This is a genomic window from Capilliphycus salinus ALCB114379 (genome assembly GCF_047276495.1).
Classification (GTDB): domain Bacteria; phylum Cyanobacteriota; class Cyanobacteriia; order Cyanobacteriales; family Microcoleaceae; genus Capilliphycus; species Capilliphycus salinus.
The window spans coordinates 1,310,515-1,368,185 of the sequence record NZ_CP178543.1; the positions used below are offsets into that span (position 1 = coordinate 1,310,515).

44 protein-coding genes and 1 tRNA gene are annotated in these 57,671 nt (G+C 44.2%); 11 read left to right on the forward strand and 34 right to left on the reverse strand.

Translation table 11 applies throughout. From position 1 onward, the window contains the following. Positions 1-164: 164 nt before the first annotated feature. Complete coding sequence (gene ctpA, locus ACL6C3_RS05455; protein ID WP_413166017.1) at positions 165-1,403, forward strand: carboxyl-terminal processing protease CtpA; 1,239 nt, start codon at positions 165-167, stop codon at positions 1,401-1,403. A gap of 170 nt (positions 1,404-1,573) precedes the next feature. Here the strand turns inward: ctpA and ACL6C3_RS05460 are convergent, their stop codons facing one another. Both ACL6C3_RS05460 and psaM read right to left on the reverse strand, forming a co-directional pair. After that, positions 1,574-2,014: a hypothetical protein gene (locus ACL6C3_RS05460; protein ID WP_413166019.1), complete on the reverse strand. Its 441-nt coding sequence runs from the start codon at positions 2,012-2,014 to the stop codon at positions 1,574-1,576. A gap of 312 nt (positions 2,015-2,326) precedes the next feature. Further along, a complete protein-coding gene (gene psaM / locus ACL6C3_RS05465) occupies positions 2,327-2,422 on the reverse strand; it encodes a photosystem I reaction center subunit XII (protein ID WP_413166020.1) in 96 nt (31 codons plus the stop codon). 315 nt (positions 2,423-2,737) lie between these two features. Between psaM and ACL6C3_RS05470 the strand changes: the two genes are divergently transcribed. Continuing rightward, positions 2,738-3,430 (forward strand): TerC family protein, encoded by a 693-nt coding sequence (locus tag ACL6C3_RS05470; protein ID WP_413166022.1) that lies wholly within the window; start codon positions 2,738-2,740, stop codon positions 3,428-3,430. Between the two features lie 144 nt (positions 3,431-3,574). On the opposite strand, the gene ndk is transcribed toward ACL6C3_RS05470, so the two are convergent. After that, on the reverse strand, positions 3,575-4,024 hold the full coding sequence (ndk, locus tag ACL6C3_RS05475) for a nucleoside-diphosphate kinase (protein ID WP_413166023.1): 450 nt from the start codon (positions 4,022-4,024) through the stop codon (positions 3,575-3,577). A gap of 175 nt (positions 4,025-4,199) precedes the next feature. Between ndk and speA the strand changes: the two genes are divergently transcribed. After that, positions 4,200-6,224, forward strand: coding sequence for a biosynthetic arginine decarboxylase (gene speA, locus ACL6C3_RS05480; protein WP_413166025.1), 2,025 nt, complete (start codon positions 4,200-4,202; stop codon positions 6,222-6,224). A 395-nt stretch (positions 6,225-6,619) separates the two neighbouring features. On the opposite strand, the gene ACL6C3_RS05485 is transcribed toward speA, so the two are convergent. After that, positions 6,620-8,212, reverse strand: coding sequence for a bifunctional metallophosphatase/5'-nucleotidase (locus ACL6C3_RS05485; protein WP_413166026.1), 1,593 nt, complete (start codon positions 8,210-8,212; stop codon positions 6,620-6,622). Between the two features lie 144 nt (positions 8,213-8,356). After that, on the reverse strand, positions 8,357-8,716 hold the full coding sequence (locus ACL6C3_RS05490) for a DUF4926 domain-containing protein (protein ID WP_413166028.1): 360 nt from the start codon (positions 8,714-8,716) through the stop codon (positions 8,357-8,359). Between the two features lie 378 nt (positions 8,717-9,094). Between ACL6C3_RS05490 and ACL6C3_RS05495 the strand changes: the two genes are divergently transcribed. Beyond that, on the forward strand, positions 9,095-9,934 hold the full coding sequence (locus ACL6C3_RS05495) for a cyclase family protein (protein WP_413166030.1): 840 nt from the start codon (positions 9,095-9,097) through the stop codon (positions 9,932-9,934). 328 nt (positions 9,935-10,262) lie between these two features. Here ACL6C3_RS05495 and ACL6C3_RS05500 read toward each other — a convergent pair whose 3' ends face one another. Further along, positions 10,263-11,093: a hypothetical protein gene (locus tag ACL6C3_RS05500; RefSeq protein WP_413166032.1), complete on the reverse strand. Its 831-nt coding sequence runs from the start codon at positions 11,091-11,093 to the stop codon at positions 10,263-10,265. A gap of 355 nt (positions 11,094-11,448) precedes the next feature. After that, positions 11,449-12,489 carry a pyruvate dehydrogenase (acetyl-transferring) E1 component subunit alpha gene (pdhA, locus tag ACL6C3_RS05505; RefSeq protein WP_413166034.1) on the reverse strand — a complete coding sequence of 347 codons (1,041 nt, stop codon included), beginning with the start codon at positions 12,487-12,489 and terminating at the stop codon, positions 11,449-11,451. 466 nt (positions 12,490-12,955) lie between these two features. Between pdhA and ACL6C3_RS05510 the strand changes: the two genes are divergently transcribed. Both ACL6C3_RS05510 and ACL6C3_RS05515 read left to right on the forward strand, forming a co-directional pair. Then, positions 12,956-15,277 carry an IMS domain-containing protein gene (locus ACL6C3_RS05510; protein ID WP_413166035.1) on the forward strand — a complete coding sequence of 774 codons (2,322 nt, stop codon included), beginning with the start codon at positions 12,956-12,958 and terminating at the stop codon, positions 15,275-15,277. 477 nt (positions 15,278-15,754) lie between these two features. Next, complete coding sequence (locus ACL6C3_RS05515; RefSeq protein WP_413166036.1) at positions 15,755-19,459, forward strand: DUF4912 domain-containing protein; 3,705 nt, start codon at positions 15,755-15,757, stop codon at positions 19,457-19,459. Positions 19,460-19,665: 206 nt separating this feature from the next. Here the strand turns inward: ACL6C3_RS05515 and ACL6C3_RS05520 are convergent, their stop codons facing one another. From ACL6C3_RS05520 to ACL6C3_RS05535, 4 genes are all read right to left on the reverse strand, one after another. After that, a complete protein-coding gene (locus ACL6C3_RS05520) occupies positions 19,666-21,078 on the reverse strand; it encodes a diguanylate cyclase domain-containing protein (RefSeq protein WP_413166037.1) in 1,413 nt (470 codons plus the stop codon). A 23-nt stretch (positions 21,079-21,101) separates the two neighbouring features. Beyond that, positions 21,102-24,422 (reverse strand): PAS domain S-box protein, encoded by a 3,321-nt coding sequence (locus tag ACL6C3_RS05525; RefSeq protein ID WP_413166038.1) that lies wholly within the window; start codon positions 24,420-24,422, stop codon positions 21,102-21,104. A 304-nt stretch (positions 24,423-24,726) separates the two neighbouring features. Further along, on the reverse strand, positions 24,727-26,448 hold the full coding sequence (locus ACL6C3_RS05530) for an ATP-binding protein (protein WP_413166040.1): 1,722 nt from the start codon (positions 26,446-26,448) through the stop codon (positions 24,727-24,729). Positions 26,449-26,539: 91 nt separating this feature from the next. After that, positions 26,540-26,734 carry a hypothetical protein gene (locus ACL6C3_RS05535; RefSeq protein WP_413166042.1) on the reverse strand — a complete coding sequence of 65 codons (195 nt, stop codon included), beginning with the start codon at positions 26,732-26,734 and terminating at the stop codon, positions 26,540-26,542. A 189-nt stretch (positions 26,735-26,923) separates the two neighbouring features. On the opposite strand from ACL6C3_RS05535, the gene ACL6C3_RS05540 reads away from it, so the two are divergent. After that, positions 26,924-27,802: a S1C family serine protease gene (locus tag ACL6C3_RS05540; protein ID WP_413166043.1), complete on the forward strand. Its 879-nt coding sequence runs from the start codon at positions 26,924-26,926 to the stop codon at positions 27,800-27,802. A gap of 152 nt (positions 27,803-27,954) precedes the next feature. Here ACL6C3_RS05540 and ACL6C3_RS05545 read toward each other — a convergent pair whose 3' ends face one another. From ACL6C3_RS05545 to sat, 11 genes are all read right to left on the reverse strand, one after another. Then, positions 27,955-28,215, reverse strand: a complete 261-nt coding sequence (locus ACL6C3_RS05545) for a hypothetical protein (RefSeq protein ID WP_413166045.1) — start codon at positions 28,213-28,215, stop codon at positions 27,955-27,957. Between the two features lie 85 nt (positions 28,216-28,300). Next, positions 28,301-28,525 carry a hypothetical protein gene (locus tag ACL6C3_RS05550; RefSeq protein WP_413166047.1) on the reverse strand — a complete coding sequence of 75 codons (225 nt, stop codon included), beginning with the start codon at positions 28,523-28,525 and terminating at the stop codon, positions 28,301-28,303. Positions 28,526-28,538: 13 nt separating this feature from the next. After that, a complete protein-coding gene (locus ACL6C3_RS05555) occupies positions 28,539-28,874 on the reverse strand; it encodes a hypothetical protein (protein WP_413166049.1) in 336 nt (111 codons plus the stop codon). 159 nt (positions 28,875-29,033) lie between these two features. Further along, the gene (locus ACL6C3_RS05560) at positions 29,034-29,612 is read right to left on the reverse strand and encodes a COP23 domain-containing protein (RefSeq protein WP_413166050.1); all 579 of its coding nucleotides are present in this window, start codon (positions 29,610-29,612) and stop codon (positions 29,034-29,036) included. Between the two features lie 1,132 nt (positions 29,613-30,744). Continuing rightward, positions 30,745-30,817, reverse strand: a tRNA-Ala gene (locus ACL6C3_RS05565). 128 nt (positions 30,818-30,945) lie between these two features. Beyond that, entirely contained in the window at positions 30,946-31,164 is a 219-nt protein-coding gene (locus ACL6C3_RS05570; RefSeq protein WP_413166052.1) for a hypothetical protein, read from the reverse strand. 165 nt (positions 31,165-31,329) lie between these two features. Continuing rightward, positions 31,330-32,100 (reverse strand): imidazole glycerol phosphate synthase subunit HisF, encoded by a 771-nt coding sequence (gene hisF, locus ACL6C3_RS05575; RefSeq protein WP_413166053.1) that lies wholly within the window; start codon positions 32,098-32,100, stop codon positions 31,330-31,332. A gap of 89 nt (positions 32,101-32,189) precedes the next feature. Beyond that, a complete protein-coding gene (locus ACL6C3_RS05580; RefSeq protein WP_413166055.1) occupies positions 32,190-33,095 on the reverse strand; it encodes a sugar phosphate nucleotidyltransferase in 906 nt (301 codons plus the stop codon). Between the two features lie 10 nt (positions 33,096-33,105). Further along, positions 33,106-35,466, reverse strand: a complete 2,361-nt coding sequence (locus tag ACL6C3_RS05585; protein ID WP_413166057.1) for a caspase family protein — start codon at positions 35,464-35,466, stop codon at positions 33,106-33,108. 159 nt (positions 35,467-35,625) lie between these two features. Next, positions 35,626-35,787 carry a hypothetical protein gene (locus ACL6C3_RS05590; protein WP_413166058.1) on the reverse strand — a complete coding sequence of 54 codons (162 nt, stop codon included), beginning with the start codon at positions 35,785-35,787 and terminating at the stop codon, positions 35,626-35,628. Positions 35,788-36,092: 305 nt separating this feature from the next. Beyond that, positions 36,093-37,259, reverse strand: coding sequence for a sulfate adenylyltransferase (sat, locus tag ACL6C3_RS05595; RefSeq protein WP_413166059.1), 1,167 nt, complete (start codon positions 37,257-37,259; stop codon positions 36,093-36,095). A 316-nt stretch (positions 37,260-37,575) separates the two neighbouring features. Here sat and ACL6C3_RS05600 point away from each other — a divergent pair, with 316 nt between their 5' ends. Continuing rightward, on the forward strand, positions 37,576-38,013 hold the full coding sequence (locus tag ACL6C3_RS05600; protein WP_413166061.1) for a hypothetical protein: 438 nt from the start codon (positions 37,576-37,578) through the stop codon (positions 38,011-38,013). 491 nt (positions 38,014-38,504) lie between these two features. Then, complete coding sequence (locus ACL6C3_RS05605; RefSeq protein WP_413166062.1) at positions 38,505-39,035, forward strand: hypothetical protein; 531 nt, start codon at positions 38,505-38,507, stop codon at positions 39,033-39,035. A gap of 62 nt (positions 39,036-39,097) precedes the next feature. On the opposite strand, the gene codA is transcribed toward ACL6C3_RS05605, so the two are convergent. From codA to ACL6C3_RS05625, 4 genes are all read right to left on the reverse strand, one after another. Then, complete coding sequence (gene codA / locus ACL6C3_RS05610) at positions 39,098-40,366, reverse strand: cytosine deaminase (RefSeq protein WP_413166063.1); 1,269 nt, start codon at positions 40,364-40,366, stop codon at positions 39,098-39,100. Positions 40,367-40,394: 28 nt separating this feature from the next. Continuing rightward, entirely contained in the window at positions 40,395-42,032 is a 1,638-nt protein-coding gene (locus ACL6C3_RS05615; RefSeq protein WP_413166065.1) for an alpha/beta hydrolase, read from the reverse strand. A gap of 524 nt (positions 42,033-42,556) precedes the next feature. Beyond that, entirely contained in the window at positions 42,557-45,970 is a 3,414-nt protein-coding gene (locus ACL6C3_RS05620; protein ID WP_413166067.1) for an ATP-binding protein, read from the reverse strand. Positions 45,971-46,725: 755 nt separating this feature from the next. Further along, complete coding sequence (locus ACL6C3_RS05625) at positions 46,726-48,552, reverse strand: vWA domain-containing protein (protein ID WP_413166069.1); 1,827 nt, start codon at positions 48,550-48,552, stop codon at positions 46,726-46,728. A gap of 81 nt (positions 48,553-48,633) precedes the next feature. Between ACL6C3_RS05625 and ACL6C3_RS05630 the strand changes: the two genes are divergently transcribed. Further along, positions 48,634-50,175 (forward strand): calcium-binding protein, encoded by a 1,542-nt coding sequence (locus ACL6C3_RS05630; protein ID WP_413166070.1) that lies wholly within the window; start codon positions 48,634-48,636, stop codon positions 50,173-50,175. 407 nt (positions 50,176-50,582) lie between these two features. Here ACL6C3_RS05630 and vapC read toward each other — a convergent pair whose 3' ends face one another. From vapC to ACL6C3_RS05670, 8 genes are all read right to left on the reverse strand, one after another. After that, on the reverse strand, positions 50,583-50,981 hold the full coding sequence (gene vapC, locus ACL6C3_RS05635) for a type II toxin-antitoxin system tRNA(fMet)-specific endonuclease VapC (protein WP_413166072.1): 399 nt from the start codon (positions 50,979-50,981) through the stop codon (positions 50,583-50,585). Then, positions 50,978-51,211 (reverse strand): antitoxin, encoded by a 234-nt coding sequence (locus tag ACL6C3_RS05640; protein WP_413166073.1) that lies wholly within the window; start codon positions 51,209-51,211, stop codon positions 50,978-50,980. The genes vapC and ACL6C3_RS05640 overlap by 4 nt, the downstream gene beginning before the upstream one ends. A gap of 76 nt (positions 51,212-51,287) precedes the next feature. Continuing rightward, positions 51,288-52,010, reverse strand: a complete 723-nt coding sequence (locus tag ACL6C3_RS05645; protein WP_413166075.1) for a Uma2 family endonuclease — start codon at positions 52,008-52,010, stop codon at positions 51,288-51,290. Between the two features lie 17 nt (positions 52,011-52,027). Further along, positions 52,028-52,216 (reverse strand): hypothetical protein, encoded by a 189-nt coding sequence (locus tag ACL6C3_RS05650; RefSeq protein WP_413166077.1) that lies wholly within the window; start codon positions 52,214-52,216, stop codon positions 52,028-52,030. Then, positions 52,209-52,784 carry a zeta toxin family protein gene (locus ACL6C3_RS05655; protein WP_413166078.1) on the reverse strand — a complete coding sequence of 192 codons (576 nt, stop codon included), beginning with the start codon at positions 52,782-52,784 and terminating at the stop codon, positions 52,209-52,211. Before ACL6C3_RS05655 ends, ACL6C3_RS05650 begins: the two co-directional genes overlap by 8 nt. A gap of 65 nt (positions 52,785-52,849) precedes the next feature. Further along, on the reverse strand, positions 52,850-53,341 hold the full coding sequence (locus ACL6C3_RS05660) for a DUF2726 domain-containing protein (RefSeq protein WP_413166080.1): 492 nt from the start codon (positions 53,339-53,341) through the stop codon (positions 52,850-52,852). Positions 53,342-54,006: 665 nt separating this feature from the next. Next, positions 54,007-55,098, reverse strand: a complete 1,092-nt coding sequence (locus ACL6C3_RS05665; RefSeq protein ID WP_413160293.1) for an ISAs1 family transposase — start codon at positions 55,096-55,098, stop codon at positions 54,007-54,009. Between the two features lie 333 nt (positions 55,099-55,431). Further along, positions 55,432-56,724, reverse strand: a complete 1,293-nt coding sequence (locus ACL6C3_RS05670) for a glutamate-5-semialdehyde dehydrogenase (protein WP_413166081.1) — start codon at positions 56,722-56,724, stop codon at positions 55,432-55,434. A gap of 196 nt (positions 56,725-56,920) precedes the next feature. Here ACL6C3_RS05670 and ACL6C3_RS05675 point away from each other — a divergent pair, with 196 nt between their 5' ends. Further along, entirely contained in the window at positions 56,921-57,610 is a 690-nt protein-coding gene (locus ACL6C3_RS05675) for an SDR family NAD(P)-dependent oxidoreductase (protein WP_413166082.1), read from the forward strand. Positions 57,611-57,671: the final 61 nt, after the last annotated feature.

The following is a 57,671-nucleotide window of genomic DNA, read 5'->3' on the forward strand; positions in this document are numbered from 1 at the left end:
ACAAAACCTGGGGGAATCAAGTGGACTTCATCGGGGGGTGATTTACCATATAGACTCAGCCTGTAACGTCTGTGCATCATTGACGGTGAGGCGATAGAGCCACTTGCCCCCGTCGGCGACAGCAGGTTGCTGACAAAGTTAGGAAAACCTTAAAATTAGGCGATATGCACAAAAGAGTTTTTCAGATTGTACTGGTTATCGTTCTGCAACTGACCTTGATGATCGCGGGACCGACCGCCCCGGCTTCGGCCTTTACAGAGGAACAAAAGCTCGTCAGCGAAACCTGGCGGATTGTCAACCGAGCTTATTTGGATGAAACCTTTAACCATCAAAACTGGTGGTTTATCCGCGAAAAAGCCATCCGCCAACCCTTAAAAGATCGAGAAGAAGCTTACGAGGCGATCGAGAAAATGCTGGCCAGCTTGGACGATCCTTTTACTCGGTTGCTCAAACCCAATCAGTACCGCAGCTTACAGGTGAGTACCTCTGGAGAACTTACGGGTGTAGGATTGCAAATTGCCCTCGATGCCCAAACCGGACAGCTAACGGTTGTCGCCCCCATAGATGGGTCTCCGGCGGCCGAAGCGGGGATTCAACCTCGCGATCGCATTCTGAAAATCGATCGCTTTTCGACGGCAGATTTGACCCTCGATGAAGCCGCCACCCAGATGCGGGGGCCAATGGGTTCGACGGTAACGTTAACGGTTCAACGCTTTGACAGCAAAGCCATCGAGGAGATTGAACTGGTCCGCGCGCGCATTGCTTTAAATCCGGTCTTTGCTGAACTGCGATCGCAGCCGTCTGTAGCTCCCATTGGTTATATTCGCCTCAGTCAGTTTAGCGCCAACGCAACCGAAGAAGTCACCCATGCCATTGAAACTCTCGAAAGCCAGGGGGCGAAAGCTTATATTCTCGATCTGCGAAACAATCCCGGCGGACTCTTGCAAGCGGGGGTGGAAATTGCCCGACTGTGGCTTGATGAGGGAACGATTGTCTACACTGTTAACCGTCAAGGTGTTTTGGGAAGTTTTGATGCTGCCGATTCGGCTTTAACCCGAGCGCCTTTGGTGGTTTTAGTTAACCAGGGAACCGCCAGCGCCAGTGAAATTCTCGCCGGTGCCTTGCAGGATAACCTTCGCGCCCAACTGGTGGGTGAAAAAACCTTTGGTAAAGGGCTAATTCAGTCGTTATTTGATTTGTCGGATGGTTCGGGACTGGCGGTGACGGTTGCCAAGTACGAAACCCCAAATCATCACGATATCAATAAACTCGGGATTAAACCGGATCTGATCGTTCCCACCAAAACTTTAACTCGAAGCCAAATTGCCACCGAAGCCGATCCTCAGTATCAAGCGGCGGTGCAATTGCTGGTTTCTCAGTTTGCCCTGGCAGATGCCGCATAAGGCGATCTTAAGAACGGCTCGGGACTGTTTGATTCTCGCTCAAAAATTGTCCCGGCTGACGGGGTAAAGGGCTGTGCGTGGTGATGGGAGTCGTAGGGTTTTGATGAAAAATAGTTTTTTATTGATCAATACAAATTCTCGCCTATTCCCGCACTTCCCCACCTTTGTGTCTAGTTCCAGCCGACATATTCTTGAGAATCAGACGACTCCGCATCGTCGGTGCTGGCATAGTCTTCGAGCCAAATCACTTGTCGCTGTCCGGGTGCGATTCGATTGCTGTATTCTTGCATGATACTGGCTGTTTGTTGCGGATCGAAATGACGGTTGAAATCAGCCTGTTCAGATGCAACTCGCTCTCGGGTCAGGTTCACTTCCGATTGGATCTGACTCAGCTTTTCTTCGGTGGAACGATAGTGAGGCCAAATTTGGACTAACGCCGAAAGCACACAAGCCGACAGCAGGACGTTGGTTGCCAATTTGATACTCACTTCAAAAGCGATCGCCCCGTGACGCTGAGAGCGACGCTGTTGTACGGCTTGAGGATTGGGACGATGGCGGGGTTTGAGTTGAGGCTGATGAACTCGTCGAGTAACGGGCTGAATCGCTTGCATATTCTTTCTCTATAACAGTATAAATTTTTACAGGCTTCTCCAGGTCAATCTCTGGAAACTTTAATACCAGTTAAGCATACCAGTCTTTACAGTCACCAGTCACGACTGATAACTGCCTCTTGTCTTGCATAGAGAAACTGTCCCAACCGTTAAACCCGATGAGCTTGACCTGAAGCAACTGTTTATATAGTTTTTATACAGGTCTACTTGGGTTTAACAGCAAGAACAGCTTAATCTCTGTATTTTTCAAGGCTGAAGCTGGAAAGGAGTCCAGTTCCGGCCTTTCATCTCGGGGATATCAATTGACGAAACTTACTTATACAGTTCTGTTGCCAAGCGGAAAGCCATAATTCCCGGCAACAAAGCAACGACCAAAGCAACCAGCACTTGAGTATCTGATAAAGACATCGTTACAAAACTCCTTGATCTAATTGTCGATTGTTCACAAATTTCAGCCATCTTGAGCCTTTTGGGAAGAGTTTGTAACAAGTTTAAACAAATCACCCGATCAACCCAACCCACTCCCCCAAATTTTTAGGAATTTACGTTAAGATTATTGAAGCCTATTCTCATCTGTCTCGGGTAGATGGACAAGGTGCATCTTCGGCGAGTTCAAAATTTTTTCAGTCCCAACCTGGGAAAAAAGTGACAGCTTCTGAAGTGGTCTAAGTCTACCCCTGGTCAAAAAAAATACATAGTATCATAGAATTAATAACATCGTAAATGTGGGATCAAGTGTTAGAACTTTCTTCGCCTCAAGTGGGCTTTAACGTGTTGTTTTTGCTCGTCATTCTGGTTGCTCTTGAGGCTGTGCTATCGGCGGATAATGCCATTGCACTGGCTTCAATTGCGAAAAGCTTGGAAGACAAAAGACTACAACGCAAAGCCCTGAACATCGGTTTAATCTTGGCTTTTGGACTGCGAATAGCTCTGATCATTGCTGCCACTTGGGTAATCCAATTTTGGCAGTTTGAGCTAATTGGAGCCTTGTATTTGTTGTGGCTGGTGTTTCAATACTTTACCTCAAAAGAAGACGATGAGGACTCCGCAAGTGGCCAACGCTTCTCGTCACTGTGGCAAGTCATCCCCATGATCGCCATGACCGACTTAGCTTTTTCCCTCGATAGTGTGACCGCCGCGATCGCCGTTGCCGATGAAACCTGGTTAGTGATCGTTGGTGCAAGTTTGGGTATTATTGCGTTAAGATTTCTAGCCGGATTATTTATCCGCTGGTTACAAGAATACACCCATTTAGAAACCGCCGGTTATGTGACCGTTGGTTTAGTCGGAATGCGAATGTTATTGCGGGTGATTAACCCCGAATATATTCCCCCAGAATGGTTTCTGATCGTGATGACGGTGGGGTTATTTGTTTGGGGATTTTCCGAGCGCCGAGTCTCTCAAAAGTTTGACTAGGTTTCAAGTGTAGAGAGAACAGCGATTTTATTTAGGGGAAACAAGGAATTGAGAAAGCAACTCGTTGGGTACTAATAAGGTATAAAATTGTTAGTCTCAGAAAACACCCTTTTCAATTCCCCACTTCCCCTAATTATTTTTTGATTACTCAACCAGCCAAGACATAATACTCGGTTCCCAAGCGCTGAGTTCTTCTTCTTTGAACCACAGGCTGATCTCCCGTTGGGCTGTCTCGACGGCATCCGAACCATGAATCAGGTTGCGACCAATACTTACAGCAAAGTCACCCCGAATGGTACCGGGTTCTGCGGTTAGCGGGTTGGTAGCACCTATCATTTTACGAGCCGACGCGACTACACCATCACCTTCCCAAACCATCGCCACGAGAGGGCCAGAGGTGATAAACTTCACAAGACCGTCAAAAAAGGGCTTCCCTTTGTGAACGTCATAGTGGTTTTCGGCCAGTTCCCGACTAACACTCATCAGCTTCAAACCAACAAGGGTAAATCCTTTGTCTTCAAAGCGGCTAATCACTTCACCCACTAGGCGGCGTTGAACGCCATCGGGCTTGATTGCGATAAATGTGCGTTCCAAACCAGTCTCCTCAAATTTGCTTCTTACCTACATCATCCAGATTAACCCGATCGGGGTCGTTTGTTTGCAGTAGATTGGCGGGGGACGGTGGAAAGATCGCCTCTGTTTATCCCTCAACGTCCGCTCATCGCGCTAAACTGTTTAATCGAGGCTCACAGCAAGGATCGCAAATAACATGGAGTTGCAATCTGTTCACCCCGAAGTTCAATCGGAAAAATCATCTTCGTCTGGAAAATCTAATTCGACTTCTGCCGATACTAACCCGACTTTCCCTTCTACTGAAAAATCTTGGACGATAGAAGACAGTGAAAACTTGTATCGTATTCTCGGGTGGGGTGAGCCTTATTTTGCCATTAATTCCGCCGGTCATGTAACCGTTTCTCCCAAAGGCGATCGCGGCGGTTCTTTGGATTTATTTGAACTGGTAGAATCCCTCAAACGACGCAATTTAGGGCTACCTTTATTAATTCGTTTTCCCGATATTCTCGAAGACCGGATCGAACGTTTAAATGCTTGTTTTGCCAAAGCGATCGCCCGCTACAAATACCCTGGAAGTTATCGGGGCGTTTATCCGGTCAAATGCAACCAAGAACGACATTTAATAGAAGATTTAGTTCGCTTCGGTCAGCCGTTTAAATTGGGCTTGGAAGCGGGTTCTAAACCGGAATTATTGATTGCTTTAGCGATGTTGCAAACTCCCGGTTCTCTGCTGATTTGCAATGGCTACAAAGACCGGGAATATATCGAAACGGCAATGTTGGCGCAACGGTTGGGACATACGCCAATTATTGTTATGGAACAACTCGAAGAAGCGGAAATTGCCATTGAAGCCAGCCGTCGTTTAGGGATTCAACCGATTTTAGGAATTCGAGCCAAACTGAGTACAAAAGGCATGGGTCGTTGGTGTGGAACTACGGGCGATCGCGCTAAATTTGGCTTGACAATTCCCGAAATGATTCAAGTGGTTGATGCGTTAAAATCGGCGGGTTTATTAGACTGTTTGCAACTGCTGCATTTTCATATTGGTTCTCAAATTTCTTCGATTAGTGTGATTAAAGATGCCATTCGAGAAGCCAGTCAAATTTATGTTGAACTCTCCCAACTGGGAGCCAATATGAAATATCTGGATGTCGGTGGCGGTTTGGGAATTGATTATGATGGGTCTAAAACCAATTTTCACGCCTCTAAAAACTACAATATGCAAAACTATGCTAATGATATTGTAGCAGAAGTTAAAGAAGCTTGTGAAGAACGAAAAGTATCCGTTCCGACGTTAATTAGCGAAAGCGGACGGGCGCTTGCTTCTCATCAATCTGTTTTGGTTTTTGATGTTCTTGGGAGTAGCGAAGTTCCCCCAAATTCGCCGCCAACTATCACAAAAGATGATCATTTAATTTTAAGAAATTTGGCGGAAACCTATCAATCTATTAAGCCGGATAACTATCAAGAAGCTTATCACGATGCCATCCAGTTTAAAGAAGAAGCCATTAGCTTGTTTAACTTTGGATATCTTCGTTTAAGCGACCGCGCCAAAGTTGAACAACTTTTTTGGTGTTGTTGTCATAAAATACAGAGTATTGTCCGCGTTTCTGAATATGTTCCCGACGATTTGGAAGACCTAGAAAAAATGATGGCTTCCATTTACTACGTGAATTTATCGGTGTTTAAATCAGCACCCGATAGTTGGGCGATTGATCAATTATTTCCGATTATGCCTATTCATCGCTTGGATGAAGAACCCACTCAACGGGGAACTTTAGCCGATTTAACTTGTGATAGCGATGGTAAAATTCATCAGTTTATTGATTTGCGAGATGTTAAATCGGTTTTAGAGTTGCATCCTTTACGGGAAATGGAAGGAACATCTACCCTAAAAAAATCAATCGAACCCTATTATTTAGCCCTATTTTTGGGGGGTGCTTACCAAGAAATTATGGGCAATTTACACAATTTGTTTGGCGATCCTCATGTGATTCATATTAAACTCACTCCCCAAGGTTATCAAGTCGAACACGTTGTTAAAGGGGATACGATGACGGAAGTGTTGAGTTATGTTCAGTATGACGCGGAAGATTTAGTTGAAAATATTCGCCGTCAAGCTGAACTTGCGTTACAACAAAATCAAATAACTCTTGAAGAATCTCAACGGTTATTACAAAATTATGAGACGAGTTTGGGGCGATATACTTATTTGAGTTAATCGGAATTCATCGGGTGGGTAACACCGACAATTAAACCACTCTTTCGGGTGGGTGACAACTTCTAATTGACGGTTAAAATTGTCATGTTTTTGATGTCACCCATTTGACTATTGTGTTTTCTGTTGAGTGGGTGACAATTTCTAATTTTGGGTGAAAATTATCATGTTTTTGATGTCACCCACCCTACTTTTCTGTTGAGTGGGTGACAATTTCTAATTTTGGGTGAAAATTATCATGTTTTTGATGTCACCCACCCTACTTTTCTGTTGAGTGGGTGACAATTTCTAATTTTGGGTGAAAATTATCATGTTTTTGATGTCACCCACCCTACTTTTCTGTTGAGTGGGTGACAATTTCTAATTTTGGGTGAAAATTATCATGTTTTTGATGTCACTCACCCTACTGTTTTTTGGATAATTCTGTTTTCAGCTTGCAGGTTCAAAGGGGATTGATTGCGAATATAATCAATCACAATATCCGACATTAAAAACCCGGTGTCAACTTGATTTTCGCCGTCTTCAAATATGGCGTAACCATCCCCACCATCCATCATAAAATTATTGGTAACAACCCGATAGGTTGCATTCAAATCAAGGGGTTTTTCATTCCTGTTTTCATCCCGAATTTGTACCGAAACAATTCGAGAACCCGCAGGTTCTTTGGGATTCCAAATAAACCGTATTCCCGAAACATGAGGAAAGCTTCCGTCTCCTTCTTCAACTTGGCTAACTCCATGTTCTAACGCCTGTTTAATTTGCGCTCCCGTTAAGTCTAATCGAGTTACAGTATTGCCAAACGGTAACACTTCTAAAACGTGACCAACTGTCACTTCACCTGCGGGAATACTGGCTCGAATTCCACCCCCGTTAACAATCGCAATTTGTCCGTTATCAACCCGCATTTTATCCAAAAGAGCATCGGCAATTAAATTCCCCAAATTGGTTTCTTTGGTGCGAATATTAGCGCGATCGCCGTCTAATTTAACTGCGGTTTTTCCGATAACTTGTTGGCGCAAATTATCCAGGGGTTTTTTAAATTCATCGAGTTGAACAACAAACGCTTCATCTGCTTGAATATTCGCCTCAACCGCATGGGGTGAACCTTCCCAATTGATCGGACGCCCTTTGCTGTCAAAACTCACTTGTAAATCCCCCAAATACTTACCCCATTCCCAATCAGTTACTAATAAAACTGTGTCTCCGTTGGGAGTTTTTTCAACGACAGGATAGGGTTCAGTTGCTCCCGGCATATTGCCCAACGGCGTGTGAGAATGTCCGCCAATAATAATATCAATTCCATCCACTTTACGGGCTAATTCTTTATCGTGGGAAAAGCCCAAATGGGTGAGGGCAATAATTTTATTAACGCCCTGTTTTTCTAACTCGGAAACCGCTTTTTTCGCAGCTTCTACTTTATCGGTAAAAACCACACCTTCTCCCGGACTGGATAACAGAGCCGTTTCTTCTGTGGTTAAGCCGAGAATGCCTATTTTTTGACCGTTGACTTCTTGGATAATCCAAGGTTTAATTAAACCCGACAGAGGAGAGTCAGAAGCGACCTCAATATTCGCGGAAACCATCGGAAATTTTGCTTGTTTGATAAAGTCCGCGAGAACTTGTTGACCTTTATCAAATTCGTGATTTCCAATGGCAACGGCGAGATAATTTAACTGATTATAAAACGGTAAATCCGCTTCGCCCAAGTATTTATTGAAATACAAAGTTCCCTGAAAAATATCCCCCGCATCTAATAATAATGTGGGGGATTTATTTTCACTCCGCAAAGAGTCAATTAAAGTTTTGCGTTGAGCAATACCCCCGAGGGTTGTATCGCCCACTTCCACCGCTTCAAGATGAGCGTGATGATCATTGGTGTGCAGAATTCGCAAACTCAACTCCTGCGGACGAGTTAAAGCAAAATGGACTGCGATACCCATTAACATTGTCCAGAGAAATAGAACAATGAAAGTACGCCGTTTCCATTTCATAAAGCCTCCTGGTTGGTTATTTTTGGTTGGACAGCGTTATGAGTAGATTTTTTCGTTCTGTCATTGCAAAAATCCGGAAGCTTTTTGCATCGAAATCCGAGTGCAGCTTGCTACCGGAGTCCCCGATCAAATTTTATCCTTTTCTTATAAGTCTAGCGGATATTTTTGAGATTGGGATATTTTAGACTGGTCGGTAAATTGCGGGTCATCGGGTGTAATTTTCGGGACTTTATAATCAATATCTTGATAAACGGTTTTTAAATGCTCTTCTTCTGCGGTTTTGTTAATCACTTGGAACTGTTCGGGATAAAGCAAAACGTTCTCGTAGTCAAAGCCTCCGAATGCGGCTTCATCTTGAATCTTTAAGTCAACCCCGTAGGCTTCTTTAGGTCGTTCATAATATTCGGTAACGGTGCCAATTGTTCCTTTGGGAATCAAGCGTTTGCTAAACTTTTCTTGAATATCAACTAGCGTTTCGATTCGATCGTAAATTTTAACTTTCATGCGTTTGGGGTTGCTCAGAATTAATTGAGGTTAGCCGTAAGTTGGCGAAACTTGATTCCCAGGGAAGGAATAAAAGAGGGCGATCGCAATCTCGTCATTTTTGAGGCTAGGTCTATCTTATCCGATTGCGCGATCAACTGCACCTAAATTCTTTAAATTTTCGACCCTTACCCCCTTCGGTTCTCAGACCCAAGTCAACATTCAATAATGGATAATGGATAATTGATAATTGATAACAAACCGGGTTTCTCAGTCTCTTTTAGACCCTTGTTTAATTGCGGTTTGTTTGAGGTTCCCTTTTTAGTTTTTTAGCCCCAAAATCCTGTATTCTTAGAAAGAATTATCAACGGTTTTGTTGTAGACTGAGGAGGGATCGAGTTGAACCGTCTAAAATATATTTTATTGACCCTATTAACTGTATTGCTGGTAACAGTTTCTTTTTCACAAACTGCTCTCGCGGATAAACAACCGACTTTGCAGGAAATCTACCAAGTTCTACAAACCAAAACTTTTGTTGACTTAACCCACAGCTTTGAACCCAATATTCCCCATTGGAAAGGGTTTCCTAACGAAAAAGTTGAAACCGCCTATTGGTATAAAACGGGTGTTGGAACTTTGGGGTCGGGCTTTTTTACTCAACGTTATTCTCTGGTCGGTCAATGGGGAACTCATGCCGATCCACCCGCTCATTTTGTAGAAGGTTTACGGACTTTAGATGAAATCAAGCCACAAGAAATGATTTTACCTCTAGTTGTGATTGATGTACATGAAAAAGTTGTAGAAAATCCCGATTATCGAATTACCCTAGAAGATATTCAAACTTGGGAAATTAAACATGGTAAAATCCCACAAGGGGCGTTTGTGGCAATGCGAACCGATTGGTCAAAGCGCTGGCCAAATGCAGAAGCAATGGCGAATCAAGATGCAAAAGGAATTGCTCACTATCCGGGATGGAGTTTACCTGTCTTAAAATACCTCTACGAAGAGTGTAAAATTACCGCATCGGGTCACGAAACGACCGATACAGATCCGGGTATTGCTATCAGTCGAAATGATTACTCTAACGAAACTTATATTCTCGGTCAAAACCATTATCAAATAGAACTGTTAACGAATTTAGACCAAGTTCCTGAAGCGGGGGCGTTAGTTGTGGTTAGTTTTCCCAAACCCAAAGGCGGATCGGGTTTTCCGGCGAGAGTTTTTGCAATTTTACCTTAATTCATTCTATTAATTATTCTGTAGGGGCGGGTTCTACAAAATCTCTAATACCCATCAGAAATTGAACTAAACCCGCCCAACCCGATAATAGAATAAATTAATCGTGTAGGGGAAGGTTCTAAAAAGATGTATGTTTTCTCATCAGCAACTTTTCTAAACCCGCCCACCGACCAAAAAATTATTAATTTATACTGTTTTGCGATTGCCATAATTTTACCCAAAAAACCCGGTTTCTTCGAGAAACCGGGTTTTTCATCCTTCAACCAAAAAAACCAGCAATTTAATTAATATAAACCGGGTTTTTTATCCTTAAATTAGGTTAAAATAATTAGAATTGCTTTTTATTGCGGCGACGCAACAAAACACCAGAACCAATCACACCCAAACCCAATAACGTCGCAGGAGTTCCGGGTTCGGGAACCTCTTGGGGAGTCTCGATAGAAAATTCTAGGGTCGCTTGACCCAAAGTCGGACCGTCATCACTCGGGTTAAAAGTATCACTTTGGTTAAAACTAATTTGACCAACGGCGCCTTCAAATGTTCCCTCACCGCCAACCAGAGTAATAATACCACCGCCTGCGACCGTGCCTTCGGTGGGGCTGATAATATTAAGAATAGCCTGATCGTTTGCTAGACCGAATAATTTATTATCAGTATTTTCGCCCGAGTATACATCGGAAAATTCTGGACTGGGTAAATTGAGGCTAAAATCGTTTGGATCGGCTCTAAAAATAATCAATTGGCGAACCGGTAAAGGTTCCCCGGTTTCCGGATCGGGAACGGACTCCAATGTGATTGGCAAACCATAGGTATCGGTGGTAAAATTAGTGAATCCAAAGGGAACATCGGGTTCTGTACTCACACCGCTACCGAAAACATCGATAATAGATGGATTGTCTATTATTGGGGAGAAATCCTCCGGTAAAACGGCTCGATATTCCTCAGGTAAATTATCAATTAGCGGTGTAATATCAATTGATTCCGGTATTTCTACGCCCGGTTGAGTCACTTCTAGACTCTCAAAATTGAAGTCGAATACAGTATCATAGGTGATGCTGAAGTCAAACGTCTCTGCGGTTGCTTTGGCGGCATTTAGCCCGAAACTGGCTAACATGGCAATTACAGAAACAATTCCTGTAGTCTGTTGGCGGAAGTTCATTTTTACCCCTTAATCTTAACAAGCTTTCCCTTCAAATTAAAAAGGAACTTAAATTACATCTTCTTATTAATGCTATGGGGTTTTTAGGGAAGAAAACAATCGGATTTATGATTATTCTTTCGGTATTTTTGAGCTTCCTTTAACAGTTTAGCCAGAACAGCAATTTTTGATACAGAACTTGGACGGATCAAGGCAGCGTTCTCGCTGAGAAATCAGCCCGTACCCGAAAACAAGAATTCATCCTTGGGCGTTGGAAGTTGAGGTTCTAAGTTTCCTTGTTATACGGGTGGAAAGATTTTCGATTATCAAACCTTTCCTTCAAGAGAACGCCACCCGATCTTAACCAATTTTGAGTTTATTGATCTTCAGCAAACACAAAACGATAGAGTTCGCTGGGGTCGGGTTCAGAACTCTTTTCAGCAAATTCAACCGCATCATCAACAATGGCTTGAATTTTCTGGTCAATTTCTTTTAATTCCTCAGCATTCGCCAAATTATTTTCAATCAAATAGTTAGCCAACTTTTTGATCGGATCGCGAGAAAACCAGAAATCTTTTTCCTCTTTATCGCGCAGTTCATCAGGGTCAGCCAGAGAATGACCTCTAAAGCGATAAGTCAGCGCTTCAATTAACGTCGGGCCTTCACCGGCACGGGCGCGGGTCACAGCTTCTTTAGCCAACGTATGAACCGCCAAAACATCCATCCCGTCAACCTCATATCCGGGCATTCCAAAAGCCGGACCTTTCTTATAAATTTCCGGATCGGAAGTCGCCCGTTCGTGGGCCATACCGATCGCCCATTTATTATTTTCAACCACAAAAATAATCGGCAGTTTCCACAGCGTCGCCATATTCAAACATTCGTAGAATTGGCCGTTATTGCAGGCGCCATCGCCAAAGAAACAAGCGGTAACTTGATCGGCGCTTTCATCTCCGAGGGCGTCACGGCGATATTTAGTTTGAAAAGCCGCACCCGTAGCGACGGGGATACCCTCAGCCACAAAAGCAAACCCTCCCAGAAGTCGGTGTTGGGCGGAGAACATATGCATCGAACCGCCACGCCCTTTAGAACACCCCGTTTCTTTGCCAAATAATTCCGCCATCACTTCCCGGGCGGGAACCCCTGCACTCAGGGCGTGAACGTGATCGCGATAGGTACTGCACACAAAATCTTCATCGGTACGCATGGCTTTAATAATGCCACTGGAGACCGCCTCCTGACCATTGTAGAGATGCACAAAACCGAACATTTTGCCTCGGTAGTACATCTCAGCGCATTTATCCTCAAACAAGCGGCCTAAAACCATATCTTCGTAGAGGGTTAAGCCTTCAGAGTGAGTAATATTAACGTAATCAGCCTCAAAAGTAGGTAATGTGCGTTCGCGTTCGGAAACCATTATCGTTTTCGTACCTGTGTAGGAATATCTAGAGATCAACCGACCCGTGCCGGACAAAAGAATTAAGACTATTCTAGGCTGGATTGATCAATAATTAATCCGACATCAGCAAACAACTCCCGGTTTCGGAAAACTAAAAACCCCTGAAACTCTTTCCCATTCCCCCTTCCCTGAAAAACTGGTGACTGGTGACGGGTTCGGTGGTGACTGTAAATTCCCTATTCCCAATTTTGACCGACGAGTTTTAGCGCGACAGTGAAAGATTCTGGTACACTAATCGGGTAGCCAAAACAACCAAGAACCCCGGCACTCAGGTTATTATCCATAATCCGGTCAAAGGGCGATGGGTTGTCCACTGGTCGATAAACAAACAAACTCGATAGAGTGTTTCCTAGAAAAACTCCTCATCTGAGACAAACTTCGCTAGTATAGCTACATCAGTCGCTCGCCGTTGGGGAAGTCGCCCGTGCGTATTCCACTCGATTATTACCGAATTTTAGGCTTACCAATTCAGGCTACTGCTGAACAGTTAAAGCAGGCTCACCGCGATCGCACCATGCAACTACCCAGAAGGGAGTATTCCGATGTGGCGATCGAATCGCGCAAGCGATTGATTGACGAAGCGTATGGAGTGCTGTCCGATGCGGATCAGCGTCAAGCTTATGACATGGGTTTCTTGGCTAAAACCTACGAAACCGAAGACCCGAAAACATCAGCCCCCGTTCGGATCGTCCTTTCTAAAAGTTCGACTCCGGGATCGGCCAACGATACTCATACACCGAGTATTGAAATAGACGATCGCGATTTTGTCGGGGCTTTGCTGGTGTTGCAAGAGTTAGGAGAATACGAGCAAGTCGTCAAGCTGAGTCTGCCTTACCTGAGCAATGGTAGCATCGGCATCAAAGACGGTCGCTTTGGCGATCCCGACTTGATTTTACCCGATGTGATCTTAACCGTCGCCCTGGCTTATCTGGAGTTGGGACGCGAACAATGGCAACAGGGTCAGTACGAAAAAGCCGCAGAATCCCTCGAAACCGGTCAAGAGATTTTGTTGAAAGAAAATCTGTTTGCCACTCTGCGAGGCGAAATGCAAGCGGACCTCTACAAGTTGCGACCCTACCGCATTTTAGAACTGTTGCAACAGCCGTCCGAGAAAGTTGCCGAACGCCGCAGAGGATTGCAACTGTTGCGGGAAATGCTCCACGAACGGGGCGGAATTGACGGTCACGGCGACGATCAGTCCGGTTTGAGCGTGGAAGATTTTCTGCGGTTTGTCCAACAATTGCGCCGCTATTTGACCACCAGCGAACAACAAAGTATTTTTGAAACCGAAGCCCGTCGTCCCTCGGCGGTGGCGACTTATTTGGCCGTTTATGCTGAAATTGCCCAGGGTTTTGCCAACCGACAACCGGCTTTAATTCGTAAGGCAAAATTGATGTTGATGCAGTTGGGCCGGCGTCAAGATGTGCATTTAGAAAAAGCGGTCTGTTCGTTGTTATTGGGTCAAACCGAAGAAGCCAGTCGCGCTTTAGAATTGAGCCAAGAACGCGATCCCATTGCCTATATTCGCGAAAATTCTAAAGATTCTCCCGATTTGTTGCCGGGATTGTGTTTGTATGCCGAACGGTGGTTACAAGATGAAGTGTTTCCCCATTTTCGGGATTTAATCAATCATTCTGTTTCTTTGAAAGATTACTTCGCCGACGAACACGTTCAATCTTATTTAGAATCCCTGTCTTCGGAAGTGGGAACGGCCAACGAGTGGGTCGTCGTACAGCCCCGTCGCAACCATTCCACCGGCACCGGAACGACTCAAAAACCGATGTTGGGATCTCAAAGCCCGTCTGCGAAAACCCCAACTTCTAATTTCGGGGGTGCCAGCACCGGCAGCGGCGCCGTTACGCTTACGTCTTCAATGGCCGCCTCAGCCAGTCCCTCGCCCGGAGTGTCTTCTACTTCTTCTGCTTCTCCCCGTTCCTCAAGCTTGAAAAGTGAGTTGTCTTCCACCCCGCTTTCGGAACCGGAACTTTCTCAAGCTTCCCGACAGCCTCCGCCCCGACTGAGTGAACCCCTCACGAGCGCTTCTAAACCTCCCGAGTCCCGTTCTAGCCGTTCCTCAGCAACAGTCTCCAGTAGCCCTTTATTGGGTCAGGAGGGTTCTACAGAACGCCGTTCAACGTCCAGCAGACGCCAGCAGTCGAGCAAGTTCGATCCGGCTACACTTCGCCGTTTATTACTTTTGGGTGCGGCGAGTATTCTCGGGTTATGGTTGGTTTGGTTAATTTTATCTGCTTTTTGGGGTTTGGTTTCCGGCGCCTTTGGCAGCAGTAACCGCCAACCGATGGTACAACTCGATCAACCTCCTGTGGCGATACCAACGCCCGAACCGGTCAATCCTTTGACGGCTGAGTTGACTCCCGAAGTGGCCGGGCAAGTGGTTCAGAAGTGGTTGAATACCAAAGCGGCTGCATTGGGACCCGAACATCAGATCGAAGCTTTACGGGAAATATTAGTTGATCCGGCGTTGGCTCAATGGGTGGCGATCGCCCAGAGTTTGGAGTCGGAGAATTCTTATCGCAATTACGAACATAGTTTAACGGTTAATGATGTTGTGCTTGATCCGAATAATCCCAATGAAGCGGTGATTGATGCTCAAGTCAGCGAGACAACACAATTTTATCAAAATGGTCAACAGGTTGATTCTCGCTCGGATAATTTGCGGGTGAGATATCAACTGGTTCGACAGGATAATCTCTGGCAAATTGAAGATTGGCGTCTGGTTCGCTAAACAGTTTTCAGTTTGAGGTATTCAATAATTGATAATTAATAATGGATAATGGATAATTACCTCGACCATTATGACGAGGATTGATAGAGAGGAAATAATTTTGATTTTTTCTCCTTGAAAGGAGAGGTCTTACACCTCATTAATTAATTATCCATTATCAATTATCCATTATCCATTGATAAAGCCCGGTTTCTCAAAGAAATCGGGCTTTTCGTATAGGCCCCCGGAACCGATCCCCAATTTCTCTAAATGTCATGTGTTGATGACATTATGGGAATAAATGTTAACATTTGATGACAAACCGATCCCCAATTTGCCGATAAATCCGTAGATTTACTCACAATAAGTGGAATTCCCCCCTTGACCCCCAGAAAAATTTTCTTCAATATGTGGGGTAATTAAGCGATCCCCACGATCCCAAAGAAAAGCTACAGATACACCTAACTGTTGTTGTTGCAACTGGAGAACATGAAACTCATGGTTAAAGATCGTCCCCCCTTAGAAGAGATGACATTAAGACAACTCCGTAAAGTCGCGAGTGAGTATGGAATCTCGCGTTACAGTCGAATGCGAAAATCACAGCTTTTAGCCGCTATTCAAGAAATTGAACGCCAAAGAATCGGAATATCGGGTCCTACTCCTTCCACACTCAAATCGCAAGAGGAGGTAGAAGCGGCCAAATTTTCCGTCGGTCAAGGAGAACAAATAGATGAAGTCCTGTCTGCGGTAGACGAGGGACTCGCTGATTTACCCGTCGGATACGGTTTGAGTCGCATTGTGTTAATGGCCAGAGATCCAGAATGGGCCTATGCTTACTGGGATGTCTCTAGCGAACACAAAGAAGAACTTCGCCGCCAAGGAGGAGAACAACTCGCCCTGAGAATTTACGACGTTACAGAGATTAACCTCGAATATCAAAGCCCCCACAGTATTCAGGAATATCCCTGTGATGAACTCGCCCGGGAATGGTATGTACCAATTCCAGTCAGCGATCGCGAATATGTGATAGAAATTGGTTATCGTTGTGCAGATGGTCGTTGGTTAATTTTGGCCCGTTCTGCGGCGATTCGTATTCCTCCGATTTATCCCTCAGACTGGATCGAGGATCAATTCATTACCGTATCTTGGGATGAAGAACTTCAGGGTAAGACCTTTGCAGAATTGACCCCACCGACTCAACCCGGAAGCAATACTGAAGATCGTCTCTACAAAGAGATTTTTGGTATAGATGACTTAGAAGCGAAACGGGTTTCAGGTTCGTTGTTTGGTTCAAAACATCAAGTTCCCACCCACGAAGAAACCGTAAGTTCTTACGTGTTACCCTCCGCTGTAGGTCAATGGGCTTCTGGTATTGGTGAACGGGTTTCAGGAGTCGGTTTAAGTGCTTCTGGAGTAGGTTTAACGACTTCTGGAGTAGGCTTAACGACTTCTGGAGTAGGCTTAACGACTTCTGGAGTAGGTTTAACTGCTTCTGGAGTAGGTTTAACTGCTTCTGGTATCGGACAAATGATGTCTGGAGTTGGTTTAACTACCTCTGGAGTTGGTATCGGACAAATGATGTCTGGAGTTGGTTTAACTACCTCTGGAGTTGGTATCGGACAAACGATGTCTGGTGTTGGTTTAACCGCTTCCGGTATCGGACAAATAATGTCTGGTGTTGGTATCGGTAAGTCGATGTCAGGTGTTGGTTTAACTACCTCTGGAGTTGGTATCGGACAAACGATGTCTGGTGTTGGTTTAACTACCTCTGGAGTTGGTATCGGACAAACGATGTCTGGTGTTGGTTTAACCGCTTCCGGTATCGGACAAATAATGTCTGGAGTTGGTATCGGTAAGTCGATGTCTGGTGTTGGTTTAACTACCTCTGGAGTTGGTATCGGACAAACGATGTCTGGTGTTGGTTTAACTACCTCTGGAGTTGGTATCGGACAAACGATGTCTGGTGTTGGTTTAACCGCTTCCGGTATCGGACAAATAATGTCTGGAGTTGGTATCGGTAAGTCGATGTCTGGTGTTGGTTTAACTACCTCTGGAGTTGGTATCGGACAAACGATGTCTGGAGTTGGTTTAACGACCTCTGGAGTTGGTATCGGACAAACGATGTCTGGTGTTGGTTTAACCGCTTCCGGTATCGGACAAATAATGTCTGGAGTTGGTATCGGACAAACTATGTCTGGTGTTGGCTTAACGACCTCTGGAGTTGGTATCGGACAAATGATGTCTGGAGTTGGCTTAACTACCTCTGGAGTTGGTATCGGTAAGTCGATGTCTGGAGTTGGTTTAACCGCTTCTGGTATCGGACAAACGATGTCAGGTGTTGGTTTAACTACCTCTGGAGTTGGTATCGGACAAACGATGTCAGGTGTTGGTTTAACCGCTTCCGGTATCGGACAAATAATGTCTGGAGTTGGTATCGGTAAGTCGATGTCTGGAGTTGGTTTAACTACCTCTGGAGTTGGTATCGGACAAACCATGTCTGGTGTTGGTATAACCGCTTCCGGTATCGGACAAATAATGTCTGGTGTTGGTATCGGACAAGTTATGTCTGGAGTTGGTTTAACTACCTCTGGAGTCGGTATCGGTAAGTCTATGTCTGGAGTTGGTTTAACGACCTCTGGAGTTGGTATCGGTAAGTCGATGTCTGGAGTTGGCTTAACGACCTCTGGAGTTGGTATCGGACAAGTTATGTCTGGAGTTGGTATCGGACAAATGATGTCTGGTGTTGGTTTAACTACCTCTGGTGTTGGTATCGGTAAGTCGATGTCTGGAGTTGGTTTAACCGCTTCTGGTATCGGACAAACGATGTCTGGTGTTGGTTTAACTACCTCTGGTGTCGGTATCGGTAAGTCGATGTCTGGAGTTGGTTTAACCGCTTCTGGTATCGGACAAGTTATGTCTGGAGTCGGTTTAACTACCTCTGGTGTCGGTATCGGTAAGTCGATGTCTGGAGTTGGTTTAACCGCTTCTGGTATCGGACAAGTTATGTCTGGAGTTGGTATCGGACAAATGATGTCTGGAGTTGGTTTAACCGCTTCTGGTATCGGACAAGTTATGTCTGGAGTCGGTATCGGACAAATGATGTCTGGTGTTGGCTTAACTACCTCTGGTGTCGGTATCGGTAAGTCTATGTCTGGAGTTGGTTTAACCGCTTCTGGTATCGGACAAGTTATGTCAGGAGTTGGTTTAACTACCTCTGGAGTCGGTATCGGTAAGTCGATGTCAGGCGTTGGTTTAACCGCTTCTGGTATCGGACAAGTTATGTCAGGAGTTGGTTTAACCGCTTCTGGTATCGGACAAGTTATGTCTGGAGTCGGTATCGGACAAACCATGTCAGGAGTTGGTATCAGTGCTTCGGGTTCCGCTATCAGCCAACGGATGTCCGGTGTTGGTATGAATATGTCTGGTGTCGGACAAACCATGTCAGGAGTTGGTATCAGTGCTTCGGGTTCCGCTATCAGCCAACGGATGTCCGGTGTTGGTATGAATATGTCTGGTGTCGGACAAACCATGTCAGGAGTTGGTTTAACGGCTTCGGGTTCCGCTATCAGCCAACGGATGTCCGGTGTTGGTATGAATATGTCTGGTGTCGGACAAACCATGTCAGGAGTTGGTATCAGTGCTTCGGGTTCCGCTATCAGCCAACGGATGTCCGGTGTTGGTATGAATATGTCTGGTGTCGGACAAACCATGTCAGGAGTTGGTTTAAGCGCTTCGGGTTCCGCTATCAGCCAACGGATGTCCGGTGTTGGTATGAATATGTCTGGTGTCGGACAAACCATGTCTGGCGCTGGTTTAACGGCTTCCGGTGTCGGAATGAGTATGTCCGGTTACGGAATGGGTTTAACCATGTCCGGTATTGGAATGTCTGGCGTGGGAATGGCGGCTTCTATACCTCCTGTCCGTCCCCGTAAATTCTGGTTAGTCGCCGATGCGGAATTAATCATTTATGGTGCGACTGAACCCGATGCAACTGTGACCATTGGTGGACGACCCATTAAACTCAACCCGGATGGTACCTTCCGCATTCAAGTGTCCTTCCCCGATGGAATCATTGATTATCCAATTATGGCGGTGGCTTCTGACGGCGAACAAACTCGTTCTATTCACATGAACTTTAAGCGTGAAACCCCAGAACGTAATACGAATAAAAAGGAAGAAGCGGTTTTGGAATGGATTGGTTAATTTTTAACTAATCATTAATTCAATCAATTCTGATTTTGTAGGGGCGGGTTGAATAACAGTCAACAGTGACCAGTACCATGCTATTGATAACTAACTGATAACTGATAACTGTAAAAACTGGTCACTGGATAACTGATAACTGATAACTGTAAAAACCCGCTCGATTCTTTTTGTGCTAAAGCACAACAACTAGCACAACAACTTTATCAAGCAGATTGAGGTTCAGGATGCAAAGAATAGGTGTCTCGTCCCCGTTGTTTGGCTTGAGATAACGCTCTAATTGCTGGACTCATTAACGCTTCTGCGGGACAAGATTCAGAATTAGGAATCACAGTAGAAACCCCCAAACTTAAAGTAACAAATTCGCTGACATTTGATTGACTGTGAGGAATTTTTAGTTTTTGAATGAAGGAACAAATCGCTTCGGCAACTTTTAACGCTTCCGAGGAATTTGTATGAGGAAGAACCACCGCAAATTCTTCGCCCCCATAACGAGCAACCAGATCCGCAGGATTACGAGTGGTTTCTAAAAGCCCTTGAGCAATTGCTTTTAAACAGTCATTTCCCGCTTCATAACCGTAAGTATCATTATAATGTTTAAAATAGTCAATATCGCATAAAATAAAGGATAAAGAAGCCTGTTCTCGTCCGAGTTTTCCCCATTGTTGACCCAGATATTCTTCAAAGCGCCGGCGGTTGGCAATTTGGGTTAAATCATCAATGGTTGTAATGCGTTGTAACTCCTGAGTTGCACGTTGAACAACGGCTTTCGCTTGTTTGCGATCGGTGATATCATTGGGAATAGCCAATAAATAATCTTGTCCGTCATACTCAAAGATTTCTGCTGATAATAATACGGTTCTAATTGCTCCTAATTTGGTTCGATAGTTAAATTCTTGATTGCGAATGGTTCCTTCTGTTTGTAACTGTTGAATCACGCGATCGCGATCGTCTGAGTTTACCCAAAAGTCCAAGTCATCGGCTGTTTTTCCGATGATTTCATCAAAATTATAACCGGTTAGGCGACAAAAGCTTTCATTGACTTCAATATATCGCCCTTCTGCGAGGGTGCTAATGGTAAGAGGATGGGGACTACAGCGAAAGGCTTTAGAAAACTTTTCTTCGGATAATCTTAAAGCCGACTCTGCTAGTTTTCGAGAACGAATTTCTTCTTGTAAAAGCAGATTTTGTTCTTCTAACAGATGATTTTGTCGTTCCAGTTGTTTGGTTAAACTCCGTAATTTTAAATGAACATTTACCCGGGCGATCGCTTCTTCGTGTTGCAGGGGTTTTGTAATATAATCAACCGCTCCCAATGTAAACCCTTTTAGTTTATCAACCGGATCGGTTAACGCGGTCATAAAAATCACGGGAATGTCTTTGGTTGCGTCTAAAGCTTTAATGCGGCGACAGGTTTCAAAGCCATCAACTCCCGGCATCATTACGTCTAATAAAATTAAATCTGGCTTAATTTTTTCCAATTTATTGAGACAACTTTCGCCATCTTTTGCAATTAAAACTTTAAAGCCAAAATCTTTTAAAAAGTCCGACAAGACTTTAATATTGGTCGGATTGTCATCAACAATTAATATCAGTTCTTGTTGGCGATTTTCTATCATAACGTTCTCCCCTTTAATCGTAATTATTTGACCAAATTAAGAATTCCTTCTTCATCAAACTCTTGCGCCATCTCCAACAGTTTATTTGCAAATTTAGCATAACTTTTTTCTTGAGTTTTCAGCCGTTCAGCTTCTTGTTCAATGGTTTCAAAATCTCCGATTTCTAAAGCTTCTATAACCCCGCTCAACTCGGAACTTGGAGGGAGTAAAACATCTGTATTTTTATCAAATTTCGGAGCATAACTCATCGCGGCTGACACTTCACTATCTTCATAGATCCAAGAAATATTCAGCAAAATTTGCAAGGTTTCTAACAAATCTTCTAACTGTAATGGTTTCGGTAAAAAAGCATCGCAACCCGACTCCTGACTTCTTTGCCGATCCAAACTAAAAACACTCGCAGAAGTTGCAATAATATTCGTGTGTTTAAACTCGGGAATTTGCCGGAGTTTTCGAGTCATTTCAAAGCCATCCATCTGAGGCATCACCAAATCTGTAATAATAATATCGGGTCGGTAGATAATCGCTTTTTCAAGACCTTCGTCTCCGTGAGTGGCTTCTATTAATTTAAACCCAAGAGGTTCCAACATATTAATCAAAATTGAGCGATTATCCCAGCGATCATCAACAACTAAAATCGTGTATTCTTTGCCTTTATAACCTCTAATAATCGAAGGCATCATCACAGTTGCATCGACCCATTCTGAAGATTCATGTAAATCCAAATCTACCCAAAATCGACTGCCTTTATTAACCACACTTTCTACATTTAATCTACTCCCCATCAACGAAACAATTTTCTGAGTAATTGCCAATCCCAACCCGGTTCCTTCCGCCTTCCGAAAGCGATCGCCAACTTGTTCAAAGGGAATAAAAATCTTCTGAATTTCTTCTAGCGGAATGCCAATTCCGGTATCTTCAACTAAAAATCTAATTTTATGTCTTGCACATTGGGGCGGTGTAAAACATCGATTCGGTTGTTCAATTTCACAAACCGTAGCCATACCATTTTCTATCAATTCAACGCTAAAAGTAACAGTTCCGGTATCGGTAAATTTAATCGCATTACTAATCAAATTAATCAACACCTGACGCAATCTTTTTTCATCAGCATGAAGATTTTGAGGCAGATGTTGACTGGTTTTAGAAGTAAAAGAAATATTCTTTTGTTCCGCCCGCACCCGACAAATTTCAGAAACCCCACAAAGGAACGTCAAAAAATCAAAATCCGTCGGATGAAGTTCGAGTTTTTGAGCTTCAATTTTTGACAAATCGAGGATATCATTAATTAACATCAATAGATGAGAACCGCATTGTTTAATCACCCCCAACCCTTTTTGCTGCTGTGAGGTAATTGTTTTATCCCGCTGCAAAATTTGAGCGTAGCCTAAAATGCCATTTAAAGGGGTTCTTAATTCGTGACTCATATTTGCTAAAAATTCACTTTTCGCCCGACTCGCACTGTCGGCTGCTGCTTTGGCGCTTTTCAGTTCTTCTTCGGCGCGTTTGCGTTCGGTAATATCGCGAACAAATGCCGTATAAATTCGTTTATTTCCCAGTTGTAATTTAGAAATTGAAGCTTCAATGGGAAATTCTTCGCCATTCCGACGCCGCCCAAATACGGTGTTTCGTTCGCTCATTTTTCGAGCCGATAATGGAGTTTGGGTAAAATCTTTTATATGATGGTGATGGGTGTCAACAAACCGTAAAGGTAATAAAATATCGAGCGCTTGACCCAAAACTTCCGCTTGAGAATAACCAAAAATCTTTTCTGCTCCTTGATTAAATAGCGTAATTTGTTGAGTTTCATCAATAGAAATAATCGCCTCGTCTGCATTATCTAAAATTCCCGCAAACCTGGCTTCTGAGTCTCTTAAAGCGCGTTCGGCTTCATATTTCGCCTGCGCGATCGCAATTAACGCCCCGACTCGCCGCACTAAATTAATATCTTCTTGACTCCAAACTCTGGGCGATCGCACACTATCTAAGCCAATAAATCCCACATCTTGATTGACTTCCGGTCCGGTTAATTGCATCGGAACAATTAATAAAGATTGAGTCGCCAGACGCTTAAGTTCGGCTTTTTCAGCGAAGGCAAGATCGGGTAAATTGGCAATACTAGAAACTTGAAAGGGTTTACCTTTGAGAATAGTTTGAACAAACCAGGGAAAAACCTCAATGGGTACGCCTTGATAATCTTCAATAAAAGAAGCAACATTCCCATTACACCATTCGTGAGTTTGAGTTAATTTTGTATGATTATCGCTGTAACAAAAAACATAAACCCGATCGCATTCCATAAATTCGCCTGTGGCTTGCAAAGCCAAATGAATCGCTTTATCGGTATCTTGGTTGAGAAACTGTTCGGAAATGCGGCTGAGTAAATTATCTTTTTGGGCGCGATATTCTAAAGCTTCTTCTGCTCGTTTGCGATCGCTAATATCGGCGTGAGAACCGGCAAACCGAACCGCTTCCCCATTTTCATCAAATAGCGCCTGTCCGCGAGATAAAATCCATTTGTACTCGCCGTTTTTACAGCGCATTCTAAACTCAAAAGTAAAATAGGTGGTTTTGCGCTTAATATGTTCTTCAATGGCGGCTAAAGTCAGAGGTAAATCTTCGGGATGGACTCGCTGTGACCATTCATCGAGGGTGTTTCCAATTTCGTGATCTTCATAGCCCAACATTTGTTTCCAACGGGTGGAATAAAAGCTTTCATTGGTTTTTACATTCCAATCCCAAATACCATCATTGCTTCCTTTGAGCGCCAATTGCCAACGTTCTTCGCTTTTTCTCAGTTGTTCTTCTTCGCGTTTGAGTAAGCGATTTTTTTCTTCTAATTCCCAAGTTCGTTCGGCTACTTTTTGTTCTAAACAGGCGTTCAATTGTTCTAATTCTTGATTAATTTTGTGCAGGGCGGCGTTTTGTTCCGAGAGTTGTTTATCGCGTTGGTAGCTTCTTAAAGCGGCTGTTACCGTTAAACAAAGATCGGTTTCATCCCAAGGTTTAGCGATGTAACGGTAGAGATTTGCAGAGTTTACCGCATTGCCAATTGCAACGGTACTCGCCTGTCCGGTCAGGAGGATTTTTAGGGTTTTACTTGAGCGTTCGTGAACCTGTTTCAGCAGTTCATCCCCGGTCATTCTGGGCATGATTAAATCTGAAATAATCAGGGGAATTTCGACCCGTTCGAGTTGCAATTCTTCGAGAAGTTCTAGGGCTTCTTCTCCGCTTTGTGCGAGTTCGATGTTGTATTTTTCTCCCAAATAGGGTAGTAGCTGATCTCGCAAACTAATCAGCACCATTCTTTCATCATCTACACAAATAATTGTAGGTTTAACCATCGCTTTTCCCTCTAGAGTTGAGGTGTTTTTTTCTGTTTGCCTTAGAATTTAGTGGTTTTCATGTTTTTTTGAGTTTGATTTTATGAGGATTTTATAGCGATAAATTAAAGTTTATATAACGTTTCAGTGAGAATCCAGATCAAGATGATAATTGTTAGGATTTTAGAATCAGCAGTCACCTAAACGGACTCCCTCGGGTGAGCGAGTCAACAGATGGATGATGCGATTAACCCTGCCGTTAATTGAGTGGGTATAAAGACGGACTATTTTCCCACCTTGATCTAAGAATAAATTAAAATTTAAACTAAATCTGTTCAGATTGAACTGATTTCTTCGGAAGATTTGGCTGTTTCTCAATAGGTAGGTATACTGTAAAGCTTGTCCGTCCCGGTTGACTCTCGACTTCGATATGTCCCCGATGTTGGATAACAATCTGACGGACAATATCTAATCCTAAACCCGTCCCCACTCCCGCTTCTTTTGTGGTAAAAAACGGTTCAAAAATTTTGTTTTGAATCTCGGGAGAAATCCCACAACCGGAGTCAATAATTTGCACTTGGATAAAATTAGAACGGCGAGCGGCTATAATCTCTAATTTTCCTTGATTTCCCATCGCGTGAATAGCATTTTGAATCAGATTCGCCCAAACTTGATTCAATTGGTCAGGATAACACCAAATTTCCGGCAAATCTTGATAGGTTGTACTGACTTGAATTCCCTGTTTCAACTCGTGCTGATAAAGGGTTAAAAGCGTGTCAATTTCTTCAGAAATTCGGGCGGTGGTCATACAATCACAGCGATCGCAATGCACGTAACGTTTGAGCGCTGCAACAATCTTTGAGGCTTTTTCAACCGCCAATTTAATATTATCACGATTTCGAGATTGCAGCACCAAATGATAAGCGGTATCTAAAATTTCAGTCGAGTTAGAAGCTTCTAAAAGGCGGTGAATGGGAGTTGTTATTTCTGAAATTCCCATTTCGACCAACAGTTGAGCGGTCATTTCCGGTTCTTTAAACCCTCGATTAACTAACTGTTGTTCGAGGTTTCGTTTAAACTGACGTTCTTCTCGAAAAGACAGAGGAATATTGTTGTTGAGGCGAGTTTCGGCTAAGAGCTTGAGAAAGTCTTCCTGTTGAGGGGTTGAAAGTTTTCTCAACAGAAAGGGAAGTTTTTCTAAAGTGTAATCGAGGGCATTAGAAAGATTTTGAACCGAAGCATAAATCGCCCCCAAAGGGGTATTGATTTCGTGAGCGATTCCCGCAATCAACTGTCCGAGAGCAACCATTTTTTCGGATTGTACCAGTTTTTTTTGGGTTTGTTTAAATTCGCTAACAGCCTGGGCGAGCGCTTGGCAATGGTTGGCGATTTTTTGATTGAGATTTTCGTAGCGGTAAGCATTATTTAAGGCGATCGCCATTTGAGGAGAAAGGCGGCTGAGGAGTTCTTGAAATTCCCGTGTAAAAGCGTTGGCAATAAAATGATTTTCCAGGTATAAAATCGCCAAAACTTTCCCCTGAAATTGCAAGGGAAGACAGAACAGAGAAAGGGGTTGAATTGGAGAATGGGAAATCCAATCGGCCTGTTGGGAAACATCGTTCAACACCCAAGGGGTTTGAGTGTGAAGAACCCGATTCACAATGGTTTCTAAGAGGGGACTTTCTGCGGTTTCGAGCGGTAAAGATTCTAAGAGTTGTACCGAATTCGACTCCAAACTTCCCGAAACTTCAATCCGCCATTGAGCGTCGTCGTCGGGTGTTTTTAGAATCAGCCACGCCTGAGAGATGATCGCGGTTTCGAGGAGAATCTCGATCAATGTAATCAGGAGGTTGTCGAGTTCGAGTTGTTGGGAAAGCCGTTGGTAGGCGCTCAGTAGCCAGTTGAGATCGGGTGCTGGAGAACTGGTCGGACTCTCCCGTTCTATGAAGGGTTCGCTTCCGGTCTGTCGGTCCGGAAGTGGACAAGATAGAAAGAACCTTGCACCTGATGAGTCAAAACTATTGCGATCGCGGTTTGGTCGCCTCATGTTGGATTAATCCTTGTACCGAGTCAACCCCAGTCGCTCAGTGGTTAGTTGTCGGTAACAGCACTGCCGGGGCCAAAAGCCAATCATTATTTTAGCGATCTGTTTTGGCAAATCGCGGTTCGAGCCTGTGAAACTCTCCTGAAGTTGGATACATTTGGGGGGGTTTTCCCTTAGTCTGAACATCAAGTCTTTCTCGAATGGTAGATGTTGAACAAGTGCGATCGGATCGATTTTCGGGAAATTCGGCCAAATTTAAGCGGTTAACGGCGATATGCTTTGATCCCAAATTAGATCTTGCTGTTTTTACCTCTAACTGCTAGGCTAGCTGACTAAGGCTGTGGTGTGAATTTTATCTTTTTAAATTTGGGCATCCTGATTTTAGAAGGGATTGACAGAAGCAGATCGACGGCGATCGCGGAGGCAATCTAAGATTTTTTTCAAAAAAACACGATTTACAACAAAAACACCGAATATTATGCTGTCTAATCCATACAGAGCAGAAAAAAACCGTTTTGCTGGCGTTTCCCAATCAACTCGTTCATTTTTGAAAACGTTATTATTGGGAACTCAGGTCATTGGTGCTTCGTTGTTGTTTCTGGGGGTTAACCTCCCGGCAGCAGATAGCCGCACTCCGTCCTATTCCTCGGGTTATACGATGTCTTCCCCCTCAAGTTCGGAAAATGTTCCCGCTTCAATGTCCGAAATGGCTCGTCAGGTGACGGTCAGAATTTTTGCGAACCGGAGTGTGGGGTCGGGTGTGATTATCAACCGTTCGGGACAAGGATACACGGTGGTCACAAATGCTCATGTGGTTGGCAATCACTCGGGTAGTTTTATGATTTTAACCGCAGATGGCCAAATGCACGGGGGCCGTTTGGTTTCCTCATCACGCCATCTCGATGTTGCGGTACTTCAGTTTAATAGTAGCGGCTCCCATCAAGTGGCAAAAATTGGCAACAGTAGCGGGGTGAGAGTCGGAGAAAGCGTGATGGCTGCGGGATTTCCCAATTGGTTGAATACGACTCCGGGTAAAATGCAAGATACTCGGGACTGGGGAAATCGGCCATTTCAACTGACTCAAGGTCAAGTGGGGATGGTTCCGAACCGAAGCTTAGTAGAAGGGTATCAACTGGGTTATACCAACGACATCCGCAGTGGAATGAGTGGCGGTCCGGTGTTTAACCAACGGGGTGAATTGATTGGGATTAACGGTCGTTCTAAGTTTGCCCTCTCCGCAGATAAGGTCTATCGTTATAGTGATGGATCGAGTCCCTCTCCCGAACAAGTTCAACAGATGAAAGCGCTCAGTTGGGCTATTCCGGTTTCTAATTTGTCCCTGCGAGGACAGTCTTAATCGGTTTGACGTGGGAGTTGATCGTCGCTAAACGCTGTAACCTGCCTATTATTTGTGTTAGCGTGTCAATGATTTCTCGCTCAACCCACATCTAGGAATTGTCCTGACTCTACGAATTGTACCTGCTTGTTGGAGATGATTGCATCTCAAATCTACTGCTGGCGAATTTTGGAGACGGAGATCGCAGAACCGGTGGTGGGATCGGTCACTTCATAACGATAGATGGTGACTCCTCCCTGTCTGATCCGATTGATTTCTTCGGTATGATCTTCGCTGTGATATCGCGCAGAAGGTGTTCTGGGAGTTTCGGAGATCACGCCGAACATTCCAACGGTGATCAAAGCAAGAGCGGCAGAAATTTTGAAGGGGTTGTTAAGGTTTGTGGAGTTGGGTTTGATGGATCTGCCAAACATGATAGATTCTCCTGTCGATGGGGTTGAGATAATTGAATGGTGAACAGCACGGGGATGATGGACGGGTTCTCGATCTCAGAAAGCTTTATTGTCCAACCGGATTGGAAATTTTGACCTCTGAAGTCTTGCACTCTGCCAAGGATGGAAGGTCTTGTTCGAGGCTGACTGCGATTTGAGGGTTTTGAGATTTGGCCTCAGCCTGGAGTGACAGAGCGGTGATCATCGCGATCGCCATAATAAAGGCTTCTGTGAGCGTGAGGTTTGAGCTTTCGATGCTCTGTTCAATAGATGCTTTCTTGAGAGCGTTCATAGAGACTAGCGATTTAGAAGTAACGTTTGAGTTTGTTATTCTCCCAGTCAACTTCTACTTCCCATCTCTGCTGGTTTTTATCCATCTGTGAGTTAATGTTTTCACTCACTTGATTGAGATTGCGGCGCGAGAGTCCAGGTTGAGACTGAACTTCTAATTGATCTAAACTGACGCTCAACACATTATTATTGTTGAGATCCCGATCAATGACTTGATTGTTTGTCTCGTGAACTTCTTGCACTCTCGAATAAGAAGTTGTTGTCACTGGGGAGATTTCTTCTTGAGCGATAGAGGGATAGGCAAAGCTAGCCGATAGAAGCAGTGCGGTGGTGAGTTGGATTGCTTTCATAGTTAGCCCTCGTGAAGTTCTAAAGGTGGACGATTCTTCAATCAAGGCGATGGGTTTGTTGAGCGTTGTTTAGCGTTGGAGAAGGGGGGAGTTGTCACGCACGGATCAATTTTGTCACTTTGGTAACAACTCCCGGCAGATTCCATCTGGTAAGCTCAATTAGTTGTAAAGCGGCTCACCACTCGCAGTTGCATCTCCGTAGTCTTGCAGGTGTTCAACGAACACATCGCCTTGTTCCCGGTTTCCTGGAGATAAGGTGAACACTACATTTTGAAAATTAGCGTCACCCGGTTCTTCTGAGGCGAAGATTACAGTTTCGTAGTTGACGACTCCGGCTTGATACATTTCTTCTAAAGTTGTTACCCCTAAAGAGTCAGCCAAGTTCGTTAAACGAGTGCTAATTGCTTGGGCGCGACGGTCGGGGGTGTAAGATCCGTTCGGATCGCTAGAAGAAAGGGTAACTTGCCAAATGATTAAGGGTTCAGATGCAACCTGGACGACTTCTCGTTTGAGTAAAGAATTTCCACCGAGAAGACCAGGATAACGAGTGTCGTAGGTTTCCCGTACAATCATGGGAACCGTACCATATTGATTTTTTTCCGGGTCAATTTCAACCGTTTGAAAGACAACCCGTTCTTTAGTGAATGTATCCGGTTGAGCTTTGGCTTGAGAAATGCCAACGACTAAACCAGCAGTTACAATTGCAGTGGTGATGAATACTTTGATGGTGCTTTTCATGGGTTTGACCTCAGGTGCTTAAAGAGAGGTTGTTTTTTCGGTATGTTCTTAAGATTAAAGCAATCCCATAGCCCTGTCAGTAAGAACAAAGTAATGTGTTCCAGAAGTTTTCACAGTCAGGGTGTCACCTGAAAGTTAGCCAAAAGTGATCGAAAAGTAAGTGAGATTTTCAGGTGTTGTATTTCTCCTTACAATCTGCTAATTACTTCTCCTCTACTCGAACTTCTTTATAAGTAATTGTACTGCTTTTTAGATTTTTTTAATAAAAGTAAAAAAGATTTTTTTTTACTTTTACTAGAGGATTTTTTGAGGGGTTTTAAAAGTCTAATTGGGTGAAAAATTCTCTGGCTAGAGTAACGATTATTCAAGCAATACAGGCGATTGTTCTCGACGATTTTCTCAAGTTCAAGAAAACTGATTTTCTAGATTCTCAAGAGAGAATTTAAGCTCGGTTGCTGAGAAAAGATTTGGGAGCTATTTTACCATAATTTTGATTTATTTAATCGGAGAAAAAAGCCAATTTATCTATCACCAACCTTTCTCTATTTATTCTAGAATTTTCTCGAAAAAAACTGAACAGTTCGATAAATTTCTGTTACAAACTTTACAAAATGCTAAAAATTTCGGTAGAGATTAAAAAGCCAATTTCGCACAAGTTACCCAGTTTTTGGGATGTAGAGTTCTGGCGATCGCACACCGCTATAATTATTATGATCTCAGTTGTGTAAAATATCTTCTTGTCAGAGGCAAGAGGGAATAGGGGAAAGGCAGTCACCAGTCACCATATGCGGGTATCTCCTTCGGAGACGCTTCGCGAGCAAAGTTTGCAAGAGAGTGATAACAGTAGTCAGTAAACAGTTTCTCCTGACTCGGTGTCTCCTGAACTCCTGACTCCTGACTTCTGACTTCTTTCCTCCCAACTCCGGGGCGGGTTTATGTGAGTTCTTGATCGGAAGTATGAATTTTTGCGGAACCCGCCCCTACACCTGACTGGTGACTGGTGAGCCAGCGCGGTCTTGGGGGTTTCCCCCATGAGCGACTGGCGAACCCGAAGGGTGACTCCTGTTCAAACTGACATCCACCCCGTCAAACCCGAAATGGATGCTAACAGTTATTTTAGTGAAAGGAGAGATGGAGCTAAGCGGACTCGAACCGCTGACTTCCTCAATGCCATTGAGGCGCTCTACCAACTGAGCTATAGCCCCTTGCACTATCTTTCATAGTAGCGAAGTTGATCTTAGTTTGTCAAGTCTTTTGTCAAATTTACTAAACTTCATGTAAAACCGGACGGACTCAGCCCCTAGGGGGATGCAACCCGAAAGAAAATTCTCTCCTAAAAATAGGAGTAAGAATAGGAATGTTGAGACATTTGATAAAGATGATCGATGCAAGATCCCATCAAAAAGTAAACCAGAATCATAGCGGCCGCAGACAGCGCCACCAAGATACCCGCCAACACAAAAGAGAACTCGCGATAACGCGCAGCTTGTTGCATGAGATGCACAGACCAAGCCACCAGAGCAACATCAATTATTAGAATAGGAATCAGCATAAGTTACGTTTCGTAACATTTCTTCTATTCTAACAGGAGTTTTGTAACTGTTTGCTGGCAAATATTAATCTTGTCAACCGATATGATAAGGAATACCTACCCAAATCACATTCCCACGCTAATTTAGCCGAATTTAAGAATTGGAAAATTTAACAATTGCAGAATTTAAGCATTTCGGACCGGAACTTGCTCTTGAGTTAAATAAGACTTAATTTCTGCCACACTCAACTGACCGTAATGCAGCAACGAAGCCAACAACGCCGCTTCTGCTTTTCCCGTTGTCAAAGCTTCGTAGATGTGATGACAGTTTCCCGCACCCCCGGAAGCAATCACCGGAATTTCGACATTTTCCGCAATAGTTCTTGTCAATTCTAAATCATATCCCGCTTGCGTGCCATCAGCATCCATACTCGTGACCAGAAGCTCTCCTGCGCCCCTTTCGGCGACTTCCACCGCCCAGGCGATCGCATCTATTCCGGTGTTTTCCCGCCCTCCCCGCACGTACACATCCCAGCCGGGGTTCTCCGCATCTTGGCGGCGACGCGCATCAATAGCGACCACAATACACTGCGCTCCAAAGCGATCGCTGGCTCGACTGACCAACTCCGGATCGCGAACCGCAGCCGAATTTATACTGACTTTATCGGCCCCGGCTCTTAACAAATTTTTAATCATTTCTAAGTTTTGGATACCCCCGCCAACGGTTAGGGGGATAAACACCTGTTCGGCGGTGCGATAAACCACATCTATAATAATATTTCGCTGTTCGTGGGTGGCGGTAATATCGAGAAACACCAACTCATCGGCGCCGGCTTCATTATAAATAGACGCCAGTTCAACCGGGTCGCCGGCGTCTTTGAGGTCTACAAAATTAACCCCTTTCACCACCCGACCCGCATTAACATCCAAACAAGGTAAAATTCGTTTAGCCAGCATGACAATTTTTGTCCTGTTAACACTTAAATTATTTAATCAGATCCCTACAGCGCGATCCGAGTTTCTGTTTTAATCTAGAAAAATAAAAGTTACTCTTTAGACCCAAACTCAGTCATCGTCTGACGGTAAGTTTCCGGTAATCCGGTATCCAAACATTGACCTTTAACAATATAACCTGTAACCGGCTGTTTTTGGCGTAAAATTTCCAGACAAGAGGTAAGCTGAAATTCTCCCTTTTCTCGTTTATTCGCTTGAATTTGTGCGGCTAAGATCTCAAAAATCTGGGGTTCTAGGACGTACAAACCAAAAATCGAGAGAAATTGATTTTCATTCAACCCCTCAACCCGAAGATGAGTTGAAGCATAATCTAAACTCGGTTTTTCATAAATTTGAGTTAGAGATAAAATTTGTTCGGACTCTTGAAATATTCCGCCAACACAACCGTAATGATGAATAATATTTCCCGGTGTGACTCTCAAACCAATAACACTGTGTTGAACTTGTTTGTAAATCTCCAATAATTGACCCGCACAATTAATCTCTAAATCTGAACGATAAACATGATCGCCCAACAATAATAAAAACGGTTGATTGTTCACCCAGTCAGCCGCACAAAATACCGCATGACCAAAACCTTCTTGTTCGGTTTGAGTTAATATTGTAATCCGTTCTCCGATTGCTTGTAAATAGTTACAATATTCCCATCGCTCTTCTGAGAGTTTATTCCAAAATTCCAGTTTGGGGGGATGTTTAAAAAACGCTTCAAACAATTCGCGATCTCCCGGTTGTACAACAATTCCCACCTCTTGAATTCCCGCTTGAATCGCTTCTTCAACGATTACTAAAATAATAGGTTTAGCCAGTCCATCTTTATCAATAATCGGAAAAAACTCTTTCTTTAATCCTTTCGTTGCGGGAAACATCCGAGTCCCAAAACCCGCAGCCGGAATAACCGCTTTTTTGACGGGTTTAAGATTAGATTCTGAATTGAACATTCATCCTTAATTAAATAACTCGATAAATAAAATTAAAAGTAGCCCAAGCATTAATATCCAAAGCCAAATGATCCGTCGAAATCCCGGCCCGTTCAACGCCTAGCTGACTGGCTTTACTCAAATCTTCTAACACCGCTTCTGCGACTTCGAGAGGATTAGATAATAACAGAAACTTCATATTATTTCCTCCCATTTTATTCGTCTTCTCAATCACTTTTAAGGTTTGAGTAAAAGGATAATGACTAACAACCAAATAAGTTTCTGCCAACCCAGCCGGCCCCCGTACCATTTGTCCAACCATCTCGGCGGAAACCGTACTTTCATAGGAAGCGTTTGGAGGTAAACTGCGAATTTTACCGGGTGCAACTCGTTGCTGTCGGGGTAAATTTTCCGAGTCATTTTCGGTTTCTGCCTCTTCTAAGATGGGATCGAGAATATAGGCTTGTCCGCGAGTATTGAGATGAAACCAGATAAAATAAAGAGGCAAATTGCCATTATTTTGTAACTGATATTGAACTCGACTGCCGACGGGAACCGAAACAATCCCTTGACTAACAGAAGGACTAGGAGAAGATGATAAACTATTATTCGTTTGAGGACTATCGTCTAATTCAGCCTGAGGGAGACTGCTATCGCTTTGGGTTTGGGGCGTTTCCCGACTCATTAACACTTTAGCTTGAGGGGTGAGTAAAGCAAAGGTGCTTCTGGCTTTCATCAGCGAAGACTGATCGTTTTGAGTCAGGTTAAACAGTTTAGCCGCCAGTCGAGTTTTCAGTTGAGGAATGAGTCGCTGTACGGCTATTTTAACGGCTTCTCCGCCTTCTCCGACACTTTCGGGTAATAACGCCTGACCCATCGAAAATAAGCCGTAACGCCCTTGAAACAGGGAGGGTAAGGGCGCAGTAGGACTTTGAGCGATAGCGGTGTCTCGGACCCGCCCCAAAATATAATCGGCCGGTTGGTCATTGGTGACAATGGAGACATCGCCGATACCGGAGAAAGCGCTGGTGGCGTCAACCCGTTCAATACGAGCGAGTTTGGGGTCGAGAGCCACTTTCAAATCAACTTGACGGGGAAGGACGCGAATGGCTTCTTTAACCCGCTGTCCGATTTTAATCTCGGGTAAGGTTGAATTGGCACTGCCGACACTGCGGACTGTGGCTTTAGCAGTTAAACCGGTGCGAGAGCGAATCAACAGTTGAGATAGAATCGGACTGGTGTCAGATTCGGAGTCGGGAAGAACGGTATAAAGAGAATTCGCTTCGTAATACTCTAAAACCGATGCGGGTAGACCGCTCAGAAGGAGTTTAGCGGTTTTGCCATTGTCTTCGAGGCCTTTGATTACCCCGCCTGCCGCCCCGGAATTTAATAATAAACTTTTAAACGGAAGCGGTTTGTCGGTTGGTGTGGGGTCGGCTGCGGGGAGAAGTTCTTTGTAAAGTTGGGGTTGTTGAGCAACGCCCATCGTTTGTTCGACCACACCTGCAACTTGAATTAAACTTGATTGCAAGCTGTCTGTGGGAAATGCCGACCAGAGGGTTTGGGTAAGGGTATGGGTAAACAGTCCCGCACTCCAGTTATCCCAATTGATTTCTACAGCCACCTGTGAAGGTTTGGTGGCGGCTAAAACCAGACCGGGGAATTGATTGGGACGGCGTTTTTCGAGTTGTTCTCGGGATATGTTTAATTGGGATAAGAGTTGGTCTTGAAATGCGAGTTCGGCTTGGGAGAGTTGGGAGGTATTGGGACTGGCACTCGAACGAATGCGAAAAGCGCCCTGTTGACTGACTCCCGGATAGGGGTAGCTGGTATCAAGAACGGTGATCACTTGATGAGTCGGCAGACTTCGCAACAGTAACCAGAGTGTATCTTCTAATAAGTCGTTAATTTCCCCTTCTTCTGTGGCGCTGGCCGTCCCGTCAACCGGAACTAGGGCATTCTGACCCGTTGAGGAGTTGGCGGTTGAATTGGGCCGGGGAATATAGCTACCGTAGCCGCTGAAATGAAAAACCACCACATCACCGGGTTTCGCTTGGGCGATTAAATGAGTGGTAAAGGCGTTTTCAATATTTTCGCGGGTAGCTTTGTCATTCGTGAGGGTGATCATATCGGAATCAGCGAAGCCAAAGCGACAGGTTAGCAGTTCTCGTTGCAATTCGATATCGGTAATACAGCCTCGCAACGGCTCAAAACCGCCACTACCGCCGGGATATTGATTAATTCCCACCAGCAGGGCTAATTTGCGGCGAGTGGGTTGTGCGAGGGCTTGGTAATAGCGAGCGCTCCCAAACGCCCATTGGGTTTCATTGATTCCGAGTGCTGCTAGTAGTAAACTAGCCCGTTGCAAAAATTCTCGTCGTTTTAGTCCCATTCTCTCTCCCTGACATCCGACCCTGCGGCTGAAAACGTCTCACTTTTTGGCTTCAGTCAATCTATATATTTTCTTAATTGGTGAGTTTAGCAAATCTTAAACTTGCTTTCGGTTGCGCCCTGGTGTTATCTATTGGTTTGAGCGGCGATGCTTGCTGATTTATCCCAGAGCGACCCATCTCAATGGGTTGGCTGAGTTACAAACGCATTTTAACAGGTCGCCACCGTAGGCGCTCACCTCGGGCCACCCACAACCCCCGGATGGGCGATCGCCAGCCAAACTCAACCGTACTGTCAGAAATTGTATCGTGCTTGTTGCCATCAATGTACCCCCGATTGATTCGATTTTCTCACCCGACCCCAAGGGCATCGATTCCGGATAACCCGGTAAATTCTATCAATTTTTCTAAGATTGGGCGCTCGGGTTTGACTTGATTCTCTGACATGACAGCAACGAAAAGCATTGCATTTTTTGATCCCCCCAATCCAAAGATGCACCCTAAAGATGGGGGACAATGAACGCTCGGTTCGTCTTTATTCTATTTAAAGATTACCCGCTCGCCAATGGGATTAAGGGGGGTTTTGTTCAACTCCAAGGCGTTAGAGCGTTACTTGGGCTTTACCGGGTTAACCCTGCATCGCCTTGACCAATTCTGCGGCCACTTCCGGACGGGAGAATTCTGGCGGTGGCATTTCGCCGCGACGCAACATTTCCCGAACTTTGGTTCCCGACAGGTGAATGCGTTGTTCGGGTTGACTCGGACTGGTTTTGCTGGTTGCCATTCCGCCGCTGAGGGTGCAGTAGAAGGCGTGTTCAAATTTCATTGGGGTGATGCCCAACTCCGAGGGTTCAAACTCATCGAAAATATGTTGGGCGTCATAGGTGCCGTAGTAATCGCCCACCCCGGCATGATCGCGCCCCACAATAAAATGAGTACAACCGTAGTTTTTGCGGACGAGGGCGTGGAAAATGGCTTCTCTCGGGCCTGCGTAACGCATTGCTGCCGGATTGATTGCCAAAATTACCCGATCTTTGGGATAATACTTATCCATCAAAATTTCGTAGCAGCGCATCCGGACATCGGCGGGAATATCATCGGATTTCGTGGCTCCGACCAGCGGGTGCAGAAACAGACCGTCAACTGTTTCTAAAGCACATTTTTGAATGTATTCGTGAGCGCGATGGATGGGGTTGCGGGTTTGGAAACCGACAATGGTTTTCCATCCTCTTTCCCAGAATAACGCCCGAGATACGGCCGGATCGATCTGATATTGCGGGAACAGGGGATGATCGTCTCGCTCGAGCAACCAAACCGGCCCTGCGAGATTGATTGGCCCTTGTTCGTAGATGACTTTAACTCCGGGGTGCTTGTCTTCTGTCGTCCGATAGACGTTGAGCGCCTCTTTTTCTTTGTTGTAGGTGTATTTTTGCGTGAGCTTGAGTACACCGACAAATTTGCCCGCAGGAGAGTCCAAACGGATATAACTGCCTTCGAGTAAGGGGGTTGCCACTTCTTCGGTCACGGACAAGGTGATCGGAACCGACCAGGGTAAGCCGTTACTCAGGCGCATATCAGTGACGACGGTTTCGTAGTCTGCCTGTTCCATGAAGCCAGTTAAAGGGCTAAAGCCACCGATGGCAATCATTTCTAGGTCGGACAGCGTTCGCTCATCTAGCTGAATTCGGGGCAGGAAGTCGGCTTTTTCTATAAATTCCTGCCGTTGCTCGGGGGAGGCAATGCGGTTAATCAGTTCTCCGCCGTGGGGAGCAATTGCGTCTTTCTGCTGACTCAAGGGAACCTCTCTAAGTGAACGACAAGTTGGAGAAAATATTAAGTTTTTCTGATTTCCTATCTTAACCCGTTATCGGACAGTGTTTTTATGTAAACTTACCTATTTGTGCCAAATTCTAGGTAAAATTTGGCGATCGCCGCCGAATCGTCCTCCCGTCTCTCTCGCCACAACCTGCCTCATAGAATGTACAATTTGTCAAGTTGGAGAGTTGATTATCCGGAGAACTGATCGGATTCTCTCGCCAGAAAGATTTCTAAACGTGCTAAAACAGATATCGTCTAAGCAAAGGTATGAACCACCGGTGAAGGAGTAGACAATGCGAGTAAGCTGGAAACTGTTAGCGATCGTTTTGCTCTGGATGCTTCCAGTCCAGGCTCAGGTCTCCAATGCTCAGGTACAAGCATTAGTTGAGGCGTTACGTTTGGCGGCTCCCCAGACGGGAACCGAAAATGATGGACTCTACACGGACTGGCAAATTAAGCCCGAGAATATCCCCCGTTGGTCTAGACTCTGTATTAATGAGGAAATGACACCGGCTCAGTTTGAAGCCAATGAGCAGAAAGCCAGACAGGTCTTAGGCTGTGTCATGGAAGATGTTCTCAATGAAGAATACCCTAACAGTGGTAACAGCGAAGACGTTGCCATTCGTCGGGCGGCGGCCTGGTGGATGACGGGAGACCCCAATCAATACAATAGCGGTCAAACGGCGGAGTACACTCAAAAGGTCTTGCGTTTCTATCAACAGCAGAAGTAAGGTAAATAGGCAGTCACCAGTCACCCGTCACCAGTCACCAGTGAATAGAGGGAACAGGGAACAGGGAATGGGGAATAGGGAATGGGGAATTCTAAACTTCTGACTTTTGACTTCTGACTTTTGACTTCTCCCCGACTCCCGACTTCCGACTCGGGGGCGGGTTTACAAGGGTTGAGAGTCGGAGATGATACATTAATTGAGAACCGGCCCCTACATCAAGCCCCTAGATGAGACCGGGGCGGGTTTACATGGGTTGAGAGTCGGAGATGATACATTAATTGAGAACCGGCCCCTACACCGACACCTGACACCTGTTCCCGGTGAAAAACAATAGGGAACAATTGGGGCGGAAAACTCGACTGATACAATGAAAATAGTGTCGTAGCAGTTGCCAACGGCACACTTCCCCTATTGAGGTGAAGTCAAAACCGGGTTTCACATCTTATCTTAGAAATAGGAACTAGCAGTCTATCCACTCCAAGGAGGGAGACATGAAACGCATTTTAGCCGTCGCCACACTCTTACTAACCACCTGTGCCATTCCCGTTCAAGCTTCTTCTAATACTCGATCTGAGTTGAGTCGCTTTGAAAACCCGGTAGAAACCGAAGGCGTATTACTAGCCGATAGTCGGGATGAAGCTTGGGATAGGTATCGAGATCAGCGTCATCGCGAACTCGATCGCCAAATGAACGATGAAATGAACAGACCCCACAATTCTCGCTTGTCTCAGAGACAAAAAGAGCAAGTGATTCGGGATGCTCATAAAGCCCTCGATAAACAGCTAGATCGCGAAGAAAAAGATTGGAAAGAACGCTACGGTCGTTCTAATGGTCGCTACGATCGCAATAATCGTGACAATCGCTTTGATAGAAATTACGATCGCAATAATCGTAACAATCGCACCAGAGACACTCGCTACGATAGCGATCGCCGTTATGATAATCGTACTGATCGCGATCGCGATTACCGAGTCGATCCTCAAAATCCCTACGAACAGTATAGAAGAAGAGTAAGTTATTAACAGTGATCAGTGAGCAGTAACCAGTGATCAGTTATTACTGGTCACTGTTTACTGTCTGACGGTCAAGATGTGGCGTGAAAGATGGTTTTTTCGGGTTCTGTTTCGATTAACAATTGACCTTTTGAAAAAACATATTGAACGGTTGATCGTTTGCGAATTGCATCAAAACGGCTTTCTGCATCCAATACAATAAAATTAGCGGTTTGGTCAATTTCTATCCCGTATTTTTGACCCAACGACAGTGTTTTTGCACCGTTCCAAGTGACCATATTATAACAGGCTTCTATTTCGGGAATTCCGGTCATTTGACAGACATGAACCGCCATGTGAGCGACATCTAATAAATCACCCGTTCCCAAATTATACCAGGGATCTTGCACACAATCATGTCCTAAACTAACATTTAATCCCTGTTGCCATAACTCTTTAACTCGGGTAACTCCCCGACGTTTGGGATAGGTATCGCTGCGACCTTGTAAGGTAATATTAATCAAAGGATTGGCAACAAAATTAATTTGCGATCGCTTCAATAACCCCATCAATTTTAAGGCATAGGCATTATTATAAGAAGCAAAAGCGGTGGTATGGCTGGCGGTGACTTTTTCCCCCATTTCGGTTCGGATCGCACAGGCGGCGACGACTTCTAAAAACCGAGATTGATCATCATCAATTTCATCGCAGTGAATATCAATTAAACGGTCATATTTTTGAGCGAGTTCAAAGATACGGTGAACGGATTTTACTCCATCTTCTCGGGTAAATTCATAGTGGGGAATTCCCCCCACCGCATCCGCTCCTAATTCCAACGCTTTTTCGAGCAATAATTCCTGTTCTGGACGGCTATAAATTCCATCTTGAGGAAAGGCGACAATTTGTAGGGTCATCCAGTCTTTGACTTCTTCTCGAACGGCTAATAAAGCCTGTAATGCAGTTAAATTCGAGTCGCTGACATCCACATGAGTTCTAACAAATAAAATCCCCTGTTGTGCCTGCTGTTGTAAAGTTAAAATTGCCCGTTCTTTAACATCTTCTTGGGTTAGTTTTTGTTTGCGTTCTTCCCAAATTTTTATTCCTTCAAATAGGGTTCCGCTCTGATTCCAGCGGGGTTCACCTGCGGTTAAAGCCGAATCTAAATGAATGTGAGACTCCACAAAAGGAGGGCTGATCAGTTTCCCTTGCAGGTTAATTTCTTGTTGGGCGGATGCGGAAATTGAAGGCTCAATTACGGCTATTTTTCCGGCGGCAATTGCCACATCAACGATTTCGGTTTGTGTCGGCGATCGCAATAAACAACCTTTTCGTAAAATCAGATCGTAAAGTTGAGTAGACATGGTTCCCCTCTGAATTTTGACTGAGAATTTAACCCTGTTGTTTGGCTTGTCGGATGGCTTGGAAAAACTGTTCGGGCGTCACGGAACGAACCAAACTTAGAGGATAAGGATTTTCACTGATGGCTTTGGCATAAGCGGCTTGTAAATACGGAGAATAGGACGGATCATTTGCCACATAAACTTTGAAAAATGCCAAACCGACGGCATTAGTATAATTATTAATGGTCAGGGGAACCGGATCAACAATTTCTTTGAGAGAAGCGCTAACGGCCTGATTAACCATACTGAGGTTAAGATTAATATGATGATCTCCTTCGGCCAGGAGAAGATATTTATCGGGAGTGGTCAACCAAGTAAAGGAGCGAACTTGTTCCCAAGCCACCGGTGTCACTTTATCTTCGCCGCTAGTTTTCCAGAGAATGGGAATGGAAATTTGGCTTAAACTTTGTTCTCCAAAGATGCTACTATTAACGGGATTAATCGGCATAATGGCTTTAACCCGTTCATCTCGGAATTGATAGGATTTCCGGGGCAATTCTAAAGCCCGACATTGAAATAATCGAGCCAAATTGGGGCTGTCAAATTCCGAAGAACAATCGGCTTGTAAGTTGTCAAAATCGATTTCTGCACCGGCAATTGCCAGGGCTGTATAAGCCCCAAAAGAGTAGCCGGCTACGCCGACTTGATTAACATTAAGTTGACCGTCAAATTCATCTTGATTTCGCCGTTCGAGTGAGTCTAATAAAAAGGAAATATCGGCGGGTCGATCTACGAATTCGGAGACTTTAAAAACATCCGTTGCCCGTCCAGAAAGTAAGGCTTGAATTTGGTCGGTATCGCTACCGGGATGTTGAATTAATGCGGCTACAAACCCGTAGGAAGCCAAATGTTCCCCGAAGGCGGCGTAGTCGGTTCGGTTGGCGGCTAAACCGTGAGAAACAACGATAATGGGGATAGAATTTGGCTTTCCTTGATTAACTTGTTCGAGGGGTGCGGGAACATAAACATCGACTAATATTTTGCGGTTGCGTTGGCGATCGTTGAGAAGAATTGTTCGCTTTAAAGTGCTGTAGGGTCCCGAATGCCGAATATCGGGTTTTTGGGTGTAATCTGCTAGAGGTTCTGAGGCGATTTCATCATTTGAGATTTTAACAATTTTGTCGATAACGGCTTCAGTTTCTCTGGATAAGGTTGTGATTTGATCTCGCAACTCAAAGAGTAATTGAGTATTAACTTGAATCCCTTCGCTGGGGAAATACCGTAAAATATTGAGCGGAGTTAATCCCTCCGGATCTTGTGCGGCTTTAATTAAGGCTGTGCGAATGGCGTCGGAACCATTTCTGAGGGTAATGGTGCCTTTTTCATTGAGTTTGGCTTGAATCAAATCTCCCAATTTTTCTAAGAAGATTTGACCCGTAGGAGAGTTGAGAAACTGAGACACCATCAAGGGGTCAAACTTATAGGAATCGAGTAATAAATTCCGAAACTGTTCTTGGTCGTCTGCACTCAAAAGTAGGAGATAATTTTGGAGTTCTGAATCCTGAATTTTACCCTCTTTGGCGTAGATTTCTAAAGCTTCTACGGAGACGGAAACATTAGCCGAAGCAAAAGATAAATAAACTCGTTCTGCGGCTTGAGTGGGTAATGCTGAAAGTAGGGAAATCATCAGTGCGAATACCCCGGTTTGAAGAATAGAGTGATTGCCTAAAAATCGCTCGGGTTGCTGATGTTTTATCTGGTTTTTTTGAGGGTGGTTGATTTTCATGGGTGAGGAATGCAACTCAGGAGTAATTTAACAGTGCGACTGAGATGTTTTCAAGCCAGTGGTTGAATTGTCTTTATTTTAAACGATTTGTACTTGTTGTAAATAACGGTTTTCCGTCCTGAACTTCGTCGGGTTGAGTCCCATTATCTCTGTCCGGGAGAGAGTCTGGGTGAAGCCGATACTTTTTGCTCTGGGAAAATGATTGTAGCCCTACAAGCTGACATTCCGACCTCAACTCATTTTATCCCAGATCGTCAAGAGTTTTCCCCAATCTTTGCAAATAAGCTGCTGTAATTGGGGTTAATTTTTTAACTGAATTTTCAAAGGAACTTGGGGAGAGGAGAACAAAGAGATTTGTCGGGTAGGAATTAATTGTTTTTAGGGTTGAGAGTTCAGTATTTATAACTGAGATTTGAGAAGACAGTTTATTTTTCTGTATGTTCGTGAAGAATTTGTTTAATTTCTTCTAAAAGATCGGATATAGAAATTTGACCGGGTAAAACTTTTATCTCTAATTTTGTCATAATTTCTTGCAGAGTTTGCTGGAGTGTGAAAGGGGAATTATCCCTAAAAACTTCTTCAGACTGAGAGTCTAATAAAGGCCGAGAAGGTTCGAGGTTTTCTAGGATAATATTGGATTGATTTAAAATCAGAATGGGAAAATCGGCAGAGATTTGTTCTAAAGTATTCAACACCTGTAAAAGAGCGGGTGATAAATCTCGGGTACAAATCAACAGCAAATCTACACTGTGATATTGTACCTGCTGGAGAACATCGGACCAAGATTGAGCCATTAAGCCGCGAAAACCTGCGGTTTGCAAATACTGAACTAATGCCCGATCTATTTTAGTTTTAAAGCGGCTCGTTTGAGCTTCTTTGTGTTCGCAATTGTCGTTATTTTCAGAAAAATGCTGAGGTTCAAAGGATAAAGAATCCGGATCGGAATAAATATCTTGTTGAAAAGAATCAGACGCCTGAAAATCCGGTAATATTGAAAAATCGACTAAAAGAATATTGGGTTTCCAATTCATCCCGACTGCGACTTGAACCACTTGTAACAAAGCAGATTCTAGAGTTTGAGAGGATTCTGAACTCTCGTCATTATTCTGCAAATATTCCGCCACCAAGCAGGGAAAAACGGAAAGGGATTCAAGTTGATTGGCAATTTCTGTGGTGGGTTGATCCAAAGTAATCAGAGGAAGTCGGCTGAGAATTTCCGACTCGCTGAATTCTTGCAGAAAGGCGACGGAATTTTTAACGCCTGTGGTACTTTGTAAAATAATCGCATCGGGATTCCAAATTCTAGCCAAAAGTTCGGCTTGATTGAGATCATCTGCTTCTAAAATCCGACAACTGGAAAAATGATGTAAAATTAAAGCGGAATGATGAATAGAATTTTCAACCGTTTTGACATTCAAGGGCGAATTTTGAGTTTCGGATAAAAAAGACAGTTGAACATCTTCTTCAATCGGATTTAACCACAATAAAGTTAATCGCTGAGTGGGATGAGAAAGAGAATCCTGTTTGAGTTCATTCAGAATTTCTTGTAAGTCATGTTTCTGTACCGGCAAACTCAAAAACCCGTCACAATTATTGAGTTGGGCGCGTTTTTTATCTCCCAAAGTAGCCGTAATCACAACAGGAATTTGATGGGTGTGAGTATTAGTTTTCAGTAAAGTCAAAACATCCCAACCCGACAACAAAGGTAACAGAGGATTGAGAAAAATCACCCGAGGTTGCAAACACCGAGCTTTTTCGAGGGCTTCGGTACCGGAACGGGCGATAACGACGCGATAACCGAGACTGGTTAGCTGTTCGCTCAGACTAAAAATATAGCGGGGTGCGGCTTCTACAATCAAGATTAACCGAGACTGAATTTCTGCACTGGGACGGGGAGGATTAACGGTGGAACGTTGGGTTTTGGACGTCGGATGAGAGGGTTGCCAGTCGCGGGTATCGAGGCCCCAATCTTTGCGTTGGGGAGGACTCGGAGGTAACAACAGGGTAAACTGACTCCCCTGGTTGTGCTTGGAAATAAAGCTGACATCACCCCCGTGTAAACGGGCCAAGCGTTGGGTGAGAACCAGTCCCAGTCCGGTCCCTTCAAATTTACGAGTCAGGGGACTTTCAAGCTGTTGAAACTTTTGAAAAATCAAATGTTGCTTGTCTTCGGGGATACCTATCCCCCTATCCCAAACGGTAAAACCGATCCAGTTTTCCCAGTGATTAACTTGCAATCCAATTTGACCGTCATCGGGTGTAAATTTGAGGGCATTGGAAAGAAGATTAACCAACATTTGGCGCAACCGCAACTCATCGGCGACAATAGTTTCCAAACCGGGTTCAATCTCCAAAACAAAGCGTTCTAGAGGGTTCGGGGCGTTTGAGGGGTCGGTTGGGTTGGCGTTTGAGGCGGCGCCGGAAGATTGGTGGCGATCGTTGGAGTGATGTTGTAGGGAAATTTCAAAGGCGCGCTGACAGACGGCTCGAATGTTTACCGGTTCGGGAATCAGTTCTAGCTGTCCGGTTTCCATGCGGGTCAAGTCTAAAATATCGTTAACGACCATCATCAGATGGCGTCCGCTTTGGTGAATGAGTTGAGCGTAGCGGGCTTGACGGTCATTGAGCGAACCGAGCGCCTGATCTTTGAGCAGGTTGGATAGTCCTAAAACTGCGGTGAGGGGGGTTTTGAGTTCGTGGCTGATACAGGCGAGAAACTCATCTTTGAGTCGGTTGAGTTGCACCAAGTCGGCATTTTTCGCGGCCAATTCTTGAGCAACCCGGTGTTGGTCGGTGATATCTTGGGCGATGACGAGCCATAACTGAGATTGGGGTGAAGCCAGAGATAGCGCCCCATTTCCTTGTAAGGGTTGACGGACAAATTGCCAAACTCGTTCGTTTCGGTTGGGGAGAGAACAAACGCAGACATAGGTGTTGTGGTCGGTTTCGACTTCGGACCAGTCGGGTAATATATTCAAATTTTTGGAGACGGTTGGGGCGGCTTCTGGGGAGGAGTCGGCTTTGGATCGATGAGTTGGGGTCTGTGAATAGATCCATTTCGACGGGGAAACGGGATGGTTTGGGGTTCTCGAGAGTGGGGTTGTAGACTCGGAAACGGGTTCGGAGGTGAGGGATTCGGGTGTTTCACAGATATATTGGGAGTCCAAGCCAAATTGAGAACGCCACGCCTGATTTTGAGCGAGGGTTTTGCCATTTTCCTGTTGTATGACCAGGGGAATGGGTAATTGTTCGATCAGTTGTAGGAGCGATTTGGGTGTTTGGGTTTGTGTGTCGGAATCGTTGCTTGGGGTCCGGCGAGGTGTGGAGTCGCGCAGGTGAGGTTGGCCGGCTAAATATTGCAGCAGTTTCAGGCTGTCGAGGAGTCCGATGAACTGATTGGCTGGATTAACGAGGGCGAGAGACTGGGGATAAAGATTGACGGGGTTGGCCCGATCTTCGTCGCTAACGTTTGCCGTACCTGAGGGGATCTGTTGAAGGCGCTGCCAAAATTGGTCCCAGTCGAGATCGACGGGAACGGAGATTAACGGGTCGAGGAGGGTTGGCTTTATATCCGTTAGGGTTTGTTGGGTGAGTGTCTGAAAATTGTTCTCTACTTTGTTCTCTACTTTTCGGGCGCGCGCTTCGGGGTGAGGGAACAGATACCCGATCAAACCCGGCAATTTAACGAGTCCCAAGGGATGATTTTCAAGATTGACAACAACCAGGCGATCGCATTTTTCCAGGCAAAAGATTGACCAGACCTCACCTAAGGTCGCGGTTTGAAGGCAAACGGGTACCGCCTGGATAAAGCTTTGGAGGTGAGTGGGGCAAGAATACATAGAAAATTCTACATTAGAGCCGTTTGCGTGGCGTTCTCTTGTGGAGATCGCAACTGAATTCGTGCGTTGAGGGCAGGCTTTGGAGTTGAACCGATTGATATAAACTAGCTTCTGACGTTGTGTCAGTCTCTTGGGTTCCTCTCGGGGGAACGGGGTTTTTCTGGCCCCTCAGTCTAGACAAGTTTGCCGTTTTATTCGCGCAGGGGGCGAGTCAATCATGGCTCTCCGAGTGGTGCTATGAATTTCTGGCTATGGCTTGGGCCTTCTTTAACTTCCGAAAGTCTTCTCAGAAGCGCCTTTTGAGATCTGTCTCTATCATGTTCGATCAACCTCAGGAAAATCCTCACCTTAACAATAAAACAATAAGAATTAAAACTTTTAAAAATACATTGACAAATGTTCTTTAGTTCGTTCTGAGAAATTATTGGTTATTATACCGCACGCCCGAGGAGAATTTGATCTCGCCAGTCAACGGCGATCGCGATAAGAGCTAAAAATCGATCCGGGGCGAAAGTCTGGCTGCGGTTGTCTTTCGCGTCTAAATTCAAAATCGCCGGAGCGGGGATCGTTGAAAAATTGGGTTTTCTTACCTATTCCGGGTTAATTTTCGTGCGGTTTGCCCGGTTGCTATATTTATATTTTTTTCGGTTTTGTCGGGTTTTGGAAAAAATCAAGAATTGGCGATTTATTTTTATTAAACTGTTCTATTCTCCTTCGCCAATTCCTGAATTTATTCGCCTATTTTTTCCTAAAATTTATTGCAATAATCGTCTTATTTTTCCATAAGCTGCATAGGATTTTCCGTCGGAAGATTCTCGCACTTCATCGACAACATATAACACCCCTTCGGCGCGAATATTTCGAGGAAAACGAATATTAAAATCGGGATTGTATCCATCGGAAACGACTCGCGCCCTCAATTTACTTCCTTCTTTGACGCACTGAACTAATATCCCAGTTCCCACATCATCGACGGTTTCTAAGTCTTCATAGCTACCGGTTGCTTTGGCGGCTTGCAATGATTTTGAACGGCTTTGAGTTGGATTTAATTCGGTCTGAGTTGCCGTTCCCAAACGCCGAATTTCCCCTTTTACCCGATAAAAATCTCCCTTAGCAGAAAGGGTAATTTCATCGACTACATAAGTGACGCCTTCTTGACGAATATTGCGGGGAAACTGTACGTTTAATTCGGAATTATATCCCTCTGAAATTACCCGCACTCGCAATTTTCCGCCCTCGCGAAAACATTGTAATAATATCCCATCTCCGGCTTCTTCAACTCCGGGTAAACTGGACGCATTTCCCGATGTAATTCCCCGCAATTTTAAATCGCTGCGGCTGCGGTTTCGGGTTTGATAGGACTGATCGCGCATTTCTTTGCGAGTCGCCGCATCCAGGCTTTGGTTTTCTATCCGTTGGGCGTAATAGTTTAATTGTTCGATTTCTTCGGCGATTTCAAAGATTTCGTCTAAAAGTTTACCCCTGATATCTTCTACAGCCGAACGCAATTTTTCGGCGGCTTGTTTGTACTGACCTTGATCGGCTAAGGCGATGGCTTCGTCTTTGAGGCGGGCGATTCTCAGTTGACTGGTTTGTTCGAGAACGGTAGAATTCAGTTGGGATTGACTCGCCTGTTCTTCCGAACCAATGGTAACAGAAATCGGAAATTGTTCCGATTGAGATTGAATGCTGTCTTCAACTAGGGTTTGATAATCGTAAGTTACGGTTACAAGCTTGATATCTCCGGCGTTAGCTTGGGGTGGAATGGATAATTGTAGGGCGAGTTGTTTGGCTTCGACTTGATAAACATCACCCAAAAATAACTCTAGCTGTTCCCCCTGACGGGTCGAAGGATAATTGTTGAGAACTTCGGTAATTTCAACTCCGGTTTCCGGCTGTAATTTCACCGTTAAATTTTGGGCGACAACTGCGGTTAAACTCTCCAATTCTATTCTAAAAACTTGGGCGACATCATCGGGAGATTGAATAAAATAAAAGTTTCCGCCGGCCGCATCTGCCATACTAATCAGCAGGTCTTCATTAAAATAGCTTCCAAACCCCAAAGTTGTGGTAATAATTCCAGTTTCGGCTTGATTTTTAGCGGTTTTGGTGAGAACTTTCGGGTCAGTAATTCCCATGTTCGCCTGTCCGTCCGTTAGCAATAATACCCGGTTGAGTCGGTCGGAAGTTTGCCGAGATTTTACACAATCGCAGCCCATCAACCAACCCCCGCTTAAATTGGTACAACCTCCCGCCCGAATGCGACCAATTTGTTTACAAATAGCGGCTTTATCTTCTACAGTTTGAGGAGGTAATATGGTTTCCGGTTTATCATCATAAATAACCACAGAAACGATATCATCAGCAGTGAGAGATTCGACCAATTGTTGAGCGGCTTTGATAGCATAACGCAAAGATTGACCCGCCATCGAACCGGAACGATCAATCACCAAACTGAGGTTTAATGGACGACGGGGAGACGTTTCCCCTTGAGTTTGGGCGTTGAAATTGAGAATCAGATCGACAGTAGCGGGAGTATTCGTCGCAATGAGCGGGTAAGAAAGGGAGTAATTCGCTTGCATTGCCAAAGTTGGGGTAAGTTACTGTATGGATCTTAGCTTAGATTAATCTGAACACCACCCGATCGGGGGGACGGAGGTTATATGGTTCGTAATCAAGATGAATTTAACAAGTTTAACCAGGTTTTAGACTTGAGCAATGTCGCTACAGTAACGTTAAATGCGAGTAGAGGGGAAGTTGACATTCGTAGGTCAAGACAGGATGAAGACGAAGAAGCAGGCTTACCCCTTGAACCGACTCCTCCTCCCATTCTAGAACCAACGCCGCCCACACAGGGACCAACTCCGACGCCAGTACCCACGCTTCCCCCTATTCCCGTACCCACTCCAACTCCCACTGGTACTCCGACTCCCACACCGACACCGACTGACACTCCCACACCAACACCCACACCCACACCGACACCGACTGACACTCCCACACCAACACCCACACCCACACCAACACCAACACCGACACCAACTCCAACTCCCACACCAACAGACACTCCCACTCCCACTCCCACACCGACAGACACTCCCACACCGACAGACACTCCCACACCCACACCCACACCCACACCCACTCCGTTACCCCCAGAAACCGGGTTAGAAGGCGATGACGGAAATAATCTTCTGGTGGGAACCAATAACCGAGATTTAATTACGGGACGGGGTGGAAATGACACCATTTCCGGTTTACAAGCCGATGACTCTCTTAATGGAAATGATGGAAATGACATTATTTACGGTGGACGCAATAATGATACTTTGCTTGGCGAAAGTGGGAATGACTTCTTACAGGGGAATATTAACGATGACTTCCTAGACGGGGGAAGCGGAAATGATACGTTGTACGGGGGGGTGAATTTTGATACTCTCCTCGGCGGTATCGGAAATGACTTGCTATTTGGGGATAAAGGCGATGATAGTCTTGATGGCGGCGATCGCAATGATACCCTCTATGGCGGTGAGGATAATGATATTTTAACCGGCGATTTTGGCGATGATATTCTCATCGGAAATGCGGGGAGTGATAGCCTCGACGGGGGGGCGGATGAAGATGTTTTGTATGGGGGTTTGGATCAAGATAGTTTGTTTGGGGGAGATGGTAAAGATTTTCTTCGGGGTGACAAACAGGACGATTTTCTTGATGGCGGTACGGGGTCTGATTTGTTGTACGGGGGTCGGGCGGATGATACTGTTATTGGCGGAACGGATAATGATTATGTTAGCGGCGATAAGGGAAATGATCTGTTAATTGGGGTTGATGTTGAGGCTGATGTTCCCGGATTTTTAGAACTTGATACGCTTTACGGGGGAGATGGTTTTGATACGTTTGTTTTGGGTGATGAAGGAAAGGTTTATTATGATAATCAGATCGATGATGAGTTTTTGGGTCTGGATGATTATGCTTTGATTGTTGATTTTGATTCCACTCAGGATATTATTCAGTTGAGCGCTTCCGGTGACTATTTGTTTAGCGAGTCTTCCGAATTGTTTAATGAGTCTCCCGAAGGGTTTCCAGTCGGAACGGCGATCATTCTTCGGGCGTCTGGAGGGAATGAGTTAATTGCTATTTTGGAAGGGGTTTCTGATTTGAATATTGGGGAGGATGTGGATAATAGTCCGATTCGTTTTATTTAGTTAAATCAACCGGGGGCGGGTTTATATAAGTTGTTTGTGAGAAATATATATTTGTTCGGAACCCGCCCCTACACCATTTCCCAACCCCTCTTGACCTCTCCCCCAACCCCTCTTGACCTCTCCCTAACCCTCTCCACCTCTCCCCAGCCCTCTCCTACGAGGAGAGGGGGAAAATCGTGTCCCGTTGGGGACTATTTATTAGTTGGAGAGGGAAATTGTTCCCCCATTCCCTCGTAGGGAAGGGGGGTTAGGGGGGTTAGGTTCAAGCTTTTACCTCTCCCCGATCGCCTCTCCTAAAAAGCTTTTTAGGGTGTGTTGTGCGATCGCGCAGGCGCACCTTTTAATAGAATTTAAAATATTTGTTGTACAATTGGTTTAATATCATCCTCTTTGATAGACATAAGCAGTTACACCCAGTTTTCTAAAACCAAGTTAGGAATCCGAGAAAATTCATTAACATTATTAGTGACTAAGGTGACTTCTAAACTAATCGCTTGAGAAGCGATTAACATATCCATTGCCCCAATTACCATTCCTTTTCGTTCCAGTTCTCCCCTAACTTCTGCATAAACTTTTGCCGCTTTTTCATCATACGGAACAATCTCTAAAGGAATCAAAAATTGATTTAGGGCTGTTTGATTTTGTTCTTTCTGCTGGCTTTTGTAAACTCCATATTCTAACTCTGCAACTGTAATTGAGGAAATTCCCACATCCGATAGGCTTAATGATGCAAACTTTTTAAGCACTTGCTCTGGTTTTATTTTGATAATATAAATACAAATATTGGTATCAAGTAGATACTTCATGCAAATAGATCCTCTCGCTGTTCTAGTTCGGGCTGTTGACGAGTTTCCATAAAATCCTCTGAAAACAGATTGAGACTATCAAATAAAGATTGCCAAGGGTTATCTTTGGGAATGAGAATAACAACAGAACCCATTCTTTTAATATAAACTTCATCACTATCAAATTGAAACTCATCTGGCAATACTAGCGTTTGATCGGAGCCGTTTTTCAAAAGTCTTATAGTGTTCATAATTGTGAATAAAACCTCAACCGAGACTATTTGTATAATTATAACAAATTAGTTTGGCGATCGCTTTTGATAAACGTTAACCGTTTAAAAATTGTTCAGGATCAATTCCTTGTTCTCGCAACCGTTCAATTAAAGCTTGATAACGTTGCTGTTCTTGTTGTCTGAGGGTTCGTTCTTCTTCCAGTTGAGCCAAAGCTTCTTCAGCGCGTTGATATTCTTCTTCTGCGCGTTGGTTAAGTTCTACAGAAGTCAGAAACTTTCGCCCATCAGGACGATAAACTTCTAAAGTATTTTCTGTTAGTTCAAAGCGAATTTGTAAACGGGGACTGACCCAACCGTTGGGATTTTCAATTTCTTCTAAATGTTCATCGACGCGCAGAGAACCCATAAATTCAACATTTTGGGGGTCATAAATGTAATATTCTTCCACGCCATATTGTTGATAAAAAAGTAGTTTTCTCATCATTTCCTGGGGACGATTTCCCGGCGATAGGATTTCAAAAACAACTTGAGGCGCGATATTATTTTCCTCCCATTGTCGATAGGAACCCCGCTCGCCCTTGGGTCTTCCAAAGACAACCAAAACGTCGGGAGCCTGACAAACTTTCGGCTTTCCCTCAACCGGATACCACAGTAAATCACCGGCTACAAAGACGTTTTCATCCAGAGAAAACAGGATTTCTAGATTTTCTTTAATCGTTACAATCCATCGAAATTGTAGGGTATTGTCCGCCATTGGTTGACCGTCGCTTTCGGGATAGATGATATTAGTTGATGTTTCCGGTATTTGTTGTACCATTGGTTTTACCTCGTCGGTTACTCCTGGGGTTGATCGGTTGATGAAAGGGGAGGAATTTGATCGGCGGTTAGGGTGACGACTTTTCCCTCTTTCCAAATACTAATTGATTCCCCCAGTTTGCGGTGTCTTTCGATGGCGTTCGCGATCGCTTGTTTTACCCCGGCGTCAATTTGGGTAGATAGTTTATCGGGAATGGGTTTATTCATCGTTATTAGTTGTGATTTGTGTCCAAAATTGAGGTTGATAAATAATCGGTTCTTGATTTAAAGAACGTTCGGCGATAATTTGTAAATTCGGGCTAGAATTATCATAAACGATCCAGCGATCGCATAAAGGCAAATACAAATCAGTGAGGTTTTTTCGTCCCCGTTCATAGCGACGGCGAATGGTGTCTTCTGGGATATTGTGACCCCCGCTTTCTACCCGTCTGCGTACCCGTGCGATCGCCAATTCTGGACTTTGTAACCAAAAGTAAATTAAGTTGATCCTGTACCCTTTACTTTTACATTTTCTCAAAAAACGGACAAAACTGCGAGTTGCTAGGGTGGTTTCAAAAGCAAAATCAACTTCAGCCTTAACTAAGGTTTCCAGTCTTTCTAACATTAATCGTCCGGCTTGAATCACCACAGATTCAGGATTAAAAGGAGAAAGACCCGCAGCAATTTCATCGGCGTTGACATATTCAAGCACTCCCAGAATATTCGGGAGTATTTGCAAAGATGCGGTCGTTTTTCCCGAACCATTTGCACCTCCAATTATATATAAATACGGCATAATTCTATTGGCAAATTATAAAAATAGCACCCATTATTATAATATCAACCTCAGGATCACACCAATTAAAAGGGTAAGTTAGAAAGTTGAATATTAGATACAGTAGACTGTTCGCAATACTTTCTCACAAAAGCTTGAGCGTCTTCTCGTCCTTCTCCGGTAAAGGGATTATGAATAATTGCTTCATCCTCTGAATAAAGATGCAGTAACTTAACGTTATAAATCCGAGAATAAATGAGAGGAACACCCGCAAGTTTAAGTAAGGTTGCTTTTTTGCGATCGCGTTCTTTCGCTTCGGCAGAATCGTGATAGGAAGATTGAAACTCAACGACCAAGCAAGGATTGTAATCCGAGTCAATAATCAGTGCATCTACCGAACTGCAACTAAATAAAAATTGTCTCAACTCATACTCTAATTTATTTTTATTCACCGATTCACAAATTCTCGCCAGCGACACTTCTGGACAGATTTTATATTCTGTTCCCACACAAGTCTGTAAAAAATCCAGCATGGCTTCTGCATGGTAATTAATGAGTCGTTTGGCTTTGACAGACATTAGTTTTGCTCCATTTCTTCGATATGACAAAGGTCAATGCTTTTAACTTTATCGACTCTACTTCAGTAAAACAATAAATTTGTGAAAGATCTATTGCTTTTTCTTTTATCTCACAAAGGTCAATGCTTTTAACTTTATCAACTCTACTTCAGTAAAACAATGCAAAATTTACACTTTGTTTTTTCTTGGTGTATGTTTTATGTATCATCCGCTACAATCTTTGTAGAGCAGGGGTTTCGCCCTCTTGAGATGACTTGAGTTGTTTTCTAAAACCTGTTACTCCCCCCGCTCCACCCCCCCACCCGGCTTTTGAAGGGTAGGTCTGTTTCATTCTCTACCAGAAATTGTAGAACCTAACCCCCCAACCCCCTTCCCTACCTCTCCCTAGCCCTCTCCTACCTCTCCCCAGCCCTCTCCTAAAAGGAGAGGGGAAAGGTGTCCCTCGCGGGACTATTTATTAGTCGAGAGGGAAAAGGAAGAAAGTTTTTTATTTGGAATGGGGAGTAATGAATAGTTTTAGATATTTAATAAACTTAAAAGTCCTCCCCTCGCCCCACCCCCCTTTTTAAGGGGGGATCAAGGGGGGATTGGAGAGGGGTTGGGGGAGAGGTCAATAGAAAAATGACTCCCCTCGCCCCACCCCCCTTTTTAAGGGCAGGGCCGTTTCATTCTAACAAAATCCAAAGCCTAGACCACCTGTTATTAAGCCATCTTTGACCCTCTGTAATTGACACAAAGCCTAAAAGTCTAAAAAGATTAATTGCAATAGTTTGAAGAATCGATAAATTCGTTCGTGCTTGAAAGTGAGCTATAGAAGAATCATCTTCTTTGAAGATCACATCCTTGACCCAATGCAAGCGATTTTCAATTTGCCAATGACCTTTTATTTTTTCAGAAAAATAATCGGCTTTTTCCCAAACGCTACTGATGTAGTAAGCGACTTGATGATAGTCCTTTTTACCTCTTTTACCCCATCTTTCAACTCGGATTAAGCTTTTAATTTCATACCAACTAGATTTCAGGGAATCTATACTCTTGAAGACAGCTACTTGGCGTTGAATTTGGCGACCATGACTTTTATCTTGCTCTATCTTGATACTCAAAGGCTCTTGATTGTGGGCGACAGACTCTAGAGCTTGATACAATTTTTTTTGATTCTTTTTGACGGTGATTAAGTAGTGATTTTTTGATTCAATAATTTTTTTAACGGTTTGCTTTTGGCAGTGCAAAGCATCCAGAGTAAATACTTGATTCTTCAGGGGAAAATCTTCGATGATTTCTTGGACTTGCTTAATTTCTGAACAGCGTTTGTTCTCAAAGCAATTTAATCCCAATACAACTTGATATTCTTGACTGTACAAGGAAACAAATGAAACAAAGTTTTGATGAGAGTTGCCAAAATTGTCTACAGTGCTGCCTAAGCTTTTGCCATCAATACAGACCCAATCCCTCAAATCATCAGATTCACATAGACTACTAGACCATTGATTAAAAATGTCCTGAAGATTTGACCAGTCTACTCCCATCAGAACTCGTCTTATGGTTGATGAAGATGGAACTTTTGGGGATGAAATCTTAAATTTTTTAACAATTAGCTGTTGATTGGCTTTGGCAAAATCTCCCATCGCTCTATACCCTAAGTATCCCTGCATCGCTGCCAAAATTACTATCAATAGCACCAACCATAATGGATGCCTTCTGCCCTGGCGGCGGCGAAAGTCCTTGACTTTTTTAAGTTCTTTAATTAGACTATCCATAGATAAAATTTAAGAAAAAACTGGCGATTGCTATCATTTTACATCCGGCGCGATCGCCAGTTTTATTGTTCAATTCCCGCCTTTAAGAATCAGAGTGGAACAAGCCGTTTGAGTCAGGCGATCGCTATGTTTTTCTAAGATTTTAGGTGTTCTGAAGAAAAAAGGGGTGAAACTGCTTCCAATTTTAGCTCCTCGCGATCGCAAAATTTTAGAATGAAACAGCCCTGCCTTTTTAAGGGGGGATCAAGGGGGGATTGGAGAGGGGTTGGGGGAGAGGTCAATAAAGTTCCCCCCAAATTTGGGCGGAGGAGGGGGGCTAAGAGGTCAACAAAATTAGAGGTCTTTATGGGTAAAAGATTTGGCATTTTCGCCGGAATAAGTCGCCGCAATATGACCATTTCCGACAACTTTATATTTATAGGTAACTAACCCTTCCAAACCCACCGGCCCACGCGGAGGCATTTGTTGGGTACTAATACCAACTTCCGCCCCAAACCCGTAGCGAAAACCATCGGCAAACCGAGTTGAACAGTTGTGAAAAACGCCCGCAGCATCAACAAAATCAAGGAATGTTTGGGCGGTTTCTGCGTCTTCGGTAATGATCGCTTCCGTATGTTTGGAACCGTAAGTATTGATATGAGTAATTGCTTCTTCTAAGGAGTCTACAACTTTAATTGATAATATCAAATCGCAATATTCTGTAGACCAATCTTCGGATGTCGCCGCTTGCATTGGGGCAATTTTTTGAGTGCGTTCATCGCCCCGCAATTCAACCTTATGCCGCTGCAATTCCCCCACAACTTTCGGCAGAAATTCGGCTGCAATATCGGTATGAACCAACAGCGTTTCTACGGCGTTACAGGCTGCGGGATAGTTCGTTTTTGCGTCAACAGTGATGTTAACCGCTTTCTCAAGTTCCGCCAATTTATCGATGTAAACGTGACAAATTCCGTCCGCGTGACCTAACACGGGAATCCGGGTATTTTCCTGAATAAATCGCACAAAAGCGTTGGAACCTCTGGGAATAATTAAGTCAACATATTCATCGAGTTTCAACAGTTCTAAAATTTCTTCTCGGGTGGTTAACAGTTGGACGGCGTTGGGATTAATTGCCGTTTGGGAGAGTCCGGCTTGAATGGCTTTGACCAACACCTGACAGGTATTTGTTGCCTCTTTTCCGCCTTTTAAAATCACTCCATTTCCCGATTTTATTGCCAAAGCGGAAATCTGAATCACCGCATCGGGACGGGCTTCAAAAACCACCCCCAAAACCCCCAACGGACAAGTTACCCGCTTGAGAATTAACCCTTTGTCCAGTTCCCGATGAATTTGTATTTTACCCACCGGATCGGGCAATTTTCCCACATTTCTTAAACCCGTTATCGCACCTTTTAACTTGGTTTCATCCATCTTCAAGCGGTTATATAACGGTTTGGGAATGCCATCAATTTCTGCTTGCTGACAGTCGGTTTTGTTGGCGGCGATAATGTCGGGTGTGGCGGCTTCTAAAGCTTTGGCTATGGCTTCAATTGCTTGATTTTTTGCTTCTGTAGAAACAACCGCTAATTTTTGGGCGGCTTGGCGGGTTTGTTGGGCGAGTTCGGTTAGTGAGTTAGAAGTCATCATGTTTGTTGCTGAGTCTTAATCTTGGGTTTGAATGTTTCCTCTACTGTTAATTTTAGCTGAGAGCGTTCATTCGTTAAACGCTCTTTTTAATTCTTCAACTAGAATTGGGTAAAATCACTTATTGTTTTTGGAAGTCTGAGAAAGTTATTCTAGTTAAAAAAAAGAAGGTTATAGCATTGACTGAGGTTAAATAGGCATGATCGATCAAGACAAGAAAAAAGTGGTTGTCGTTGGTGCAAGTCGCGGAATTGGTGCCGCCGTAGCCGAACACTTTTCAATTCGAGGAGATGAAGTGTTTTCTGTTTCCAGAAGCCCTTCAGTTTCGGGAGTTTGGATTCAAGCCGACATTTCCAAACCCGAAGGAATCGCCGCTGTTGCTGATGCAATTGGAAACCAGACAATTGATGCGTTATTATTTATGGGCGGGGTATGGGAAGACGGTGCATTTACAGAGGATTATGACTTTTTTAAAAGCTCAGATCAAGAAACTCGATTTGTAATTAGCGTCAATACTATAGCGCCGATTGAAATTACCAGAACGTTATCAGAAAACTTGGCAAAAGCTAAAAATCCAAGGGCGATTTACATGGGTTCAGTGACCGGGTTAGATCACTCTGCTTCTGTTGAAGTTGCAAATACAGCATCCAAGTTTGGTTTGAGGGGTGCAGTTCAGTCTCTGAGACTAGCACTTCGTCATAAAAAGATTGGATTTACAGTGATTAATCCCGAGAATGTTGGAACGGAAGAAGTGATGTTGGATATTAAAGAAGGAAGATTTTCTCCTCAAATTCCTATCCCGATGTCAGATATTATCTCGAGTATTGATTGGCTTTTGAGTTTATCATGCAATGTTGATATTCAAGATGTGAACTTGTATCAACGATAGAAGCACGTTTAATTCAAGTTAACCGGCTAAAAAAGAAAGATGGGTTGCGCTTTTACCAACC

Coding starts and splice junctions, on each gene's coding strand:
- ctpA (WP_413166017.1), top strand. CDS start 165: ATGCACAAAAGAGTTTTTCAGATTGTACTGGTTATCGTTCTGCAACTG.
- ACL6C3_RS05460 (WP_413166019.1), bottom strand. CDS start 2,014: ATGCAAGCGATTCAGCCCGTTACTCGACGAGTTCATCAGCCTCAACTC.
- psaM (WP_413166020.1), bottom strand. CDS start 2,422: ATGTCTTTATCAGATACTCAAGTGCTGGTTGCTTTGGTCGTTGCTTTG.
- ACL6C3_RS05470 (WP_413166022.1), top strand. CDS start 2,738: ATGTGGGATCAAGTGTTAGAACTTTCTTCGCCTCAAGTGGGCTTTAAC.
- speA (WP_413166025.1), top strand. CDS start 4,200: ATGGAGTTGCAATCTGTTCACCCCGAAGTTCAATCGGAAAAATCATCT.
- ACL6C3_RS05485 (WP_413166026.1), bottom strand. CDS start 8,212: ATGAAATGGAAACGGCGTACTTTCATTGTTCTATTTCTCTGGACAATG.
- ACL6C3_RS05490 (WP_413166028.1), bottom strand. CDS start 8,716: ATGAAAGTTAAAATTTACGATCGAATCGAAACGCTAGTTGATATTCAA.
- ACL6C3_RS05500 (WP_413166032.1), bottom strand. CDS start 11,093: ATGAACTTCCGCCAACAGACTACAGGAATTGTTTCTGTAATTGCCATG.
- pdhA (WP_413166034.1), bottom strand. CDS start 12,489: ATGGTTTCCGAACGCGAACGCACATTACCTACTTTTGAGGCTGATTAC.
- ACL6C3_RS05515 (WP_413166036.1), top strand. CDS start 15,755: ATGGTTAAAGATCGTCCCCCCTTAGAAGAGATGACATTAAGACAACTC.
- ACL6C3_RS05520 (WP_413166037.1), bottom strand. CDS start 21,078: ATGATAGAAAATCGCCAACAAGAACTGATATTAATTGTTGATGACAAT.
- ACL6C3_RS05525 (WP_413166038.1), bottom strand. CDS start 24,422: ATGGTTAAACCTACAATTATTTGTGTAGATGATGAAAGAATGGTGCTG.
- ACL6C3_RS05530 (WP_413166040.1), bottom strand. CDS start 26,448: ATGAGGCGACCAAACCGCGATCGCAATAGTTTTGACTCATCAGGTGCA.
- ACL6C3_RS05540 (WP_413166043.1), top strand. CDS start 26,924: ATGCTGTCTAATCCATACAGAGCAGAAAAAAACCGTTTTGCTGGCGTT.
- ACL6C3_RS05545 (WP_413166045.1), bottom strand. CDS start 28,215: ATGTTTGGCAGATCCATCAAACCCAACTCCACAAACCTTAACAACCCC.
- ACL6C3_RS05550 (WP_413166047.1), bottom strand. CDS start 28,525: ATGAACGCTCTCAAGAAAGCATCTATTGAACAGAGCATCGAAAGCTCA.
- ACL6C3_RS05555 (WP_413166049.1), bottom strand. CDS start 28,874: ATGAAAGCAATCCAACTCACCACCGCACTGCTTCTATCGGCTAGCTTT.
- ACL6C3_RS05560 (WP_413166050.1), bottom strand. CDS start 29,612: ATGAAAAGCACCATCAAAGTATTCATCACCACTGCAATTGTAACTGCT.
- ACL6C3_RS05570 (WP_413166052.1), bottom strand. CDS start 31,164: ATGCTGATTCCTATTCTAATAATTGATGTTGCTCTGGTGGCTTGGTCT.
- hisF (WP_413166053.1), bottom strand. CDS start 32,100: ATGCTGGCTAAACGAATTTTACCTTGTTTGGATGTTAATGCGGGTCGG.
- ACL6C3_RS05580 (WP_413166055.1), bottom strand. CDS start 33,095: ATGTTCAATTCAGAATCTAATCTTAAACCCGTCAAAAAAGCGGTTATT.
- ACL6C3_RS05585 (WP_413166057.1), bottom strand. CDS start 35,466: ATGGGACTAAAACGACGAGAATTTTTGCAACGGGCTAGTTTACTACTA.
- ACL6C3_RS05590 (WP_413166058.1), bottom strand. CDS start 35,787: ATGGCAACAAGCACGATACAATTTCTGACAGTACGGTTGAGTTTGGCT.
- ACL6C3_RS05600 (WP_413166061.1), top strand. CDS start 37,576: ATGCGAGTAAGCTGGAAACTGTTAGCGATCGTTTTGCTCTGGATGCTT.
- ACL6C3_RS05605 (WP_413166062.1), top strand. CDS start 38,505: ATGAAACGCATTTTAGCCGTCGCCACACTCTTACTAACCACCTGTGCC.
- codA (WP_413166063.1), bottom strand. CDS start 40,366: ATGTCTACTCAACTTTACGATCTGATTTTACGAAAAGGTTGTTTATTG.
- ACL6C3_RS05615 (WP_413166065.1), bottom strand. CDS start 42,032: ATGATTTCCCTACTTTCAGCATTACCCACTCAAGCCGCAGAACGAGTT.
- ACL6C3_RS05620 (WP_413166067.1), bottom strand. CDS start 45,970: ATGTATTCTTGCCCCACTCACCTCCAAAGCTTTATCCAGGCGGTACCC.
- ACL6C3_RS05625 (WP_413166069.1), bottom strand. CDS start 48,552: ATGCAAGCGAATTACTCCCTTTCTTACCCGCTCATTGCGACGAATACT.
- ACL6C3_RS05630 (WP_413166070.1), top strand. CDS start 48,634: ATGGTTCGTAATCAAGATGAATTTAACAAGTTTAACCAGGTTTTAGAC.
- vapC (WP_413166072.1), bottom strand. CDS start 50,981: ATGAAGTATCTACTTGATACCAATATTTGTATTTATATTATCAAAATA.
- ACL6C3_RS05640 (WP_413166073.1), bottom strand. CDS start 51,211: ATGAACACTATAAGACTTTTGAAAAACGGCTCCGATCAAACGCTAGTA.
- ACL6C3_RS05645 (WP_413166075.1), bottom strand. CDS start 52,010: ATGGTACAACAAATACCGGAAACATCAACTAATATCATCTATCCCGAA.
- ACL6C3_RS05650 (WP_413166077.1), bottom strand. CDS start 52,216: ATGAATAAACCCATTCCCGATAAACTATCTACCCAAATTGACGCCGGG.
- ACL6C3_RS05655 (WP_413166078.1), bottom strand. CDS start 52,784: ATGCCGTATTTATATATAATTGGAGGTGCAAATGGTTCGGGAAAAACG.
- ACL6C3_RS05660 (WP_413166080.1), bottom strand. CDS start 53,341: ATGTCTGTCAAAGCCAAACGACTCATTAATTACCATGCAGAAGCCATG.
- ACL6C3_RS05665 (WP_413160293.1), bottom strand. CDS start 55,098: ATGGATAGTCTAATTAAAGAACTTAAAAAAGTCAAGGACTTTCGCCGC.
- ACL6C3_RS05670 (WP_413166081.1), bottom strand. CDS start 56,724: ATGATGACTTCTAACTCACTAACCGAACTCGCCCAACAAACCCGCCAA.
- ACL6C3_RS05675 (WP_413166082.1), top strand. CDS start 56,921: ATGATCGATCAAGACAAGAAAAAAGTGGTTGTCGTTGGTGCAAGTCGC.